The 57,671-nt window shown below is 71.5% G+C and carries 51 protein-coding genes and 1 pseudogene (1 of these 52 only partly in view); 33 read left to right on the plus strand and 19 right to left on the minus strand.

The features are described from left to right. Window positions 1-214 (minus strand): hypothetical protein (locus EAO76_RS45550; protein ID WP_222872217.1); only part of this gene is annotated, 214 nt, incomplete at its 3' end. Between the two features lie 162 nt (window positions 215-376). Further along, the gene (locus EAO76_RS32100) at window positions 377-1,369 is read right to left on the minus strand and encodes an aldo/keto reductase (RefSeq protein WP_148839390.1); all 993 of its coding nucleotides are present in this window, start codon (window positions 1,367-1,369) and stop codon (window positions 377-379) included. A gap of 308 nt (window positions 1,370-1,677) precedes the next feature. Here EAO76_RS32100 and EAO76_RS32105 point away from each other — a divergent pair, with 308 nt between their 5' ends. From EAO76_RS32105 to EAO76_RS32140, 8 genes are all read left to right on the plus strand, one after another. Then, the gene (locus EAO76_RS32105; RefSeq protein ID WP_148839393.1) at window positions 1,678-2,646 is read left to right on the plus strand and encodes a 2-hydroxyacid dehydrogenase; all 969 of its coding nucleotides are present in this window, start codon (window positions 1,678-1,680) and stop codon (window positions 2,644-2,646) included. A gap of 274 nt (window positions 2,647-2,920) precedes the next feature. Next, window positions 2,921-5,755: an EAL domain-containing protein gene (locus EAO76_RS32110; RefSeq protein ID WP_262375858.1), complete on the plus strand. Its 2,835-nt coding sequence runs from the start codon at window positions 2,921-2,923 to the stop codon at window positions 5,753-5,755. 219 nt (window positions 5,756-5,974) lie between these two features. Then, window positions 5,975-7,831, plus strand: a complete 1,857-nt coding sequence (locus EAO76_RS32115; protein WP_148839396.1) for an acetolactate synthase large subunit — start codon at window positions 5,975-5,977, stop codon at window positions 7,829-7,831. 22 nt (window positions 7,832-7,853) lie between these two features. Continuing rightward, the gene (gene ilvN, locus EAO76_RS32120) at window positions 7,854-8,381 is read left to right on the plus strand and encodes an acetolactate synthase small subunit (RefSeq protein ID WP_148839397.1); all 528 of its coding nucleotides are present in this window, start codon (window positions 7,854-7,856) and stop codon (window positions 8,379-8,381) included. A 112-nt stretch (window positions 8,382-8,493) separates the two neighbouring features. Continuing rightward, window positions 8,494-9,495 (plus strand): ketol-acid reductoisomerase, encoded by a 1,002-nt coding sequence (gene ilvC / locus EAO76_RS32125; protein WP_148839399.1) that lies wholly within the window; start codon window positions 8,494-8,496, stop codon window positions 9,493-9,495. Between the two features lie 275 nt (window positions 9,496-9,770). Beyond that, window positions 9,771-11,363: a phosphoglycerate dehydrogenase gene (serA, locus tag EAO76_RS32130; RefSeq protein WP_148839401.1), complete on the plus strand. Its 1,593-nt coding sequence runs from the start codon at window positions 9,771-9,773 to the stop codon at window positions 11,361-11,363. Window positions 11,364-11,441: 78 nt separating this feature from the next. Next, entirely contained in the window at window positions 11,442-12,023 is a 582-nt protein-coding gene (locus EAO76_RS32135; protein WP_148839403.1) for a TetR/AcrR family transcriptional regulator, read from the plus strand. Window positions 12,024-12,266: 243 nt separating this feature from the next. Beyond that, on the plus strand, window positions 12,267-12,791 hold the full coding sequence (locus EAO76_RS32140) for a hypothetical protein (RefSeq protein ID WP_148839405.1): 525 nt from the start codon (window positions 12,267-12,269) through the stop codon (window positions 12,789-12,791). Window positions 12,792-12,849: 58 nt separating this feature from the next. On the opposite strand, the gene EAO76_RS32145 is transcribed toward EAO76_RS32140, so the two are convergent. Then, window positions 12,850-14,025, minus strand: a complete 1,176-nt coding sequence (locus tag EAO76_RS32145) for a CdaR family transcriptional regulator (RefSeq protein WP_148839407.1) — start codon at window positions 14,023-14,025, stop codon at window positions 12,850-12,852. A 179-nt stretch (window positions 14,026-14,204) separates the two neighbouring features. Between EAO76_RS32145 and EAO76_RS32150 the strand changes: the two genes are divergently transcribed. From EAO76_RS32150 to cimA, 10 genes are all read left to right on the plus strand, one after another. After that, window positions 14,205-15,131, plus strand: coding sequence for a proline dehydrogenase family protein (locus tag EAO76_RS32150; RefSeq protein ID WP_148839409.1), 927 nt, complete (start codon window positions 14,205-14,207; stop codon window positions 15,129-15,131). 54 nt (window positions 15,132-15,185) lie between these two features. Next, a complete protein-coding gene (gene pruA / locus EAO76_RS32155) occupies window positions 15,186-16,817 on the plus strand; it encodes an L-glutamate gamma-semialdehyde dehydrogenase (RefSeq protein ID WP_148839411.1) in 1,632 nt (543 codons plus the stop codon). A 387-nt stretch (window positions 16,818-17,204) separates the two neighbouring features. Further along, window positions 17,205-18,245 (plus strand): 3-isopropylmalate dehydrogenase, encoded by a 1,041-nt coding sequence (locus EAO76_RS32165; RefSeq protein ID WP_148839413.1) that lies wholly within the window; start codon window positions 17,205-17,207, stop codon window positions 18,243-18,245. 239 nt (window positions 18,246-18,484) lie between these two features. Next, complete coding sequence (locus tag EAO76_RS32170) at window positions 18,485-19,576, plus strand: branched-chain amino acid aminotransferase (protein WP_148839415.1); 1,092 nt, start codon at window positions 18,485-18,487, stop codon at window positions 19,574-19,576. Between the two features lie 292 nt (window positions 19,577-19,868). Then, on the plus strand, window positions 19,869-20,549 hold the full coding sequence (gene ureA, locus EAO76_RS32175) for an urease subunit gamma (RefSeq protein WP_148839416.1): 681 nt from the start codon (window positions 19,869-19,871) through the stop codon (window positions 20,547-20,549). Beyond that, the gene (locus EAO76_RS32180; RefSeq protein WP_148839417.1) at window positions 20,546-22,234 is read left to right on the plus strand and encodes an urease subunit alpha; all 1,689 of its coding nucleotides are present in this window, start codon (window positions 20,546-20,548) and stop codon (window positions 22,232-22,234) included. Before ureA ends, EAO76_RS32180 begins: the two co-directional genes overlap by 4 nt. Before the next feature lie 19 nt (window positions 22,235-22,253). Next, a complete protein-coding gene (locus EAO76_RS32185; protein ID WP_148839419.1) occupies window positions 22,254-23,267 on the plus strand; it encodes an agmatine/peptidylarginine deiminase in 1,014 nt (337 codons plus the stop codon). Window positions 23,268-23,270: 3 nt separating this feature from the next. Continuing rightward, window positions 23,271-23,876, plus strand: a complete 606-nt coding sequence (locus EAO76_RS32190; protein ID WP_148839421.1) for a TetR/AcrR family transcriptional regulator — start codon at window positions 23,271-23,273, stop codon at window positions 23,874-23,876. A 131-nt stretch (window positions 23,877-24,007) separates the two neighbouring features. After that, the gene (locus EAO76_RS32195; RefSeq protein ID WP_148839423.1) at window positions 24,008-25,342 is read left to right on the plus strand and encodes an MFS transporter; all 1,335 of its coding nucleotides are present in this window, start codon (window positions 24,008-24,010) and stop codon (window positions 25,340-25,342) included. 311 nt (window positions 25,343-25,653) lie between these two features. After that, a complete protein-coding gene (gene cimA / locus EAO76_RS32200; protein ID WP_148839425.1) occupies window positions 25,654-27,261 on the plus strand; it encodes a citramalate synthase in 1,608 nt (535 codons plus the stop codon). Between the two features lie 163 nt (window positions 27,262-27,424). On the opposite strand, the gene EAO76_RS32205 is transcribed toward cimA, so the two are convergent. Further along, entirely contained in the window at window positions 27,425-27,907 is a 483-nt protein-coding gene (locus EAO76_RS32205) for a hypothetical protein (protein WP_148839427.1), read from the minus strand. 119 nt (window positions 27,908-28,026) lie between these two features. Here EAO76_RS32205 and EAO76_RS32210 point away from each other — a divergent pair, with 119 nt between their 5' ends. Continuing rightward, window positions 28,027-29,466 carry a hypothetical protein gene (locus tag EAO76_RS32210; protein ID WP_148839429.1) on the plus strand — a complete coding sequence of 480 codons (1,440 nt, stop codon included), beginning with the start codon at window positions 28,027-28,029 and terminating at the stop codon, window positions 29,464-29,466. Window positions 29,467-29,517: 51 nt separating this feature from the next. Beyond that, window positions 29,518-32,445, plus strand: coding sequence for a SpoIIE family protein phosphatase (locus EAO76_RS32215; RefSeq protein ID WP_376448984.1), 2,928 nt, complete (start codon window positions 29,518-29,520; stop codon window positions 32,443-32,445). Here EAO76_RS32215 and EAO76_RS32220 read toward each other — a convergent pair. Then, the gene (locus tag EAO76_RS32220; RefSeq protein WP_262375862.1) at window positions 32,408-32,929 is read right to left on the minus strand and encodes a hypothetical protein; all 522 of its coding nucleotides are present in this window, start codon (window positions 32,927-32,929) and stop codon (window positions 32,408-32,410) included. The two genes, EAO76_RS32215 and EAO76_RS32220, sit on opposite strands and share 38 nt — an antisense overlap. A gap of 113 nt (window positions 32,930-33,042) precedes the next feature. Next, window positions 33,043-33,675: a YceI family protein gene (locus tag EAO76_RS32225; RefSeq protein ID WP_148839433.1), complete on the minus strand. Its 633-nt coding sequence runs from the start codon at window positions 33,673-33,675 to the stop codon at window positions 33,043-33,045. 375 nt (window positions 33,676-34,050) lie between these two features. Here EAO76_RS32225 and EAO76_RS32230 point away from each other — a divergent pair, with 375 nt between their 5' ends. Together EAO76_RS32230 and EAO76_RS32235 are read left to right on the plus strand one after the other, a co-directional pair. Next, window positions 34,051-34,575, plus strand: coding sequence for a hypothetical protein (locus tag EAO76_RS32230; protein ID WP_148839435.1), 525 nt, complete (start codon window positions 34,051-34,053; stop codon window positions 34,573-34,575). Between the two features lie 252 nt (window positions 34,576-34,827). Further along, window positions 34,828-35,595 (plus strand): ALF repeat-containing protein, encoded by a 768-nt coding sequence (locus EAO76_RS32235; RefSeq protein ID WP_148839437.1) that lies wholly within the window; start codon window positions 34,828-34,830, stop codon window positions 35,593-35,595. A gap of 126 nt (window positions 35,596-35,721) precedes the next feature. Here EAO76_RS32235 and EAO76_RS32240 read toward each other — a convergent pair whose 3' ends face one another. After that, on the minus strand, window positions 35,722-36,291 hold the full coding sequence (locus tag EAO76_RS32240) for a DinB family protein (protein WP_148839439.1): 570 nt from the start codon (window positions 36,289-36,291) through the stop codon (window positions 35,722-35,724). A gap of 302 nt (window positions 36,292-36,593) precedes the next feature. Here EAO76_RS32240 and EAO76_RS32245 point away from each other — a divergent pair, with 302 nt between their 5' ends. Further along, window positions 36,594-36,797 (plus strand): bacteriocin immunity protein, encoded by a 204-nt coding sequence (locus EAO76_RS32245; RefSeq protein WP_148839441.1) that lies wholly within the window; start codon window positions 36,594-36,596, stop codon window positions 36,795-36,797. Between the two features lie 53 nt (window positions 36,798-36,850). After that, window positions 36,851-37,285 carry an Imm1 family immunity protein gene (locus EAO76_RS32250; protein WP_187438857.1) on the plus strand — a complete coding sequence of 145 codons (435 nt, stop codon included), beginning with the start codon at window positions 36,851-36,853 and terminating at the stop codon, window positions 37,283-37,285. Window positions 37,286-38,004: 719 nt separating this feature from the next. On the opposite strand, the gene EAO76_RS32255 is transcribed toward EAO76_RS32250, so the two are convergent. The 3 genes from EAO76_RS32255 to EAO76_RS47790 all read right to left on the minus strand — a co-directional run bounded on the left by EAO76_RS32255 (window position 38,005) and on the right by EAO76_RS47790 (window position 40,066). Continuing rightward, window positions 38,005-38,997 (minus strand): immunity 49 family protein, encoded by a 993-nt coding sequence (locus EAO76_RS32255; protein WP_148839445.1) that lies wholly within the window; start codon window positions 38,995-38,997, stop codon window positions 38,005-38,007. A gap of 91 nt (window positions 38,998-39,088) precedes the next feature. Further along, a complete protein-coding gene (locus tag EAO76_RS47785) occupies window positions 39,089-39,649 on the minus strand; it encodes an IS630 family transposase (protein ID WP_148839446.1) in 561 nt (186 codons plus the stop codon). 21 nt (window positions 39,650-39,670) lie between these two features. Continuing rightward, window positions 39,671-40,066, minus strand: coding sequence for a winged helix-turn-helix domain-containing protein (locus EAO76_RS47790; RefSeq protein WP_262376027.1), 396 nt, complete (start codon window positions 40,064-40,066; stop codon window positions 39,671-39,673). A 257-nt stretch (window positions 40,067-40,323) separates the two neighbouring features. Between EAO76_RS47790 and EAO76_RS32270 the strand changes: the two genes are divergently transcribed. Further along, complete coding sequence (locus EAO76_RS32270; RefSeq protein WP_148839450.1) at window positions 40,324-40,836, plus strand: GNAT family N-acetyltransferase; 513 nt, start codon at window positions 40,324-40,326, stop codon at window positions 40,834-40,836. A 67-nt stretch (window positions 40,837-40,903) separates the two neighbouring features. On the opposite strand, the gene EAO76_RS32275 is transcribed toward EAO76_RS32270, so the two are convergent. Then, entirely contained in the window at window positions 40,904-42,130 is a 1,227-nt protein-coding gene (locus EAO76_RS32275; RefSeq protein ID WP_148839452.1) for a glycoside hydrolase family 64 protein, read from the minus strand. 231 nt (window positions 42,131-42,361) lie between these two features. Further along, the gene (locus EAO76_RS32280) at window positions 42,362-43,090 is read right to left on the minus strand and encodes a TetR/AcrR family transcriptional regulator (RefSeq protein WP_148839454.1); all 729 of its coding nucleotides are present in this window, start codon (window positions 43,088-43,090) and stop codon (window positions 42,362-42,364) included. 104 nt (window positions 43,091-43,194) lie between these two features. Between EAO76_RS32280 and EAO76_RS46800 the strand changes: the two genes are divergently transcribed. Then, a complete protein-coding gene (locus EAO76_RS46800; protein WP_262375863.1) occupies window positions 43,195-43,710 on the plus strand; it encodes a hypothetical protein in 516 nt (171 codons plus the stop codon). Window positions 43,711-43,821: 111 nt separating this feature from the next. Here EAO76_RS46800 and EAO76_RS46805 read toward each other — a convergent pair. Continuing rightward, window positions 43,822-44,075 (minus strand): annotated as a pseudogene (locus EAO76_RS46805) (DUF397 domain-containing protein); the annotation flags it as partial. A gap of 184 nt (window positions 44,076-44,259) precedes the next feature. Between EAO76_RS46805 and EAO76_RS32290 the strand changes: the two are divergent. Beyond that, window positions 44,260-45,132 carry an MBL fold metallo-hydrolase gene (locus EAO76_RS32290; protein WP_148839456.1) on the plus strand — a complete coding sequence of 291 codons (873 nt, stop codon included), beginning with the start codon at window positions 44,260-44,262 and terminating at the stop codon, window positions 45,130-45,132. Window positions 45,133-45,303: 171 nt separating this feature from the next. Here the strand turns inward: EAO76_RS32290 and EAO76_RS32295 are convergent, their stop codons facing one another. The 3 genes from EAO76_RS32295 to sigJ all read right to left on the minus strand — a co-directional run bounded on the left by EAO76_RS32295 (window position 45,304) and on the right by sigJ (window position 48,028). Further along, window positions 45,304-45,813 carry a hypothetical protein gene (locus EAO76_RS32295; RefSeq protein WP_148839458.1) on the minus strand — a complete coding sequence of 170 codons (510 nt, stop codon included), beginning with the start codon at window positions 45,811-45,813 and terminating at the stop codon, window positions 45,304-45,306. Between the two features lie 51 nt (window positions 45,814-45,864). Continuing rightward, window positions 45,865-46,938, minus strand: a complete 1,074-nt coding sequence (locus EAO76_RS32300; RefSeq protein WP_148839460.1) for a MerR family transcriptional regulator — start codon at window positions 46,936-46,938, stop codon at window positions 45,865-45,867. 79 nt (window positions 46,939-47,017) lie between these two features. Beyond that, window positions 47,018-48,028: an RNA polymerase sigma factor SigJ gene (gene sigJ / locus EAO76_RS32305; protein WP_148839462.1), complete on the minus strand. Its 1,011-nt coding sequence runs from the start codon at window positions 48,026-48,028 to the stop codon at window positions 47,018-47,020. Window positions 48,029-48,185: 157 nt separating this feature from the next. Here sigJ and EAO76_RS32310 point away from each other — a divergent pair, with 157 nt between their 5' ends. Next, window positions 48,186-48,563 carry a hypothetical protein gene (locus EAO76_RS32310; protein WP_148840430.1) on the plus strand — a complete coding sequence of 126 codons (378 nt, stop codon included), beginning with the start codon at window positions 48,186-48,188 and terminating at the stop codon, window positions 48,561-48,563. An 83-nt stretch (window positions 48,564-48,646) separates the two neighbouring features. Beyond that, window positions 48,647-49,093, plus strand: a complete 447-nt coding sequence (locus EAO76_RS32315) for a hypothetical protein (protein ID WP_148839464.1) — start codon at window positions 48,647-48,649, stop codon at window positions 49,091-49,093. Between the two features lie 125 nt (window positions 49,094-49,218). Here the strand turns inward: EAO76_RS32315 and EAO76_RS32320 are convergent, their stop codons facing one another. Together EAO76_RS32320 and EAO76_RS32325 are read right to left on the minus strand one after the other, a co-directional pair. Next, window positions 49,219-49,857, minus strand: coding sequence for a LysE family translocator (locus EAO76_RS32320; RefSeq protein WP_148839466.1), 639 nt, complete (start codon window positions 49,855-49,857; stop codon window positions 49,219-49,221). Window positions 49,858-50,032: 175 nt separating this feature from the next. Then, window positions 50,033-51,052, minus strand: coding sequence for a YafY family protein (locus tag EAO76_RS32325; protein WP_148839467.1), 1,020 nt, complete (start codon window positions 51,050-51,052; stop codon window positions 50,033-50,035). Between the two features lie 92 nt (window positions 51,053-51,144). On the opposite strand from EAO76_RS32325, the gene EAO76_RS32330 reads away from it, so the two are divergent. Then, a complete protein-coding gene (locus tag EAO76_RS32330; RefSeq protein ID WP_148839469.1) occupies window positions 51,145-51,543 on the plus strand; it encodes a VOC family protein in 399 nt (132 codons plus the stop codon). A 109-nt stretch (window positions 51,544-51,652) separates the two neighbouring features. On the opposite strand, the gene EAO76_RS32335 is transcribed toward EAO76_RS32330, so the two are convergent. Continuing rightward, a complete protein-coding gene (locus EAO76_RS32335) occupies window positions 51,653-52,036 on the minus strand; it encodes a hypothetical protein (protein WP_148839471.1) in 384 nt (127 codons plus the stop codon). 222 nt (window positions 52,037-52,258) lie between these two features. Here EAO76_RS32335 and EAO76_RS32340 point away from each other — a divergent pair, with 222 nt between their 5' ends. The 3 genes from EAO76_RS32340 to EAO76_RS32350 form a co-directional block, all read left to right on the plus strand. Then, a complete protein-coding gene (locus EAO76_RS32340) occupies window positions 52,259-52,666 on the plus strand; it encodes a MarR family winged helix-turn-helix transcriptional regulator (RefSeq protein WP_262376029.1) in 408 nt (135 codons plus the stop codon). Between the two features lie 122 nt (window positions 52,667-52,788). Next, window positions 52,789-56,661, plus strand: a complete 3,873-nt coding sequence (locus EAO76_RS32345) for an endo-alpha-N-acetylgalactosaminidase family protein (protein ID WP_148839475.1) — start codon at window positions 52,789-52,791, stop codon at window positions 56,659-56,661. 106 nt (window positions 56,662-56,767) lie between these two features. Further along, window positions 56,768-57,671, plus strand: the start of a protein-coding gene (locus tag EAO76_RS32350) for a polysaccharide lyase 8 family protein (RefSeq protein ID WP_148839477.1). Its footprint extends 1,457 nt past the window's final position; the window shows 904 of its 2,361 coding nt (coding positions 1-904); it begins with the start codon at window positions 56,768-56,770; its stop codon lies beyond the right edge, outside the window.

Consider the following 57,671-nt stretch of genomic DNA (forward strand, 5'->3'; position numbering starts at 1 on the left):
ACAACCGCATCGCGCGCATGCAGTACGACGAGGACGGCACGGTGCCGGGCCGGCTGCTGGGCGCCCCGGACACGATCCTGCGCGGCATTCCCAAGGGCGCGATCCACAACGGCGGCCAGCGCGGCCAGCGTCCCCCGCCGCACCGCACCGCGGCGCGGGCCCCGAAGCCGCCCGCCGGGCCCGGCCGGGCCCCGTACAGATCCGAACAGAACACCGCGCACAGAACCGATCCCTTCGACGGACACCTGACCACTCCTCAAACACCGTCGCCCCGTTCCGGGTTCCCGGCGCCCGTCGATTGTCCCCGTCCGCCGCCGGCAGCGGTGCCGGGAAGGAGGAAGGCCCCGACCGGGAGGCCCCGGCCGCCCGCAGGGGCTCAGTCCCACGACCCCTGGGCCCCGGGCAGCCGGGCGATCTCCGCCAGGTCCCGCGCGGTCAGCTCCAGCCCGGCCGCCCCCGCGTTCTCCACCGCCCAGCGCTCCCGCTTCGTCCCCGGCACCGGCACCACGTGCGGGCCCTGCCGCAGCACCCAGGCCAGCGCCACCTGCGCGACGGTCGCCCCGTGCCGCTCGGCGATCCGCCGCAGCCCGACCACCACCGGCTGGTTCGCCGCCATCATCTCCGCCGTGAACCGGGGGTGCCGGGCCCGCAGGTCGTCCGGCTCGAAGCCCTGCCCCGGCGTGAGCGTGCCCGTCAGATAACCGCTCCCCAGCGGCATGGCCGCCAGCAGCCCCACCCCTCGCGCCGAGCACCACGGAAGCAGGGCGTCCAACGGCTCCGGGGACCAGACCGAGAGCTCCGCCTGCACCGCGCTCACCGGGAAGACCTGCTGCACCCGCTCCAGCTGACGGATCGTTTCGTCGTACATTCCCGCCCCCGACCGCCGCGGGGCCCGCGCCCCGACCGCGCAGAGTCCGAGCGCCCGCACCTTGCCGGCGGTCACCAGCTCCGCCATCGCGCCCCAGGTCTCCTCGACCGGCACCTCTGGATCGGCCCGGTGCAACTGGTACAGATCGATCACATCGGTCTGCAGCCGGCGCAGCGAGGCGTCACAGGCCCGCCGCACGTAACCGGGACGGCCATTGGCCACGATGTGCTGATCACCCACCAGCAGCCCGCACTTGGTGGAGATGAACGCGTCGGCCCGACGGCCCTTCAACGCCCGCCCCACCAGCAGCTCATTGGTGAAGGGGCCGTACATGTCGGCGGTGTCGAGCAACTGCACCCCCGCGTCCAGCGCCGCGTGCACCGTCCGCAACGCACGGTCACCGCGCTGTTGTGACGCGCTGTACGCCCAGCTCATCGGCATGCAGCCGAGACCGACCGCCCCCACGGCGAGCGCCGCCGCACCGAGACTCCTGCGCTCCAACTCCCCGTACCCTCCCTGGGCCCCGCCACCGGACCGCCGTCCGTCGCGGACGCCCGGCGCTTCCCCGAGCTCCCGGCTCCGTCAGGGCAGGGGGGATCCCTGTCCCGGCCCCGGAACTCCCCGGCGCACCGCGACCGCGCGCGCCGGACGCCGCACGGCGTCCCTGCGGGCGACGACGGCAGTTCGACGACCGGGTTCGTGTCCCGCGATCACGGGACCACACCGCACCCAAAGTAACCTCTGCCGCCCGGCGCCCCTCGCGCAGCCTCCACCGATCGCCCCCGGGGGCATGTCCTAGCCTCCTGATCATGACTCCGACGAAGACTTCCGACGCGACGAGAACCCCCGACGTCTGGCTGCCGTTCCCCGCCGACGAGATCGACGGGCTTCCCGAAGGGCTCAACTACCGCTTCTGGGACGGGGGCCCGGACTACCCCGCCGACCCCGCGGACTGCGCCTTCTACGTCGTGCCGTACATGAAGGGCGCGGAGGTCGCGGTCCGTCCGCTCGGCGGCATGGCGGCGGTCCGGGTCGTGCAGACCCTCTCGGCCGGCATCGACCACGTCGAACCCGGTCTCGGCCTGCTCCCCGCAGGGGTGCGGCTGTGCAACGCCAAGGGGGTCCACGAGGCGTCGACCGCCGAGCTCGCCCTCGCCCTGATCCTGGCCTCCCTGCGCGGCATCCCCCGCTTCGTGCACGGCCAGGACGAGGAGGAATGGCGCTCGGGCTTCTACCCCGCGCTCGCCGACAAGTCCGTGCTGATCGTGGGCTACGGTTCGATCGGATCCGCCATCGAGGACCGGCTCGCGCCCTTCGAGTGCGCGCGGGTGGCACGCGTCGCGCGCTCCGCGCGGACGACCGCGCGCGGCCCCGTGCACACCCTCGACGACCTTCCCGAACTCCTGCCCGAGGCCGACGTCGTCGTGCTGTCCACCCCGCTGAACCCGTCCACGCAGGGGCTGGTGGGAGCCGGCTTCCTGGCCGCCATGCGGGACGGGGCGCTGCTCGTGAACGTCGCGCGCGGCGGCGTCGTGGACACCGCGGCGCTGCTGGCCGAACTGGAGTCCGGCCGGCTGCACGCCGCCCTCGACGTCACCGACCCGGAACCGCTGCCCGCCGGGCACCCCCTCTGGCATGCTCCCCATGTCCTGATCACGCCCCATGTCGGCGGCAGCACATCGGCGTTCCTGCCGCGAGCCAAGCGGCTGATGGCCGGACAGCTGAACCGGTTCGCCGCGGGCGAGCCGCTGCGGAACGTCGTGCGCACCACCGACTGACCACGCTGCGGATCCCCATCACTGCGCAGCGTGCGGACAACACCCCAGGTCGTCACGGAGAGTAGAGGAACTATGTCCCTGAGTGACGACTCTGGTGTATCGTCCCGAAAGGGGCGCTGCGTCGTGGAAGGGGCGGCGCCGGGGGACGCGACACGCGAGGGGGGCGACGGGCGATGCACGGTCGATGGGCGGACGATCCGACACCGCGGGGCGGCCGACGGGGGCCGGCGGGGCGCCGGGTGAGGGCACAGCCGACGGTATCGGGGTCGCCCCGGTGAGCGCGCCGGTCGACGCCCTCGGCGCGTTCCTCTCCCGCCGGTCGGCCGTGTGCGGCCCCTCCGCCCTGTTCTGGCAGCTCCTGCTCGGCTTCGTCTGCGCCGGTTACGCCGTGGGCGCGGCCCTCGGCTGGGGATCGCGCCAACTGTCGCTCTTCATGGGGGACTTCGGCCTCAGCGCGGCCGCGCTGGTCGCCGCCGTCTCCTGCTTCCTCTACGCACGCGCCGTCGGCAGCCGGTTCCGGCCGGCCTGGCTGCTGTTCTCGTTCTCCTCGCTCATGGCCGCCGGGGGCAACGCGGTCTGGGGCTGGTACGAGGTCGTGCTCGGGCGCGAGGTGCCCACCCCCTCCCTGGCCGACGTCCTCTTCCTCTGCTTCGCGCCGCCCGCCATCGTCGGGCTGCTCGTCCTCGCCAAGCGCCCGGTCACCAGAGCCGGCTGGGTCTGCCTCGCGCTGGACGCCTGGCTGATCGGCGGCTCGCTCCTCACGCTCTCCTGGAGCCTCGCCCTCGCCCACACCGCGCACCTGGTGGACGGCGAGGGCGCGAGCGTGGCCCGTGCGGCGCTCTCGCTGGCCTACCCGCTGCTCGACATCGTGCTGGTCTCCATGGTGCTCGCCCTGCACTTCCGGCGGGTCGGTGCCGACCGCTCCGCGGTGAACACCGCCGTGGCCGCGCTCGCCGTGACGGTCCTGTCCGACGCCCTGTTCACCTCGCCGCTGCTGCGCCAGAACTACCACTCCGGACAGTTGCTGGACGCGGGCTGGTTCGCCGGTTCCCTGCTCCTCGCGTACGCCCCCTGGGGCGCCAACAGAGCGGCGGACAACGCTGTCCCGCCGCGGGAGGAGTCGCAGTCCGCCAGCCGCCCCGTCGCGGGTTCGCTGGCCGCGCTGACGCCGTACCTCGCCGCCGCCGTCTGCACCCTCGGCATCCTCTACAACGTCATCGAGGGCCGCCGGGTGGACCGCGTCGTGGTCCTCACCGGCTGCGCGGTGGTGCTCGCCCTGGTGGTCCGGCAGGGCATCATGCTCGTCGACAACATCGCCCTCACCCAGGAACTGGCGCAGAAGGAGAACCACTTCCGCTCCCTGGTGCAGGGCTCCAGCGACGTCATCATGATCGCCGCCCCCACCGGCGTCCTGCGCTACGTCAGCCCCGCCGCCGCCGGGGTGTACGGGCGCGACGCCGACGAGCTGGTCGGGGCCGAGCTCTCCTCGATCATCCATCCGGACGACCTGGGGCGGGTGGTCCACGAAGTGCGCCGGTTCCTCGCCGCCCCGCCGGGCGAGGAACCCACCACCCGCATCGAGTGCCGCTTCCGCTCGGGCACGGGCGACTGGCTCAACGTCGAGTCCACCGTCAACCGCCATCAGGGCGGCCTGATCCTCAACAGCCGCGACGTCACCGAACGAGTGCGGCTGCAGGCCCAGTTGCAGCACAACGCCGAGCACGACCCGCTCACCGACCTGCCCAACCGCGCCCTGTTCACCAAGCGGGTCCGCCAGGCCCTCGGTGGCCGGCGGGCCGGCGACCAGGGCACGGCCGTGCTCTTCATCGACCTCGACGGCTTCAAGTCGGTCAACGACCGCCTCGGCCACCAGACGGGCGACGAACTCCTCGTCCAGGCCGCCCACCGGCTCCACGAATCCGTCCGGTCCGGCGACACCGCGGCCCGGCTCGGCGGCGACGAGTTCGCGGCGATCATCCTCGGCGACGGCACCCGCGACCAGGCCGCCCGGGAGTGCCAGGTCCACGAGATCGCCGACCGGCTGCGCGTCACCCTCTCCCAGCCGTACCGGATCGGCGCCGGGGACGTCCGGGTCGCCGCCTCCATCGGGGTCGCCTTCGCCGAGCCCGGCATCAGCCCCAGCGACCTCATGCGCAACGCCGACCTCGCCATGTACCGCGCCAAGGCGGGCGGAAAGAACCGCGTCGAGCTGTACGCGCCGCAGATGCAGGCCGAGGTCGTGCGCCGCTCCGAGCTCTCGGCCCGGCTGCGCACCGCCCTGCGCGACGGCGAGTTCGCCCTGCTCCACCAGCCCGTGGTGCACCTCGCCAGCGGCACGGTCGCCGCCGTCGCGGCCCAGGCCCGCTGGCGTTCCGCCCAGGGCATCCTGTTCACTCCGGCCGAATTCCTCCGCGTCGCCGAGGACAACGACCGCACCGCCGAGCTCGGCCGCTGGCTCCTGGAGGAGGCCGTCGCCCAGGCCGCCGAACGGGCGAGGGCGGGGCACCCGGCCCCCGTGGCCGTGCGGCTTCCCGCCCGCAGGCTCCTCGACAAGGGGCTCCCGTTCAGCTCCGTCGAGGCGCTGCTCACCCGGCACGGCCTGCCCTCCGGAGCCCTGATGATCGAAGTGGCCGACAGCGACCCCCGGATCTCCTTCGACGAACTGGAGCAACGCCTCGTGGCCCTGCGCCGCCTCGGTGTCCGCATCGCGCTCGACGGCTTCGGCAGCGGCTACGCCGCGATCAACGCCCTGCGCCGGCTCCCCATCGACGTACTGAAACTCGACCGCGGCCTCGTCGAGGGCGTCGTGGAGTCCGCCCGGCTGCACAAGATCACCAGCGGCCTCCTGCGGATCGCCTGCGATCTCGGCATGCAGTCCGTGGCCGACGGGGTGGACCTGCCGGAGCAGGTCCTCGCGCTGCGCGCCATGGGCTGTACACACGGCCAGGGGATGGCCTTCTCCGGCCCGCTCGACGAGTACCGGCTGCGCCGCGCCCTGGCCCGCGGCGAGTTCCCGGTGCCCGGCACAGGCACCGGGAGACCGGTCCTGACCGGGGGTTTCACCCGTTCGGGTGGATCACATGTTGAGACGACCGTCCCACCCACTTGACATGTCGAGTGCGTCGGAGAGAGGGTCATTGCCATGCGCACCCGAATTCTCGTACTTGGAAAGCGCGTCGGCTGAAGCAGAGTCCCTCGCTCGACACTCTGCAGGACCCCACCGACGCGCTCCCCTCGCTTGCCTCACGGCACGAGGGGTTTTTTGTTGCACTGACACCAGGCAAAACGTCTCAAAAAACCCGCAAGAACCCTCAGCTTCGAGAAGAGAATGCCGATGACCGAGCAGGCCACCGGGGCCCACCACCCCCAGCCGCGGGCCCGTAACGGCGGATCCCCCGCCGCCACCGTCGAGCACGTCACGGGCGCGCAGTCCCTCGTCCGCTCCCTGGAGGAAGTGGGCGCCGACACGGTATTCGGCATTCCCGGCGGCGCCATCCTCCCGGCGTACGACCCGATGATGGACTCCACCCGGGTCCGCCACGTCCTGGTCCGCCACGAGCAGGGCGCCGGGCACGCCGCCACCGGCTACGCCCAGGCGACCGGCAAGGTCGGCGTCTGCATGGCCACCTCGGGCCCCGGCGCCACCAACCTGGTCACCCCGATCGCCGACGCCCACATGGACTCCGTCCCGCTGGTCGCGATCACCGGCCAGGTCGCCTCCAGCGCCATCGGGACGGACGCCTTCCAGGAAGCCGACATCTGCGGCATCACGATGCCGGTCACCAAGCACAACTTCCTGGTCACCAAGGCCGAGGACATCCCGCACACGATCGCCGAGGCGTTCCACATCGCCTCCACCGGCCGTCCGGGCCCGGTCCTCGTCGACATCGCCAAGGACGCCCTCCAGGCGCGGACCACGTTCAGCTGGCCGCCCACCCAGGACCTGCCCGGCTACCGCCCGGTCACCAAGCCGCACGCCAAGCAGATCCGCGAGGCCGCCAAGCTGATCGTCCAGTCCAGGCGTCCGGTGCTGTACGTCGGCGGCGGCGTCATCAAGGCGGGGGCCACCGCCGAGCTGAAGGTCCTCGCGGAGCTCACCGGAGCGCCCGTCACCACCACACTGATGGCGCTCGGCGCATTCCCCGACAGCCACCCGCTGCACGTCGGAATGCCGGGCATGCACGGTGCGGTCACCGCCGTCACCGCACTGCAGAAGTCCGACCTGATCGTCGCCGTCGGAGCCCGTTTCGACGACCGCGTCACCGGCAAGCTGGACAGTTTCGCCCCGTACGCCAAGATCGTCCACGCCGACATCGACCCGGCCGAGATCGGCAAGAACCGCGCCGCCGACGTCCCGATCGTGGGCGACGCCCGCGAGGTCCTGGCCGACCTGGTCCAGGCCGTCCAGGCCGAGCACACCGACGGTCACGTCGGCGACTACGAGGCCTGGTGGAAGGACCTCAACCGCTGGCGCGACACCTACCCGCTCGGCTACGACCTGCCCGAGGACGGCAGCCTCTCGCCGCAGCAGGTCATCCAGCGCATCGGACAGCTCGCCCCCGAGGGCACGATCTTCGCGGCGGGCGTCGGCCAGCACCAGATGTGGGCCTCGCACTTCATCCAGTACGAGCGGCCCGCCACCTGGCTGAACTCCGGCGGCGCCGGAACGATGGGGTACGCGGTCCCGGCCGCGATGGGCGCCAAGGCCGGCATGCCGGACCGCACGGTCTGGGCGATCGACGGCGACGGCTGCTTCCAGATGACCAATCAGGAACTCACCACCTGCGCGCTCAACAACATCCCGATCAAGGTCGCGATCATCAACAACGGCGCGCTCGGGATGGTCCGCCAGTGGCAGACCCTGTTCTACAACCAGCGGTACTCCAACACCGTCCTGCACTCCGGCGCCGACACCGAGGGCGTTCCGGCGAAGGGCACCCGCGTCCCGGACTTCGTCAAGCTGTCCGAGGCCATGGGCTGCCACTCGATCCGCTGCGAGGACCCGGCCGACCTGGACAAGGTCATCGAAGAGGCCAACTCCATCAACGACCGCCCCGTCGTGATCGACTTCATCGTCCACGAGGACGCCATGGTGTGGCCGATGGTCGCCGCGGGCACCTCGAACGACGAGGTCATGGCCGCCCGCGGGGTCCGCCCCGACTTCGGCGACAACGAAGACGACTGAGAGACAGAGAGAGACCGACTCCATGTCCACCAAGCACACGCTCTCCGTCCTGGTCGAGAACAAGCCCGGTGTCCTCGCCCGGATCACCGCCCTGTTCTCCCGCCGCGGCTTCAACATCGACTCGCTCGCGGTCGGTACCACCGAACACCCCGACATCTCCCGCATCACCATCGTCGTGAGTGTCGAGGACCTGCCACTGGAGCAGGTGACCAAGCAGCTCAACAAGCTGGTCAACGTCCTCAAGATCGTCGAACTCGAGCCGTCCGCTGCGATCCAGCGCGAGCTCGTCCTGGTGAAGGTCCGCGCCGACAACGAGACCCGCTCCCAGATCGTCGAGATCGTCAAGCTGTTCCGGGCCAAGACCGTGGACGTCTCCCCCGAGGCCGTCACGATCGAGGCGACGGGCGGCGCGGACAAGCTGGAGGCCATGCTCAAGATGCTGGAGCAGTACGGCATCAAGGAGCTGGTCCAGTCGGGCACCATCGCCATAGGGCGCGGCGCGCGCTCGATCACCGACCGTTCGCTGCGCGCCCTGGACCGTACGGCGTAGGACCCTCCGCCGGACGGACCCGACCCGCCGCCCGCATGGCAAGACCCCGAAACGTATTCGACGCACCCGCCGTACGGTGGGACGCAACACCTGCACACCAAGGAGAAACCCAGTGGCCGAGCTGTTCTACGACGCCGACGCCGACCTGTCCATCATCCAGGGCCGCAAGGTCGCGGTCATCGGCTACGGCAGCCAGGGTCACGCCCACGCGCTGTCGCTGCGCGACTCGGGTGTCGACGTCCGTGTCGGCCTGCACGAGGGCTCCAAGTCCAAGACCAAGGCCGAGGAGCAGGGCCTGCGCGTGGTGACGCCGTCCGAGGCCGCCGCCGAGGCCGACGTCATCATGATCCTGGTCCCGGACCCGATCCAGGCCCAGGTCTACGAGGAGTCCATCAAGGACAACCTCAAGGCGGGCGACGCGCTGTTCTTCGGCCACGGCCTGAACATCCGCTTCGACTTCATCAAGCCGCCGGCCGACGTCGACGTCTGCATGGTCGCCCCGAAGGGCCCGGGCCACCTGGTCCGCCGCCAGTACGAGGAGGGCCGCGGCGTCCCGTGCATCGTGGCCGTCGAGCAGGACGCCACGGGCAACGGCCTGGCGCTCGCCCTGTCGTACGCCAAGGGCATCGGCGGCACCCGCGCCGGCGTCATCAAGACGACCTTCACCGAGGAGACCGAGACCGACCTGTTCGGTGAGCAGGCCGTCCTCTGCGGTGGCACCGCCGCTCTGGTCAAGGCCGGTTTCGAGACCCTGACCGAGGCCGGTTACCAGCCGGAGATCGCGTACTTCGAGTGCCTGCACGAGCTGAAGCTCATCGTGGACCTCATGTACGAGGGCGGCCTGGAGAAGATGCGCTGGTCCATCTCGGAGACCGCCGAGTGGGGCGACTACGTCACCGGCCCGCGGATCATCACCGACGCCACCAAGGCCGAGATGAAGAAGGTCCTCGCGGAGATCCAGGACGGCACCTTCGCCAAGAACTGGATGGACGAGTACCACGGCGGCCTGAAGAAGTACAACGAGTACAAGAAGGCCGACAGCGACCACCTCCTGGAGACCACGGGCCGCGAGCTGCGCAAGCTCATGAGCTGGGTCAACGACGAGGACGCGTGACACCGACGCCCCGGGGGCGGGCCGCAGGGCCCGCCCCCGGGGCGTTCCCGTCGCTCCACCGCCGGAAGAAGCGGCGCGCCGTACGTGTGTACAAGACGTCCACCCCCGTGTGGGTGATCCTTCCAACGGGGCGCAGTGCGGGTCCGGTCACATGACTACACTGCTCCACACATACACGCGTCAGGCCCACAGTGTCGTGCGTCTTCCACGCGGCAAGCCCCTCCACGCCTGCGGCCGTCGGGACGGCCGTCCGCACTGGAACTGTGAGGACTCACGTGAGCTCGAAACCTGTCGTACTCATCGCGGAAGAGCTGTCGCCCGCCACGGTCGACGCCCTGGGCCCGGACTTCGAGATCCGGCACTGCAACGGCGCGGACCGTGCCGAGCTCCTCCCCGCGATCGCCGACGTCGACGCCATCCTGGTCCGCTCGGCCACCAAGGTCGACGCCGAGGCCATCGCCGCCGCCGGGAAGCTGAAGGTCGTCGCCCGCGCGGGCGTCGGTCTGGACAACGTGGACGTCTCCGCCGCCACCAAGGCGGGCGTGATGGTCGTCAACGCCCCGACCTCCAACATCGTCACCGCCGCCGAGCTGGCCTGCGGTCTGCTGGTCGCCACCGCGCGCAACATCCCGCAGGCCAACACCGCCCTCAAGAACGGCGAGTGGAAGCGCTCGAAGTACACCGGCGTCGAGCTGAGCGAGAAGACCCTCGGCGTCGTCGGCCTCGGCCGGATCGGCGTCCTGGTCGCCCAGCGCATGTCGGCCTTCGGCATGAAGATCGTCGCTTACGACCCCTACGTGCAGCCCGCGCGGGCCGCGCAGATGGGCGTCAAGCTCCTCTCGCTCGACGAGCTGCTGGAGGTCGCCGACTTCATCACCGTGCACCTGCCCAAGACCCCCGAGACGATCGGCCTGATCGGCGACGAGGCGCTGCACAAGGTGAAGCCCTCGGTGCGCATCGTCAACGCCGCGCGCGGCGGCATCGTCGACGAGGAGGCGCTGGCCTCCGCGCTCAAGGAGGGCCGCGTCGCGGGCGCCGGCCTCGACGTGTACGCGAAGGAGCCCTGCACGGACTCCCCGCTGTTCGCGTTCGACCAGGTCGTCTGCACCCCGCACCTCGGCGCCTCCACCGACGAGGCCCAGGAGAAGGCGGGCATCGCGGTCGCCAAGTCCGTGCGCCTGGCCCTCGCCGGCGAGCTCGTGCCGGACGCGGTCAACGTCCAGGGCGGTGTGATCGCCGAGGACGTGCGTCCGGGCCTGCCGCTCGCCGAGAAGCTCGGCCGGATCTTCACCGCGCTCGCGGGCGAGGTCGCGGTCCGCCTCGACGTCGAGGTGTACGGCGAGATCACCCAGCACGACGTCAAGGTGCTCGAACTCTCCGCGCTCAAGGGCGTGTTCGAGGACGTGGTCGACGAGACCGTGTCGTACGTGAACGCCCCGCTCTTCGCGCAGGAGCGCGGTGTCGAGGTCCGCCTCACCACCAGCTCCGAGTCGCCCGACCACCGCAACGTGGTCACCGTCCGCGGCACGCTCTCGGGCGGCGAGGAGGTCGCGGTCTCCGGCACGCTGGCCGGCCCCAAGCACCTCCAGAAGATCGTCGCCGTCGGCGAGTACGACGTGGACCTGGCGCTGGCCGACCACATGGTCGTGCTGCGCTACGAGGACCGCCCCGGCGTCGTCGGCACGGTCGGCCGGATCCTCGGCGAGGCCGGTCTGAACATCGCGGGCATGCAGGTCTCGCGGACGGGCGCGGGCGGCGAGGCGCTGGTCGTGCTCACCGTCGACGACGACGTCCCGCCCGCGGTGCTCGCCGAGATCTCCTCGGAGATCGGTGCCGCCTCGGCCCGCACGGTGAACCTGACCGACTGACCGGTCCCGGACCGGCGCGTACCCGGAATCCAGACAACCGTCTTACACGGATGTCTGGGCGCCGGGTACGCTGCTGTCATGGGACACCGTGAGGATCTGCTCGAAGGCGCCAAGCGCTGCCTGCTGGAGAAGGGGTACGCCCGGACGACGGCACGCGACATCGTGGCCGCCTCCGGCACGAACCTCGCCTCCATCGGCTACCACTACGGCTCCAAGGAGGCCCTGCTCAACCTCGCCTTCCTCAAGGTGACGGAGGAGTGGGGCGATGTGCTCACCGAGAAGCGGGACGCGGACGGCGACGAGGCCTCCCGGCCGCCGCTCGACCAGTTCCGCGACACCTGGCAGCAGGTGATCGACAGCTTCGAGGGGACCCGGTCCGTCTGGCAGCTCCAGATGGAGGTCGTCTCCCGGATCGACCAGGACCCGGAGCTGCGGAAGGCCCTGCTGGGCCCGCAGCGCGAGGGCCGCGCCGGGCTGGCCGAGAACATGCTCGGCATCGACCCGGAGAAGGACCCGGAGAAGGCGCGGGTGGCCGGGCTGTTCTGCCAGGCGCTGCTCGCGGGCGTGATGGTGCAGTGGCTGATGGACAGCGAATCCGCCCCATCCGCACAGGATCTGACGGATGGTCTGAAAGCGGTGCTGGAGGGGCGGGAGTCCTGACGGTGCCGGGGGCGAAGGCGCCCCGGTCCGACGGAACGGCGGAACCGCGTCGCGGTTCCGGGCGACGGAGGGGGAGCAGGACGTGAACGGTGGGACGCGGGGCCTTCGGGCCTCCCGGCCGGAACGGTTCGAGGGATGCGGGGGCGGGCGGCGCCCCGTGTCCGCCGGGCACCGGCCGCCGGTGTCGGCGCGGTTCGCACAACCGCTTCCCGGAGCGACGGCCCCGACGCACCGGAGCGCCCCGTGAGCGCCCGCGCCGGGGAGACCTTCGCCATCGCCCGCGCGCTGGCCGACGTCCGGGAACTGCTGGCCGGCCCGGTGCCGGAGGCCGGTCCCACCGTGGCCGAGGGCGAGCCGGACACGGGGGAGTGGACCACCACCACCGGCCCGGGATTCCGCATCGTCCCGCTCTGGGAGGGCGACTCGCTGACCGGCGTGTACGAGTCCGAATGGAACGAGGCCGTGGACGCGTCCGAGTCCCATCTCGCCGAACTGGCGGCGGAGTTGGACCGGGAGTGGGGCCCGCACCACGTGGTGCCCCTGCACGTGCCGATGCTGCGCAGCCAGCGGGGCATCCCGGCCGAGCCGCTGTTCGAGGCGCTGTTCTCCCAGGACCTCTACGGGGATCTGACGGTCTGGGGCCCGGTCGCCGGCACCGGCCGCCGGGTCGCGCTGTGCGTGGGCCACAGCGACGGGGACGCGCCGCTGGTGCTGGCGGCGCTCGTCAGCCTTGGGCCCGTCACCGTCCCGGACGCCGACGACTGGTGACCGCGGGCGGCCGGCGACCGCGACCGGCCGGTGGCCGAGGGCGGTTGGGCGCCGCGCGTCAGGGCCCCGGCGGGGCCGCCGGGCCCCGGACGGTCCGCAGGCGTGCGGTCTTGAGCGCCATGTGGAGCAGCAGCCGGTCCTCGCCGTCGTTCAGGTCGAGGCCGGTGAGCTGCTGGATCCGGGAGAGCCGGTAGTACAGCGTCTGGCGGTGGACGCCCAGCTCGGCGGCGGTCCGGGAGGCCTGGCCCGCGCAGTCGAGGAACACCTCGGCGGTGTGGGCCAGCTCCTTGTGCGACGGGGTGAGCAGGGTGCGGACGGCGAAGTCCGCGGCGGCCCCCGCCGGGAGCGCGGTCAGCAGCCGGTACGGGCCGATCGCGGGCCATCCGGCGATCGGGCCGAAGCGGGACTCGGCCGCCGCGGCGCGGGCCGCGCCCGCCGCCTCGTGCCAGGCCGGGGCCAGGTCCACCAGGCCCCGGCGGGGGGCGGAGATCCCGGCGGTGGCGTCCCGGCCGACGGTGGAACGCAGCCGCTCCGCGGCGGTGAGGGCCGGGGCGAGGACCTCGGCCGAGCGCAGCCGGACCAGCGCGGCCAGTGCCGGGAGCCCGGCGTCGGGGAGCGGGACGGAGGCCAGCGCCGCCGTCGACGGCACCGTACGGACCGATGGCGGGTCGTCCGGCCACGGCGTCACGCACACCACCGCGTGCAGCCCCTCCGCGTCCGGCCCCAGCGCCTCGTGCAGCGCGGCCACCGCCATGTCGCGCTGCCAGCCCCGCCCCGCGGTCAGCACCGCGCCGAACTCGCGGGACGGGTCCGAGCCGGCCCGTGCCTCGGCGGCGAGCAGCGCCCCGATCCGGGCCGCCACCTCCATCGCCGCCTTCAGCTGCTCGTCGGTCGGCCCCGGCTCGTCGTCGAGCAGCCACACGTAACCGAGCACGGCACTCCGGTGGCGTACCGGAAGGCAGAGCCGGTCCCGGAAGACCCCGGCCTCCGGGGCGGCCGGGATGCGGACCGGGCCGGTGGCGCGCGTGATGCCGAAGCCCTCGAACCAGGCGCGGACCGCGGGGGTGGAACGGCGGGTCAGGATCGAGCGGGTGCGGACCGGGTCCATCGCGGTGTCGTCGTCGCTGTCGTGCGCGCCGAAGGCGACCAGCGCGAAATCCCGGTCCTCCAGCGTCGCCGGAGCGCCGAGCAGCCCGGAGATCTCGTCCACCAGCTCCTGGTAATCGCCCTTCACCCGGCCATTCTCGCACCCCTTCAGACAAATGTCTGAGAACCGGGGAACGGATGCGTGACAGCTGTCGATGGCACACGATCGGGGAGATCCTTAGATTTCACGGTGGTTCTCCGTGCTGTACCGATCTGTTCCCCATGTACCGGTATGGCCTTCGTTCGTACTTTCCGTGGAGGTGCCCCGTGCTGGGTCCCGTGATTCTCGCCGCGTCCCGCAGCGACAAGATGCGCCGTTTCATCTCGGCGGCACCTGGCACCAAGCAGGTCGTCGACCGGTTCATCGCCGGTGAGACCGTCGACCAGGTCGTCCCGATCATCGAGGACGCCGCCGCCAAGGGCCTCGAGGTCACCCTCGACGTGGTGGGCGAGGACATCACCACCCGCGAGCAGGCCGCCGCCGCCCGGGACGCCTACCTGGAGCTGATCGAGCACCTCAAGGACCTGGGCCTGGGCACCAGGGCCGAGATGTCCGTCAAGCTCTCCATGTTCGGCCAGTCGCTGGAGGGCGGGCACGAGCTGGCGCTCGCCAACGTCCGCCCGGTCGTCGAGGCCGCCGCCGCGATCGGCACCACGGTCACCCTGGACGCCGAGGACCACACCACCCTCGACTCGATGTTCGCCATCCACGAGGAGCTGCGGAAGGACTTCCCGCAGACCGGCTGTGTGATCCAGGCCTACCTGTTCCGCACCGAGGAGGACGCCCGCCGCCTGGCCGCCGCCGGCAGCCGCGTCCGCATCGTGAAGGGCGCCTACAAGGAGCCCGCCTCCGTCGCGTACCAGGACAAGGCCGAGATCGACAAGGCGTACGTCCGCATCCTCAAGACCCTGATGGAGGGCGAGGGCTACCCGATGATCGGGTCCCACGACCCGCGTCTGATCGCCATCGCCCAGGAGCTGGGACGCAAGGCAGGGCGCAAACTGGACGAGTACGAGTTCCAGATGCTGTACGGCATCCGCAGCGACGAGCACCTCCGGCTCGCGGCCGAGGGCCACCGGATGCGGGTCTACACCGCGTACGGCACCGACTGGTACGGCTACTTCATGCGCCGTCTCGCGGAGAAGCCGGCGAACCTGATGTTCTTCGGCCGTTCCATCCTCACCAAGGGCTGAACCGGCCCCAGGCCGCCCCCCAATCCCCGCCGACACCAAGGAGACAAGGCACTCATGGACGCTGTGACCCAGGTTCCCGCGCCGGTCAACGAGCCGGTCCACTCCTACGCCCCGGGCAGCCCGGAGCGCGCTCGCCTGGAGGCGAAGCTCAAGGAGCTCAGCGAGAACCCGATCGACCTCCCGATGACCATCGGCGGCGAGAAGCGGATGGGTGGCGGCGAGCGCTTCGACGTCGTGCAGCCGCACAACCACAAGGCCGTCATCGGCACCTTCGCGGGCGCCACGCAGCAGGACGCGCAGGACGCGATCGACGCCGCGCTGGCCGCCGCCCCGGCGTGGCGCGCGATGTCCTTCGACGACCGCGCCGCGATCATCCTGCGCGCCGCCGAACTGCTGGCCGGCCCGTGGCGCGAGACGCTGGCCGCCTCCACGATGCTCGGCCAGTCCAAGACCGCCCAGCAGGCCGAGATCGACACCCCCTGCGAGCTCGTCGACTTCTGGCGCTTCAACGTGCACTACGCGCGCCAGATCCTGGCCGAGCAGCCCCCGGCCAACTCGCCGGGCGTGTGGAACCGTATGGACCACCGCCCGCTGGAGGGCTTCGTCTACGCGATCACGCCGTTCAACTTCACGGCCATCGCGGGCAACCTGCCCACCGCCCCCGCCCTCATGGGCAACGTCGTGGTGTGGAAGCCGTCCCCGACGCAGACCCACGCCGCCGTGCTGCTGATGCAGCTCCTGGAGGAGGCCGGCCTGCCCAAGGGCGTCATCAACCTGGTGACCGGCGACGGCATCGCCGTCTCCGAGGTGGCCCTGAACCACCGCGACCTGGCCGGCATCCACTTCACCGGCTCGACCGCCACCTTCCAGCACCTGTGGAAGACGGTCGGCAACAACATCGCCGCCTACCGCACCTACCCGAGGCTCGTCGGCGAGACCGGCGGCAAGGACTTCGTCGTCGCCCACCCGTCGGCCGACCACGCCGTCCTGAAGACCGCCCTGACCCGTGGCTCCTTCGAGTTCCAGGGCCAGAAGTGTTCGGCCTCCTCCCGCGCGTACATTCCGGCCTCCATCTGGAACTCCGGTTTCAAGGAGAAGTTCGCCGCCGAGGTCGACGGCATCACCATGGGTGACGTCACCGACCTGTCGAACTTCATCGGCGCCGTCATCGACGACCGCTCCTTCGCCAAGAACAAGGCCGCGATCGACCGCGCCAAGTCGGACCCGTCCTGCACGGTCGTCGCGGGCGGCACGTACGACGACTCGGTGGGCTACTTCGTCCGCCCGACCGTCATCGAGTGCACCGACCCGGCCAACGAGGTCTTCACGACCGAGTACTTCGGCCCGATCCTCGCCGTGCACGTCTACGAGGACGACAAGTACGACGAGATGCTGGAGCAGATGGAGTCGGTCTCCGACTACGCGCTGACCGGTTCCGTCATCGCGAACGACCGCGCCGCGGCCGCGTACACGATGGAGAAGCTGCGGTACGCCGCGGGCAACTTCTACATCAACGACAAGTCGACCGGTGCCGTCGTCGGCCAGCAGCCCTTCGGCGGCGGCCGTGCCTCGGGCACGAACGACAAGGCGGGCGCCCCGCAGAACCTCCAGCGCTGGACGCTGACCCGGGCCATCAAGGAGACGCTGGTCCCGCCGACCGACTACACCTACCCCCACCAGGGCTGACACCCCCCCCGGGGGTCTTCCTGGGGGCGTACTTCCTGGGCGGCGGCGGCACGTTCGTGCTGGCCGCGGGGCTCGGGGCGGCGTGGGCGGGCGAGGAGACGAGCCCGGTGCCCGGGCCGGCACCGGTGACGGCCGCGGTCGCCACGCCCGCGCGGAGCGCGCCGCGCCGGGTCGGCCGGGTCCGCAGATATTCGTGCTGCTCGGCCATGGTCATACGGGTGGCGAGCTTCTCGGGGATTCCGAAACGGGGATGTCCACGCGTCCGAACATCCACCCGCCGGCGGACGCCGCCCCGCCACATAGGTGAACGGTACACGCACAGCTCCCCATGTGTCCGTATGGTGGACGCCGTATGTCATGAGATGGGACGAGCAGTAAGGTGCGGACATGTCTCGCAGCATCAATCTCGCAGTGATCCCCGGTGACGGAATCGGCCAGGAGGTCGTGGCCCAGGGCCTCAAGGTCCTCAGGGCCGTGCTTCCGCAGGATGTGAAGCTGGAGACCAAGGAGTACGACCTTGGCGCCCGGCGCTGGCACCGCACCGGAGAGACCCTCCCGGACGCGGAGCTCGAAGCACTCAAGGAGCACGACGCCATCCTGCTCGGCGCGATCGGCGACCCCTCCGTGCCCTCCGGGGTCCTGGAGCGCGGGCTCCTGCTGAAGCTGCGGTTCGCCTTCGACCACTTCGTCAACCTGAGGCCGTCGAAGCTCTTCCCGAACACCGCGACCCCGCTGGCGGGCCGCCCGGACATCGACTTCGTCGTCGTCCGCGAGGGCACCGAGGGCCCGTACACGGGCAACGGCGGCTCGCTGCGCACCGGCACCCCGGCCGAGGTCGCCACCGAGGTCAGCGTCAACACCGCGTACGGCGTCGAGCGCGTCGTCCGCGACGCGTTCGAGCGGGCGAACGCCCGCCCGCGCAAGAGGCTGACGCTGGTCCACAAGAACAACGTCCTGGTGTACGCGGGTCACATGTGGAAGAACATCTTCGACCGCGTCGCGACCGAATACCCCGAGGTCACCACGGACTACCTGCACGTCGACGCGGCGACGATCTTCTTCGTCACCCAGCCGGAGCGCTTCGACGTCATCGTCACCGACAACCTCTTCGGCGACATCCTCACCGACCTCGCCGCCGCCGTGACCGGTGGCATCGGCCTGGCCGCGTCCGGCAACATCAACCCGACGGGCGCCTTCCCGTCGATGTTCGAACCGGTCCACGGCTCCGCCCCCGACATCGCGGGGCAGGGCAAGGCCGACCCGACCGCCACGATCCTCTCCGTCGCCCTCCTGCTGCGCCACCTCGGTCACGAGGCCGAGGCCGTGCGCATCGAGGAGGCCGTCTCCGCCGACCTCGCGGAGCGCGAGGGAGCGGCCCGTACGACCGATCAGATCGGTGACGCGCTGGCGGTACGCGTAGCGGGCTGACCCGACGACTCCGCTTACGAGCCGCCGGGTGGCGACAGCGCCCGGCGGCTTCTCCTGTGCGGCCCCGGGTGCCACCATCGACCACTGGACCGCATTCGCGTCATTTCGTGCCAGGCCGCCCCGGAGCGATAATCGAACGGGACCGCGGCTCGTACTGAAGCTCGGACGTCCTAGTACCTGCCCGGCGGGAGAGGCGTGAGCGCGGTCCAACACACACAACAGGTGAAGGACACGCACTCATGACGACGCCCACGATCGAGCTCAAGCCCTCCGCGAACCCGCTGTCCGACGCGGAGCGCGAGGCGAACATGGTCAACCCCGGATTCGGTCGCCGCTTCACCGATCACATGGTGACGATCCGGTGGACCGAGGGCCGCGGCTGGCACGACGGCCAGCTCGTCCCCTACGGCCCGCTCGCGCTCGACCCCGCGACCACCGTGTTCCACTACGCGCAGGAGATCTTCGAGGGTCTCAAGGCGTACCGCAGGCCCGACGGCAGTGTCGCCACGTTCCGCCCCGAGGCCAACGCCCGGCGCTTCCAGGCGTCGGCGCGCCGCCTGGCCATGCCGGAGCTGCCCGTCGAGACCTTCATCGAGGCGTGCGACCTGCTGGTCCGGCAGGACAACGCCTGGGTTCCCCCGCACGGCGGCGAGGAGTCCCTCTACCTGCGCCCGTTCATGATCGCGACCGAGGTCGGCCTCGGGGTGAAGCCCGCCAACGAGTACCTGTTCGTGGTGATCGCCTCGCCCGCCGGCGCGTACTTCCCCGGCGGTGTGAAGCCGGTCTCCATCTGGCTCTCCGAGAACCGGGTGCGTGCCGTCCCCGGCGGCGTCGGCGACGCCAAGACCGGCGGCAACTACGCCGCGTCCCTCCTCGCCCAGGCCGAGGCCAGTGCCAAGGGCTGCGACCAGGTCGCCTACCTCGACGCGGTCGAGCACAAGTGGGTCGAGGAACTCGGCGGCATGAACCTGTACTTCGTGTACGGGAACAAGATCGTCACCCCGGCGCTGACCGGCTCCCTGCTCGCCGGCATCACCCGTGACTCGCTGCTCCAGGTCGCCCGCGACCTCGGCCACGAGTCCGAGGAGGGCCGCGTCTCCATCGACCAGTGGCGCGACGACACCGCGAACGGCACCCTCACCGAGGTCTTCGCCTGCGGCACCGCGGCCGTCATCACCCCCGTCGGCACCGTCAAGTGCGAGGGCGGCGAGTGGGTCCAGAGCGGGGGCGAGCCCGGCGAGGTCACGATGAAGCTGCGCGAGCGCCTGCTGGACATCCAGCGCGGGGTCGTCGAGGACGCCCACGGCTGGATGCACCCGCTCGGCGGGTGACACTCCGCCCGGCCGTCCGGCCGGGACCGCGTACGACGCACAACGCACAGGGCCGCGCCCGGCCGTCCGCCGGGCGCGGCCCCGCGCGTTCCCGGGGCGCGGGGCCGGGGAGTGCCGGGGCGGCGGCCCGGGGCGCGGACGGTCCGTGATCCCCGCGTGCGGCGTCGGCGGCCGGTGGTCCCCGGGTGCGGCACGGGTGGCGTCCGGCTGTGACGGGGGTGACGCGCGCCATCGTTAGAGCAGCACTCTAACCCTGGGTTAGAGTGCTGCTCTAACCGGGAGGTGTGGAGACGTGCGACTGACTCCTACGGAACGCGACCGGCTGCTGCTCTTCGGCGCGGCCGAACTGGCCAGGGCCCGCCGCGCCCGGGGGCTGAAACTCAATGTCCCCGAGGCGACCGCGCTGATCGCGGACACGGTCTGCGAGGCCGCCCGGGACGGGCTGCGGCTGGCGGAGGCCATCGAGGCCGCCCGCTCGGTGCTCGGCCCCGACGACGTGCTGCCCGGCGTGGCCGACGTCGTCACCGAGGTCCACGTGGAGGCCGTCTTCGACGACGGCTCGCGGCTCGCCGTGGTCTCCGCCCCGCTGGGCGGCGGCCTCGGCGACCGGGCGCCCGGGGCCGTCCTCCCCGGACCCGCCGGACCCGAGCCGGAGCCCGCCGTACGGCTGGACGTCCGCAACACCGCGACCGTGCCGGTCTCCGTCACCTCGCACTACCACTTCTTCGAGGCCAACCCGCGGCTCGACTTCGACCGCTCGGCCGCGTACGGGATGCGGCTGTGCGTCCCCGCCGGGTCCTCCGTCCGCTTCGGGCCGGGGGAGTCGGTCGAGGTGGGGCTCGTGCCCATCGGCGGCGACCGGATCGCGATCGGCTTCGCCGGGCTGGTCGACGGCCCGCTCGACGCGCCCGGAGCGAGGGAAGAGGCCCTGCGGCGCGCCGCGGCCTGCGGATACCTGGGAGCAGAACGATGAGCATCGACCCGTACGAGTACGCCTCCGTGCACGGCCCGCGCGCCGGGGACCGGGTCAGGCTCGGTGACAGCGGGCTGACCGTCCGCGTCGAGTCCGACGCGCAGGCGTACGGCGAGGAGTTCCTCGCCGGATTCGGCAAGACCGCCCGCGACGGGCTGCACCTCAAGGCCGCCGCCGTCCGCGACACCTGCGACGTCGTCATCAGCAACGTGCTGGTCATCGACGCCGTGCAGGGCATCCGCAAGGTCTCGATCGGCATCCGCGAGGGCCGGATCTCGGCGATCGGCCGGGCCGGCAACCCGGACACCCTCGACGGCGTGGACGTCGTCGTCGGCACGGGCACGACGATCGTCTCCGGCGAGGGCATGATCGCGACGGCGGGCGCCGTCGACACCCACGTCCATCTGCTCTCGCCGCGGATCATGGAGGCCTCGCTCGCCTCCGGCGTCACCACCATCATCGGCCAGGAGTTCGGCCCGGTCTGGGGCGTCGGCGTCAACTCGCCCTGGGCGCTGCGCCACGCCTTCAACGCCTTCGACGCCTGGCCGGTCAACATCGGCTTCCTGGGCCGCGGTTCCTCCTCCCACGGGGCACCGCTGGTCGAGGCGCTCGCGGAGGGCGGGGCCTGTGGCTTCAAGGTCCACGAGGACATGGGCGCCCACACCCGCGCCCTGGACACCGCGCTGCGGGTCGCCGAGGAGCACGACGTCCAGGTCGCCCTGCACAGCGACGGACTGAACGAGTGCCTGTCGGTCGAGGACACCCTGCGCGTCCTGGAGGGCCGCACGATCCACGCCTTCCACATCGAGGGCTGCGGCGGCGGACACGTCCCCAACGTCCTGAAGATGGCGGGCGTGGCGAACGTCATCGGCTCGTCCACCAACCCGACGCTGCCCTTCGGCCGGGACGCCGTCGCCGAGCACTACGGGATGATCGTCTCCGTCCACGACCTCAAGACGGACCTGCCGGGCGACGCCGCCATGGCCCGCGACCGCATCCGCGCCGGGACGATGGGTGCCGAGGACGTGCTGCACGACCTGGGCGCCATCGGCATCACCTCCTCCGACGCGCAGGGCATGGGCCGGGCCGGCGAGACGGTGCGCCGCACCTTCGCCATGGCCGGGAAGATGAAGGCCGGACTGGGCCCGATGGACGGCGACGGCCCCGACGACGACAACGCCCGGGTGCTGCGCTACATCGCCAAGCTCACCATCAACCCCGCCATCGCCCACGGCCTCGCGCACGAGGTCGGCTCCATCGAGACCGGCAAGCTCGCCGACATCGTGCTGTGGCGGCCCGAGTTCTTCGGCGCCAAGCCGCAACTGGTGCTCAAGGCGGGCTTCCCCGCGTACGGCGTCACCGGCGACCCGAACGCCGCCACCGACACCTGCGAACCGCTCGTGCTCGGACCGCAGTTCGGGGCGTACGGGGCGACCGCGGCCGACCTCTCCGTCGCCTTCGTCTCCCAGGCCGCGACCCAGCTCGGGGCGGACTCGATGCCCACCCGCCGGCGCCGCGTCGGGGTGCGCGGCACCCGGGGCATCGGCCCCGGCGACCTCGTGCACAACTCCCGTACCGGAGAGGTCGCCGTGGACGCCCGCAGCGGCCTGGTCACCCTGGACGGCGACCCGCTGCGCTCCGAGCCCGCCGACTCCGTCTCCCTCAACCGCCTCTACTTCCTCTGACCTCCCTTCAGGACGCCTCATGACCTTCCGCATGCCGCCCGAGTGGGCCCCGCACGAACGCACCTGGATGGCCTGGCCCGGCCCCAACCCCACCTTCGGGACCGACGCCGAACTGGCCGCGGCCCGCGACGCCTGGGCCACCGTGGCCCGTGCCGTCCGCCGCTTCGAACCCGTCACGATGGTCGTCGGCCCCGGCCAGGAGGACGGCGCCCGCGCCCTCCTCGGCCCGGACGTCGAGCTCGCCGTCCGCCCCCTGGACGACGCCTGGATGCGCGACATAGGCCCCACCTTCGTCACCGACGGACGGCAACTGGCCGCCGTGGACTGGACGTTCAACGGCTGGGGCGCCCAGGGCTGGGCCCGCTGGGAGCACGACCGGCACATCGCCCGCTCCGTCGCCGAACTCGCCGGCGTGCCGGTGCACGGCTCCCGCCTGGTCAACGAGGGCGGCGCCATCCACGTCGACGGCGAGGGCACCGTCCTGCTCACCGAGACCGTCCAGCTCGGCGAGGAACGCAACCCCGACTGGACCCGCGAGCAGGTCGAGTCCGAGATCCACGCCCGGCTCGGCACCGAGAAGGCGATCTGGCTGCCGCGCGGACTGTCCGGCGACTACGGCACGTACGGCACCCTCGGCCACGTCGACATCGTCGCCGCCTTCGCCCGCCCCGGCACCGTCGTCGTCCACGTCCAGCCCGACCCGGCCCACCCCGACCACGAGATCACCCGCGAGACCGTCCGCATCCTGCGCGGGGCCACCGACGCCCGGGGCCGCTCGCTGGAGGTCGTCGAGGTCAAGGCGCCCACCGTGCTGAAGGCCGACGGGGAGTGGGTCGACTACTCCTACATCAACCACTACCTCTGCAACGGCGGCGTCGTCCTGTGCGCCTTCGACGACCCGCGCGACAAGGAGGCGGCGGAGATCTTCGGCGAACTCTTCCCCGACCGTACGGTGACGCTCGTCGACGCCCGTACCATCTTTGCCGGCGGTGGAGGCATCCACTGCATCACACAGCAGCAGCCGAAGGTCTGAAACGTGCCCCCCGCGCCACGCCGTCGCAACACCGCCCCGCCCCGTGAGGAACTGCTGGCCGCAGCCATGGCCACCATCGCCGAACGGGGGCTCGACGGCCTCACCATGGCCGGGCTCGGCCGCGAGGTCGGCATGAGCAGCGGACACCTCCTCTACTACTTCCGCACCAAGGACGAGCTGCTGCTCCAGACCCTGGAGTGGAGCGAGGGACGGCTCGGCGCGCGGCGGCGCGCCCTGCTCACGGGGCGGGCGACGGCCCGCGAACGGCTCGACGGATACATCGACCTGTACCTCCCCGACGGCGACCACGACCCGCACTGGACGCTCTGGCTGGAGGTGTGGAACCGCTCGCGGAACGCGGACGACGACGCGCGCGCCCGGCAGGCCGCCATCGAGGACGCCTGGCACCGCGACCTGGTGGCCCTGGTGCGGGAGGGCGTCGCGGGCGGCGAGTTCCGCGCCGTCGACGCCGAACGGTTCGCGACCCGGCTGCGCGCGCTGCTCGACGGCTTCAGCGTCCACGTCGCGGTCGGCATCCCCGGCACCGGACGTTCCCGGGTCCTCGCCGAGGCGGGGGAGTTCGTCGAGGAAGCGCTCGCCGCCCGTTAGGACGCGCTTCGAAGCTCCCGCCCGGCGGCGCGTCCTTACCCCCACCGTGAACGAAACGCACGTAAGTACGCGCGATCGTTGCCCGTTGCGCCCTTGTTGTGTTCCCGTCCGGTCGGGCACGGTGGCGGACCATGGGACGAGAGCAGTGGAAGAAGATCTGGGTCGGCTCCGCCGGCAACATGGTCGAGTGGTTCGACTGGTTCGTGTACGCCACCTTCGCGGTCTACTTCGCGGATTCGTTCTTCCCCGAGGGCAACGAGACCGCCAACCTGATGAACACCATGGGCATCTTCGCCGTCGGCTTCTTCATGCGGCCGGTCGGCGGCTGGCTGCTCGGCCGGATCGGTGACCGCAGGGGCCGCAAGGCCGCGCTCACCCTCACCGTCACCCTGATGTCGGCCTCCGCGATCCTCATCGCCATCGCGCCGACGTACGACGTCGCGGGATACGGCGGCGTCGCCGTCCTGCTGGTGGCCCGGCTGCTCCAGGGCCTGTCCGTCGGGGGCGAGTACGCCGCCAGCGCCACCTACCTCACCGAGGCGTCCGCCCCCGAACGGCGCGGTTTCGCCTCCAGCTTCCAGTACGTGTCCATGACCGCGGGACAGCTGGTCGGCCTCGGCCTCCAGATCGTCCTGCAGCGCAACATGTCCGAGGCGGCCCTGCACAACTGGGGCTGGCGCATCCCGTTCGTCATCGGCGCGCTCGGCGCCGGAATCGTCTTCTACCTGCGCCGCAACATGCTGGAGACCGAGGTCTACGAGGAGTCCGGCGCCGCCGACCAGGAGGACCGGGGCACCCTGAAGGCGCTGTGGGAGCACCGGCGCGAGGCGTTCCTCGTGATGGCGCTGACCATGGGCGGGACCGTCGCCTACTACACGTACACGACCTACCTCACCAAGTTCCTCTCCAAGAGCGCCGGCATGGAGAAGTCCACCGCCTCGCTCGTCAGCTTCTGCGCGCTGTTCGTCTTCATGTGCCTCCAGCCGCTGGCCGGAATGCTCTCCGACCGGATCGGCCGACGCCCGCTGCTGATCGGCTTCGCCATCGGCTCCACCTTCCTGACCGTGCCGATCATGACCATGCTCAAGCACGCGGGCACGTTCTGGCCGGCCTTCGGGCTGGCGCTGCTCGCCCTGGTGATCGTCACCGGCTACACCTCGATCAACGCCTGTGTGAAGGCGGAACTGTTCCCGACCGGCATCCGCGCCCTGGGCGTCGCCCTCCCGTACGCCCTGGCCAACGCGCTCTTCGGCGGCACCGCCGAGTACGTGGCGCTCTGGTTCAAGAAGGCGGGCATCGAGTCCGGCTTCTACTGGTACGTGGCGGGCTGCGCCGCGGTCTCCCTGGTGGTCTACCTGACCATGCGCGAGACCCGCGACATCGACCTGGGCCGGATCGGCGCCGAGGACGCGGACCGGGACGGCGCGCGGAAGTCCGCAGCGGCCGGCGCCACGCCCGCTCCCTGACGGGGGCGACCGGCGCCCGCCCGCATCCTGAGACGGGGAAGGGCACGGAGGCGGCCCTGTGCAAGACTGCCTCCGTGCCTTCGTCCGTCATGATTATCGGCAGCAGGCGCGCCGGTCCGCAGTGACCGCCCCGCACCACCACGTGCGACGCGGCCACCGTGCCCCAGACCCGCGCGCAGACCTCTCGCACCCGCGAGGGGTTTTTTCGTTTTCCGGCCCTCACCTCGGCCGGGGCGAGGCGCACGCGGAATGATGGGGGCAAGTGGAGCCAGATCGTCCGGATCCGCTCATCCGACAGGAGTCAGACCAGCATGACCACCAAGGCCAAGGCCACCGACGACAGCTTCCATGTCTTCGACACCACACTGCGCGACGGGGCCCAGCGTGAAGGCATCAACCTGACGGTCGCGGACAAGCTGACCATCGCCCGGCACCTGGACGACTTCGGCGTCGGCTTCATCGAGGGCGGCTGGCCCGGCGCCAACCCCCGCGACACCGAGTTCTTCGCCCGCGCGCGGCAGGAGATCCAGTTCGAGAACGCCGAGCTGGTCGCCTTCGGCGCCACCCGCAGGGCCGGCGGCAGAGCCGCAGAGGACCCCCAGGTCAAGGCGCTGCTGGAATCCGGCGCCCCGGTGATCACACTGGTCGCCAAGTCCCACGACCGCCACGTGGAACTCGCGCTGCGCACCACGCTGGAGGAGAACCTGGAGATGGTCCGCGACACCGTCTCCTTCCTCCGGGAGCAGGGCCGCCGGGTCTTCGTCGACTGCGAGCACTTCTTCGACGGCTACCGCGCCAACGCCGAGTACGCCAAGGCCGTCGTCCGCGCCGCCGCGGAGGCGGGCGCCGACGTCGTCATCCTCTGCGACACCAACGGAGGCATGCTCCCCGCCCAGGTCCACGCGGTCGTCTCCACCGTCCTCGCCGACACCGGCGCCCGGCTCGGCATCCACGCCCAGGACGACACCGGCTGCGCCGTCGCCAACACCCTCGCCGCCGTCGACGCGGGCGCCACGCACGTCCAGTGCACCGCCAACGGCTACGGCGAGCGGGTCGGCAACGCCAACCTCTTCCCGGTCGTCGCCGCGCTGGAACTGAAGTACGGCAAGAGCGTCCTCCCCGAGGGCTCCCTCGCCGACATGACCCGCGTCTCGCACGCCATCGCCGAGGTCGTCAACCTGACGCCCTCCACCCACCAGCCCTATGTGGGTGTTTCCGCCTTCGCCCACAAGGCCGGACTGCACGCCTCCGCGATCAAGGTCGACCCCGACCTGTACCAGCACATCGACCCCGCCCTGGTCGGCAACACGATGCGGATGCTCGTCTCCGACATGGCGGGCCGCGCCTCCATCGAGCTCAAGGGCAAGGAGCTCGGCATCGACCTCGGCGGCGACCGCGAGCTCGTCGGCCGGGTCGTGGAGCGGGTCAAGGAACGCGAGCTCAAGGGCTACAGCTACGAGGCCGCCGACGCCTCCTTCGAACTGCTGCTGCGCGCCGAGGCCGAGGGCCGCCCCCGCCGCTACTTCCGCACCGAGTCCTGGCGCGCCATCGTCGAGAACCGCCCCGACGGCACGCACGCCAACGAGGCGACCGTGAAGCTCTGGGCCAAGGGCGAGCGGATCGTCGCCACCGCCGAGGGCAACGGCCCGGTCAACGCCCTCGACCGGGCGCTGCGGGTCGCCCTCGAACGGCTCCACCCGCAGCTCGCCAAGCTGGAGCTGACCGACTACAAGGTCCGCATCCTCGAAGGCCGCACCGGCACCGAGTCCACCACCCGAGTCCTCATCACCACGGCCGACGGCAACGGCGAATGGTCCACGGTCGGCGTCGCCGACAACGTCATCGCCGCGTCCTGGCAGGCGCTGGAGGACGCGTACACCTACGGCCTCCTGCGGGCCGGCGTCGAGCCCACGGAGTAACCCGCAGGCCGGAGGGTCCCGCGCGTCGCCGGGTGACGCGCGGGTCCCCGGAAACGGTGACGCGCGGGTCCCCGGAAACGGTGACGCGCGGGCCCCCGGAAACGGTGACGCGCGGGCCCCCGGAAACGGCGGGACGCGGAGCCTCGGAAGCGGCGGCGCGGGGCTACCCCATGACCTCGCGGGCCGCGTCGAGGAACACCGACCGGTTGATCTCCAGGAGGTCCCGCAGGCTCTCGCCGTYGCCGTCGGGCAGTCCGTGCCACACGGTCCGGTTGAGGTCGAGGAAGTGCGCGTGCGCGACCTCGTGCACGGACGCGGGGAACTGGACGCGCAGGAGCCGGTCGGCGACCCAGAACCGGGACATGACGTCCCGGGTCGTGAGGTACCAGTCGTCGGTCTCCTCCCACTCGGACGGCCGGGTGTACGCGCAGCGCTCCGCCTCCGCCGAGACCTCGATGAACCGCTCCAGCAGTGCCAGCCGCTCCGCGCGCCGGGTCTCCGACAGCGCGATCCGCTGCCGTTGCTGCTCGGCGCGTTCCGCCGACCGCTGGGTCCGGTGCTGGACGAGGTAGGACAGCACGCCGCCGAGGACGACGCCGCCCAACGATATGAGTGACACCCAGACTTGACCTGTCATGGCGATCATCGTTCCACGGCCCGGTTCCCGGCCCCGGACCCCCGGACACCGGGGACCGGCGGGCAGGTCGCGGAACCGGCGGCCCGGACGACGGCGCACGAATGCCCCGTCCGGGTTAGCTTCGAAGTATGCGGAACAGAAGGTTCCCGTCCCTGTCGGCCGGTCTGCTGCTGACCCTCGCGGCGGCCGTCCTCGGCACGGCACCCGGTACGCCCGCGACGACCGGTGCCGCCGGGGCCGGCTCCGCCGCGGCCGGTACGTCCGCCGTCGCCCCCGCCCCCGCCACCACGATCGACGAGGTCGCACAGGCGCTGCGCAGGAGCCCGGTGTACGTCGACCCGGCCGCGGCCGGCCAGCTCTCCCCGGCGCAGGCCGCCGCGCTCACGAAGAAGATCGAGGACGCCGACAAACCGGTGTTCGTGGCGGTACTGCCACGCACCGCGGCGTTCCCCGAACAGGACCTGCTGGCCACCCTGCGCACCGACACCGGAATCACCGGTGTCTACGCCGTCCGCCTCGGCGACGCGTTCGACGCGGGCGCCGACCCGCAGGTGATGCCCACCCGGGCGGTCGACAACCTCACCGCCGCGGTGAAGGCGCCCGGCACGGCCACCGACGCCGCGACCCAGCTGAACGCCTTCGTCGACCGGGCCGTCGAACAGGCCCGCGGCAGCGCCCCCGCCTCCTGGGGCGGCTCGTCCGGTGGTGGCGGGGGCCCGTCGTCCACCACCGCGCTGATCGTGGTCGGCGGCATCCTCGTGCTGGGCGGCGGCACGGCCTACGGCGTCGTCCGCCGCAACCGCAGGCGCAAGGAGGAAGAGGAACGCGCCGCCCTCGACAAGCTCCGGGTCGTCGTGGACGAGGACATCACCGCGTACGGCGAAACCCTGGACCGGCTCGACTTCCACCCCGCTGAACCGGGCGCCGACGACACCATGCGCGCGGACTACGAACGGGCACTGGACTCCTACGAGACCGCGAAGTCCCGCATGGCCGCCGCCCACCGCCCGTCCGACGTGCGCGAGGTCACCCGGGCCCTGGAGGACGGCCGGTTCTCCCTGGCCGTCCTGGAGGCCCGCCGTGCCGGCCGCGAGCCGCCCGCCCGCCGCCCACCGTGCTTCTTCGACCCGCGTCACGGCCCCTCGGTCACCGACGCCCGGTGGTCCCCGGCCGGCGGCACGGCCCGCGAGATCCCGGTCTGCGCGGTGGACGCGACCAGGCTGCGCGCGGGCGAGGAGCCCCTCGGCCGCACCGTCGACACCGGGGACGGCCGGCGCCGCCCGTACTGGGAGGCGGGCCCGGCGTACGGCCCCTGGGCGGGCGGCTACTTCGGCGGCGGACTGCTCCCCGGGCTGCTCGTCGGCACGGTGCTCGGCTCCATGCTGTCGACCCCGGCGTACGCGGCGGAGTACGGCGGCGGCGACTTCGGCCCCGGCGACTGGAGCGGCGGTGACTCCTCCGGGGCGGACTTCGATTCCTCGGGCTTCGACGGCGGGGGTTTCGACGGCGGCGGATTCGGCGGCGGCGACTTCGGAGGAGGCGGAGGCTTCGACGGCGGCGGGTTCTGAGCCCCGTCGGCGGCCTCTCGTACGGATGTGATTCGTGCTAGACCTGAAGTTATGTCTGGTATCGGCCGATTCCGGGCGTGGCCGGGACGGTCCGTCCGGCGACCACATCGGCCCGAGGAGGAACGCCCGGCCCGAGCCGCTTCCGCGCCGGCCGGACGGGATCCGGCCCGCCGCCCCCGGGGCGGTGAACTGCGCTCGCTGTTCACCGTGCGCACCGTGGCGGGCCAGGTCTTCTGCCTCGTGCTGGTCCTCGTGCTGCTGCTGGTCACCGCGGGCACGGTCGCCCTGTTCGTGGAGGGTCGCCGGAGCAGCATGGACGAGGCCCGCGCCCGCACCATGAGCGTCGCCGGGACCTTCGCCAACTCGCCGGGCATCGTGCCCGCCCTGGAGAGCGCGCACCCCACCGCGATCCTGCAGCCGCGCGCCGAGCAGATCCGCGAACAGACCCACGTGGACTCCGTCGTCGTCGCCAACACGCACGGCATCCGCTACACCCACCCCGACCCCGCCCTGATCGGGAAGCACATCGTGGGCCCGTACGACGAGGCACTGGCCGGGCGGAGCTACACCCGGACCGTCACCGGGTCCCAGGGGCCCGCCGTCAGCTCCGTGGTGCCGGTGGAACGGCCCGACGGCTCGGTCGTCGGCCTGGTGGCGGTGGCCATCACCGTCGAGACGGTGAACAGTGCGGCGGACCGCTCCATCCCGCCGAGCGCGGCGGTCGCGGTGGTCGCCCTCGCTCTCACCACGGGCGCCGCCGCCCTGGTCAGCAGAAGGCTGCGCCGCCAGACCCACGGGCTCGAACCGGCCGAGATGACCCGGATGTACGAACACCACGACGCGGTGCTGCACGCGGTCCGCGAGGGCGTCCTCATCATCGGGGCCGACCACCGGCTGACCCTCGCCAACGACGAGGCCCGCCGCCTGCTCGACCTGCCCCCGGACGCCGAGGGCCGGGCGGTCACGGACCTCGGGCTGGACCCGGACACCGCGGATCTGCTCGCCTCCGGCCGGACCGTCACGGACGAGGTGCTGCGGGCCGGAAGCCGGCTGCTGGCCGTCAACCTGCGCCCGACCGACACCCGCGGCGGACCGCCCGGCACGGTGGTGACCCTGCGTGACACCACCGAACTCCGCGCGGTCACCGGACAGGCGGAGTACGCGACCGAACGGCTGCTGCTCCTGTACGAGGCCGGTGCCCGCATCGGCACCACGCTCGATGTGACCCGGACGGCGCAGGAACTGGCGGACGTGGCGATCCCCGGCTTCGCCGACGCCGCCACGGTCGACCTCGCCGACCCCGTACGGCGCGGGGACGAACCGGTCATCCCCGACGGCGGCACGCTGGAGATGCGCCGCACCGCCGTCGCGGCGGTCCGCGCGGACCACCCGCTGTACCCGGTCGGCCGTGTGGTGGGCTTCGTCCCCACCAGGACCCGGGCCATGCGGGTGCACAGCGACGACGCCGACCTGAAGAGCGATTTCCAGAAGCTGGGCTGGCGGAACTGGGACCACGAGGTGGCCGAACGGCTCAAGGAGCAGGGATTCCACTCGATCGTGTCGGTGCCGATGCACGCACGCGGCACCATCCTGGGCATGGCCAACTTCTGGCGCTCGGGCGATTCGCGGCCCTTCGACGACGACGACCTGTCCTTCGCCGAGGAGCTGGTGGCACGGGCCGCCGTGGGGGTGGACAACGCCCGCCGCTACACCCGGGAGCACGCCCTCGCCGTGACGCTCCAGCGCAGTCTGCTGCCGCGCGGTCTGCCCGAGCAGAGCGCCCTCGACGTCGCCCACCGTTACCTGCCGGCGCACGAAGGGGTCGGGGGCGACTGGTTCGACGTGATCCCGCTGTCCGGCGCCCGGGTGGCGCTGGTCGTCGGCGACGTGGTCGGGCACGGGCTGCACGCCGCGGCCACCATGGGGCGGCTGCGCACCAGCGTCCACAACTTCTCCTCGCTGGACCCCGCACCCGACGAACTCCTCGGGCACCTCGACGAACTGGTGGCCCGGATCGACCGGGAGGAGGCCGGGGACGACGATCCCGAGATCGCCGGGGCCACCTGTCTGTACGCGATCTACGACGGTGTGTCCGGGAACTGCACGGTGGCCAGGGCGGGCCATCCCGGGCCGGTGCTGGTCCTGCCCGACGGCACCGTCGAGTGCCCCGACGTCCCGGCCGGACTCCCGCTCGGCGTCGGCACCATGCCCTTCGAGGCGGCCGAGTTCCACGTACCGGAGGGCAGCCGCCTGGTGCTCTACACGGACGGCCTGGTCGAGCGGCGGGACCAGGACATCGGAACCGGCCTGGAGCTGCTGCGCGACTGCCTCGCCGGCCGTGACCGGACGCCCGAGCAGACCTGCGACGACGTGCTGACCGCGATGCTGCCCGAGCAGCCGGGCGACGACGTCGCCCTGCTCGTGGCCCGTACCCACGTCCTCGACCCGGAGCAGGTCGCGCGGTGGCCGGTGGCCACCGACCCGGCGGCCGTCGCCGGGGTGCGCAAGAAGGTCGCCCAGTGGCTCGCCGACCGCGGCCTGTACGAGGAGGCGTTCACCACCGAGCTGATCCTCAGCGAACTGGTCACCAACGCGGTGCGCTACGGCGAGGGCCCCATCGAGGTGCGCCTGCTGTACGACCGCAACCTGATCTGCGAGGTCTCCGACACCAGCAGCACCGCCCCGCACCTGCGGTACGCGGCGACGACGGACGAGGGCGGCCGGGGCCTGTTCCTCGTCGCCCAGTTCGCCGAACGCTGGGGCACCCGCTACACGGAGACCGGCAAGGTCATCTGGTCGGAGCAGACGATCGGCGAGTCGGACGGGGAGGGCCCGGTGATGGCGGGCCTCTTCGACGACGACCTGTTCGGCGCGGACGAGCCGGACGACGACGCCCCCGAGGGCGGCACGCGTGGCGACGACACGCTCGGCGGCGGTGTGCTCAGCGGCGGGCCCCCGGGCCGTCCGGATCCTCGGTGATCCGCACCCGCTGGGGCGCGTCCCGGGGGAAGGTCCAGATCCGGCCGGAGGTGCTGACCGCGGTCACCGAGGTGTCGTCCAGGGTGACGTCGCGGAAGGGATTGGACCAGCTGGAGACGGCCAGCCACTCCAGGGTGCTGCCGTCGTCGTCCCGGGTCAGCGCGACCCAGCCGATGGACCCGTGATGGGCCGACTCCCCGGCCCAGGCCCGGTCTCCCGCATGGGCGTGCGTGGCGAGCGCCGAGTCGACCTCCACCCAGCCGCCGACGCTCCATTCGGTGGCGCGCAGGCTCTCGGTCCAGTGCCACTCCTCGGTCCCCGGGCCGTCGGGCCGGTCGGGCGACCGCAGGCACAGCAGGTCCATCACGCGGAGGGAGCCGTCGGCGAACACGATGAAGTCCCCGTCGGGCGCCTCCCGGTCGCGCCAGCGCCGGTGCACCTCCCGGGCCGTCGCCGACATGTCCGGAACATCCACGACATCCACGCGCGGCATTCTGGCACGGCGCGCCGGAACGCCGAGCGCCCGCCTCCCKCCCCCGGGCGGGGGAGGGAAGGGCGGGCGCGCTCGGGCCGGTGCCGTGCGGTGCGGCGGGGGCGTCAGGACTGCGGTGCGGCGGCCTTGATGGCGGAGATGTCGAAGGTGAGCTTGACCTTGTCGCTGACCATCACGCCGCCGGTCTCCAGCGCCGCGTTCCAGGTCAGGCCCCAGTCGGAGCGCAGGATGGTCGCGCTGCCCTCGAAGCCGACGCGCTCGTTGCCGTAGACATCGGTGGCGGAGCCGTTGAACTCCAGGTCGATGGAGAGCGGGCGCGTGACGTCCTTGATCGTGAGGTCGCCGGTGACGCGGTAGTCGTCGCCGCCGAGCTGCTCGGCACGCGTGGAGCGGAACGTCATGAGGGGGAACTTCTCGGCGTCGAAGAAGTCGCCGCTGACCAGGTGGGCGTCGCGGTCGGCGATGCCGGTGTCGATGCTGGCGATCCTGACGTCGATCGAGGCGGTGGAGTTCGCCGGGTCGGAGCCGTCCAGCTTCAGGGTGCCCTCGTGGTCGCCGAAGGTGCCGCGCACGTTGGTGACCATGGCGTGGCGCACGGTGAAGCCGATGCTGCTGTGGGCCGGGTCGATCGTGTAGTCACCGGTGAGGGCGGCCAGCGCCGGGTCCACGGCGGGGGCGGCGACGGCGGTGGCGGCAGCGGCCGGGGCGTTGTTGTTCCTGCGGTTGAACAGAGCCATGGCTCCTCCTCGGGGGACGTGATCGAGCGGGGGTCGAAGTTGTTGTTTAACCTTCAACGAGATCGACTGTAGCGGTATCTAGTTCAAAGTTCAACATCTGAGGGTGGGTGGTTCCGAAGGTGGCGCGTCCGGGCGGTCGCGGGGTGCGTGTCCGGGGCGGCCGCGGGCGCGTGCCCCGGTGGTCGCGGGCCGTGGGGCGGGGTGGTCGTGAGCCGTGTGCCCCGGCGGTCGCGAATCGCGCACCCGTGCGGCCGTGAACGGCGCCGGAACGGCGGATCAACTCCCGTCCGATCCCTGCTCCCCTCTGGCGGACGCGCGTAGAGCTCGGGCAGTATCTGCATGTCTTTGTTTGTCATGAGCAGGAGGAGTCCCCCCATGGTGTCCCGTATGACACTGCGCCCCGCCCTGACTGCCCTCGCCCTCGTCCTCGGCGTGCTCTTCGCCCCGGGCGTCGGCGTTCTCGGCAGCGGCGCCACCCAGGCCCACGCCGTCACCAAACTCACCCACTCCCAGGCCACCGCCCGGTTCAGTTCCTCCGGGATCACCTGGTCCTCGTCCGGCGGCTGCTCCAACCGCAACGTCGCGACCTGCACCTCGTTCGACCAGCTCAACCTGGCCACCGCCCAGGGCGCCCAGACCCTCAAGAGCGCCACGGGCTGCGCGCTGAACATCACCGGCGGCACCGAGACCGGGCACGCCAGTGGCACGTACTCGCACTGGAACGGCTACAAGCTCGACTTCGCCAAGTCGAGCTGCCTCACGAACTACGTCCACAACACCTTCACCTACATCGGGGTGCGCGGCGACGGCGCTCCCCAGTACAAGGCGGGCTCCGGCAACATCTACGCCGACGAGGGCAACCACTGGGACGTGACGTACTACAACTGCGGCGGCTGCTGACCTCCGCCCACGTGTGCACAGGTGCCCCCGTTCCGCCGGAACGGGGGCACTCGCACGTGGTCGTGATCAGATCGGCAACGAGCCGAGGGCGAAGACTGCCCGGTTCGGGCAGTGTGCCGGGCGCCGCCCGCTGGCATGATCCCTTGCCGCCGGACAGCATGCGGCGGTACGGATCAGGCGCACCGTCAACTCCCGTGCTACCGCCCGGTGCACGAGGCGTCCGGCCGTTCCCGAACCGAGGTAGGTACCCACGTGAGACTGACCCGCGCGGCGCTGACCGTGGCCGCAGGCGCCCTGGCCCCGGCCCTGCTGCTCTCCACCCCGTCCTCCGCCGCGCAGCCGGCCCCTTCCCCGGTCGCCACGACGACGGCCCCGGACGCGGGCTTGGACGGGGAATCCCCCTACGACTCGATGTCGGAGGAGGAACTCCGCGTCGAGATCGCCCGCATCCTGGCCGACCCCGAGAGCGGCAAGGGCGTGCTCCGGGAGGCCCGGGAGGCCATGGACGGCACGATCGACGACATGCGGTACTTCCTGAAGACCGGCCTGGCGATCGCCCAGGAGGAGGACGACCGCTTCGCGATCGCGCGGATTCTGGCGGACCCGAACATCGGGAAGGCGGTGTACCGGGAGGCGCAGAAGGCCATGGACGGCACGGCCGAGGACGTGCGGTACTTCCTGGAGACCGGCCTGGCGATCGCTCAGGAGGAGGACGACCGCTTCGCGATCGCGCAGATTCTGGCGGACCCGAACATTGGGAAGGCGGTGTACCGGGAGGCGCAGAAGGCCATGGACGGCACGGCCGAGGACGTGCGGTACTTCCTGGAGACCGGACTCCGGCTCGCCCGGGCGGAGGACGACCGGGTGGCGATCGCGCGCATCCTGGCCGACCCCAACATCAGCGACGCCCTGCGCGCGGCGGCCGAGAAGGCCATCGACGGCACCCCGGAGGAGCTGCGCCACTTCCTGGAGGTCGGGCAGTACGAGGCGGACGGCCGGACCCCGCCGACCTCGGGCTGATTCCGCCCGCCGCCCGTGCGCCCGAGCCGCCGCAGCAGCGGCACGGACGCACGGGCCCGCGGGCCGGCACCATCCGGACCCGGCCCGCGGGCCGGGTCCCCCGTGCCGCCCGCGGTGCCGTTTCCGCTACTGGCCCACCCTGCCGTCGATGCACTCGCGCAACAGGTCGGCGTGCCCGCAGTGGCGGGCGTACTCCTCCACCCGGTGCACCATCAGCTCCCGGACCGAGGTCCGGTCCTTCCCCAGGCGCTCGCCCAGATCCGGGTGCCCGGCCAGCGCGGCGTCGGTCGCGGCCTGCTCGCGCTCCAGATCCGCGTACGCGGCGTCCACCACGGCCTGGTCGGCGACGGCCTCGTCGAAGTCCGCGTCGCGCCTGCCGTACAGCTTCGGCAGCGGATCGCCGTCACTGATCCAGTTGCGCCAGTCCCGCTCCACCTCGGCCAGGTGCCGGACCAGGCCGAGCAGCGACATCGTCGACGGCGGAACCGACCGCCGGGCCAACTGCTCCGGGTCCAGGCCCTCGCACTTCATCCGCAGGGTCAGCCGATACCCCGACAGGAAGTCGTCCAGCGTGGCGAGTTCGCCTTCCGGACTCGCCCCTTCGTTCTCACGGGGATCGTCATCGGGGTCGGCCCACATGTCGGGGTAGACGGTCGCCTGGGTCCATCGCGCGGGTTGATCGTTCATGCGTGCCATGTTCGTCCGCGGGGCCCGCACACGCCAGCCATTTGTACGCGAACGGCGTGGGCACGGAACGGCGTGGGGGCGACTCCCGCGACGGCCGACGGTTCCAACGCCCGTGCGAGGGTGGGCCCATGCGGTCGAGGGCGCCCTTCGAGGAAGAACCGCGGGCCGAACTCGAAGAGCTGGGACGGCTCGCCAAGTCCCTCCGGCAACGCGTGCCCACCCGACGGCCCGGGCTCCGTACCCTGCCTCCGCGACGGCGGTAGGTGGAGAAGTCGGTATGGGGCGGGCTGGAGGGAATGAGGTGACGAGGAATGCGCAGAGATGATCTGGTGCAACTGGTCGTCGAGATCATGGAAGCGCGCGGAACCGAGGAAGAGATCGACAGGGCGCTGGATCGCCTGCGTGCACAGGTACCTGATCCCAACGTGTCCGACCTCATCTACTGGTCCGATCCGCCGCTTTCGCCGGAGCAGGTGGTTGAAGCCGCTCTTGCGTATCGCCCGATCTCGCTCTAGCCCAAAATCCTGCGGGTATGCGGAAATGGCGATGTGGGAATGGGTGGAAAGCGATGGGAAACAGGGTTGAGGCGTACTTCCACGAGAGGCACGCGGACGAACCGTTGGTAGTTCGAACCTCTGAAGACGTTGATGTGCTGATCGATGCTCTCGCCACGGGGCCTGAGTTCGAAAACTTGGCCGTTCTGCATAGTTCGGAGCGTGAGATTCTGCCGTCAGGGTTTCCGGATCATGAGTTCATGGTCGGTGTGGACGGGGAGCGTCAGGTAGGAGTTCTGAGCTTCGTGGACGAGAAGAACTATGTCTCGCTCGGTTCCTCGGGGAGTGGACGAGGGGAAGTCGCCTACTTTGTGGTGGAGAACCCGACAGAGTTTCCTGCCACTGCGGAGATCCCCCTTGCTCTGGTGCGTCAGGCCGTGAAGGAGTTCCTTTCTTCCGGAGGGCGGCGTCCGACGTGTGTGCAATGGCAGGAGCCGGAGATCTGGTGATCGGTTGTGTCGGTCCGTGTCCGGTGGGGTGGATGAGGGTGTGGCTCGATGGTGTGGGGACGTAGGGTTCCTGGCCGTGACCGTGTTGCGTGGTGTTTCCGTCTTTCTTCGTCCGACTGTTCGTGAGGACGTTCCTGCCCTGGCCGCCACCCGGGCCACCTCTGCCCGGAGCCCGGAGTCCGGTTTCCGAGACCGCTGACTGCGCCACTGATGGCCGTACCGCCATCAACCGTGACGGCACTCCTTATGAATTCCGGGTGGCCCTACCGGATGGTTCCGGCGCATGTGAGGGTCCTTCCCCGGGGCGACCATGAAGAAGATCATTTCGCGAAGCTCATCCATGATGAATTCATCGCGGCCGGGGAATACTTTGTGCTCCTTGAGGAAGAGGACGCAGGGGTGTTCATGTCCTCGAATTTTGCGGACAGCTTGTAGGACTCGGGGTCCGCGCCAGTGTGTCTCGGTGCGGGCCGGGGCCGGTGGCTCGGTCCGTGTCTTTCGGGCCATCGCGAAAGACACGGACCGAGGCTCGGCGCCGTCGGGGCTACCGGGGCCGCAGGGCGTGGAGATCCGGCAGATGGCGTTCGCCGACGTGGGGCAGGGCGGTCTTCCGCCCTTGGGTATCGCACAGACGCACGCGCTGCCCCGGTGGGGACGAGTCCGTCGCCACGACGATGTCCTGGATGCCGAGCCGGGCCCACTTCCGCACCCCGGGTGGCCTACTTGGCGGCCCAGTGGCCCAAGTTGTTCAGGTTTCCCTCCGCCGCCCGGCGCGGTGCGTCCGGCGATCCCAGCAGACCGTACGGCAGATACCCGGACCGGACACCGAGCTCCCACCCATGGACCTGGACGGCGAGGCAGGCCAGGGCGAGGGTGCCGAGGGGGAGGAGGGACCGGGGAACGGGATCACCGGCATCGGCCTCGACGCTCTCCCGGTACGCGACCAGCCGGGCGACGAGGGCATCCTCGAAGGCGTGCTGGTCGTCGTCGAGGAGTACACGGAGCAGCCGCTGGTCCGCGCTCAGCGCGTCGCCGACCTCGTCGAGCCGCCGGGCGGCCTCCGCGCGCTCCCCTGCGTCCGGCTTGCGCAGCGGAACCGTCGGCCAGTCGCGGGGCAGATGCCCGGCCGCCTCGGTGAGATAGGGGCACAGGGCGTCCATGGCGGCGAGGTCGGCGGGGTCGGAGACGGAGGTGTACCGGTTGTAGGGCACGCCGTCACGGATGGCGGGCGCGTAGTCGCCGCGCAGCAGCAGCCCGGTGACCCGCTCCCAGTCCCACACATGCCCGCTGACGACGCATACCTCGAACATGTCGAGCCAGGTCCGCGCGGTGGGCGCCTCCTCGACGACGTCCCGGAAGGTGATGGGCCCGTCCCCGAACTCGTCGTCGTCCGGGTCCGTACTGATCCGCTCCCCGACGAGAGGGAACCGGAGCTCCTGGTCCCCGCTCGGGAAGCACATGATGCTCAGCACTCCGTGCACACACTCCGCGGCGGTGACGGCGACCGTGCCGGCCGCGGCGTCGAGCCCCGGCTCCGTCACCGTTCGCGCGGCGACATGGTCGAGCAGTTCGTCCGCCATGGCCCGGATCAGCGCCGGCGAGATGCTGCCGTACCGCAGCGAGTGCCAGCGACTGTAGGCCCGCCCGCCGATGTCGTCGAGCGCCTCGGCCAACCGCTGCTCGCCGACCTGATGGCATGCCACATTCCGCACGTACCCCGCCCCTTCATGAACTCCACGACTGGACGAAGCACGCTATCAACGGGCACTGACAGAACACCTATTGATCAGAAACGCATTGGGTTCACTCGTCGAGGATGTAGCGGAGGTGCGGGCCGCCGAAGTATCCGCGCACGATGTGGGGCCGGCGTTGTCGGTGGTGGAAGAACCTGCGGGTTTCGGTGGCGGGTTCGGCCTGGTTCCTGGCCCGGTGGGTGTGGGGCAGGCTGCGTTTGAGGTCGGCGTTGACGAGCTCGTCGGGGTTCGGCTCGGGTGAGTACGACGGCAGGAAGTGCAACTCGATCTGGTCCTTGTGGTCGGCGAGCCAGGTCCGGACGGTCTTCGAGCGGTGGGCCGGGTGCCGGTCGACGATCAGGTGGACCTTGTGGTCGAAGTGACCGGCGAGCCGGTCCAGGAAGCGGCACATGGCCTTCGCGTCGAACGACTCGGTGAAGACCATGAAGTGCATCCGGCCCTTCGTGCTGATCGCGGACATCGCGTTCACGGAGAACCGGTTCCCGGTGCGACGGATGACCGGAGTACTTCCCCTGGCGCCCCAGGTGCGGCCGGTGACCTGGTCCGAGCGGATCCCGACCTGGTCGGCGAAGAGGACTTCATCCCTCTCTGCTTTCGCTCCGGCCCGGATTGCCGGCCAGGTCTCCTCGTGTCAGACGCGGACCGCTTCCGGATCCTGCTCGACGGCCCGCTTGTCCGGACGCCGGAACGTCAGTCCCCAGCGTTTGAGGTACTTGCCCACCCCGGGCTCGGTGAAGCGGACCCGGTACACCTTGAAGATCAGCTCGCCTATCAGGGCCCGTGTCCACAGTTGACCGGAAAGTCCCAGGCAGGACGGGGTGTGATCGAGGACGGCCTGCCGGACGGCGGCCTGCTCGGCCTCGGACAGGACCTGATGCTCGCCCACCCGGCGACCCCGCGGACGGGACAGCAGCGCGTCCCGGCCACCGGTCTGCCGCCTCGTCCACCAGTTGTCCACGGCCCTGACCGACACCTTGAGCAGAGCCGCGACCTCAGTCCGCTCCCGCCCCTCCACCAACGCGGACACTGCCAGCAACCGCACAGCCTCCTGCACGTCCGGCGACCATGTCCGCGCATCCCTCACCAGATCACTGACGCACCGTCAATGAGCATGAAACCAAAGCGTTTCGGATCAATGGAAGCGGCGCGAACCCGGCCTTGGTTCTCTCGGGCCACCCGGCCGATGGCAGGAGCCGGGGATCTGGTGATCGGTTGTGTCGGCCCGTGTCCGGTGAGGTAAATGGGGGTGTGGCTCGATGGTGTGGAGACGTAGGGTTCTTGGCCATGACCGTGCTGCGTGGTGCTTCCGTCTTCCTTCGGCCCACTGTTCGCGAGGACGTTCCCGCCCTGGCCGCCATCCGGGCCACTCCCGAAGTGCGGGCGCGGTGGAGGGGTGGGGAGGATCTTGAGGCGGAGATCTCGGCCGATCTCGAAGACTCCGGCAGTCACCATCTGACCATCGAGCACCGGCAGCGGATCGTCGGCATGATCCAGTGGCACGCCGAGGAAGAGCCCGACTACCGGCACGCCGGCATCGACCTCTTCCTCGATCCTGCCGTGCACGGCAGGGGGCTGGGCACCGACGCCGTGCGGACGGTGGCCCGTCATCTGGTCGACGACCACGGCTATCACCGGCTGGTCATCGACCCGGCGGCCGACAACGCGGTGGCGATCCGCTGTTACGCCAAGGTCGGCTTCCGGCCGGTGGGCATCATGCGGCAGTACGAGCGCGGCGCCGACGGCACCTGGCGCGACGGCCTCCTGATGGACCTCCTGGCCGCCGAACTGGTGCGCTGACCGAGCCTGACCGGCGGCCCGATCGCCCGCGCCCACCCTCACGGGGGCGCGGGCCGGGGCCGGTGGCTCAGGCGCCCACCGTCACCGTGAAGCGGCGGGGGTTGCCGTCGTTGGCGGCGCCGGAGACGTCGGGTTCGCCGTCGGGGCGGACGTCGTCGTAGGGGAAGGCGTAGCCGATCGGGGTGTTGGCGTGGACGACGCGGGACCAGTGGTTGGTGGTCGGGTCCCGGTAGTAGTCGGCGGTGGAGGTGCCGTTGGGCTGGTCGGGGTGGGTGAGCATCAGGGAGCGGTTGAAGCCGGAGGCCAGGCGGGCGAGTAGGGCCTTCTTGTCGTCCGGGTCGGCCGGGTTGTTGGCGAACGGGCCGTGGTTGCAGGTGAAGACGTCCTTGGAGGTGGGCTTGGTGAAGGTGTGGCCGCCCTCGAACGTCAGGACGTCCCCGTTCACCCGGCCGGTGCGGACGCCCCGGCCGCCCTGGAGGTCGATGCGCAGGTCGGTGGAGCGGTACTTCTCCCAGACCCGGTCGATGTAGGACGTGAACACGTCGCGGAACGGCATCTGGTCCGGGCGGTCGAAGAACGGCGCCATGAGGTTCTGCGGCGAGATCACGCGCAGTACGCTGCCGTCCGCACCGCGGATCACCAGCTTGTCCCACGGCTGCCCGTCGGCGGCGGCCCGGGCGACGAGGCCGTCCGCGATCCGCTGCACCGCGCCGTCCGGGAGCGGCGACACGGTGTGCGTCGCGTCGCCGGTCAGGGTCAGGCCGATCGGCAGCGCGGTGACCAGGTCGACGTAGCTGATGTTGGCGTACAGCTGCTGGGGGTTGAAGGTGAACTCGCAGAACGACCAGGTGCGGCCGTAGTTGGCGTCGGTCGGTGTCGCGAACGCCGGCTCCACCAGGGCGGGCCCGGGATTGAGGTGGAACGTGAGGGTGTCGTCGCGTACGAAGTAGACGCGGGCGCCGTACATCTGGGGGAGCGTCAGCACCACCGGCGCGCCGCCCGCCGCGTTCAGCGGGATGGCGCAGTCGACCGGCAGCGGGGTCTGCGGCGCGGCGGGGGAGTCGGGGCGGTAGACGCTGCCGTCGGCCCGCAGCAGGACCCAGCGGTCGGTGCCCTGCTCGTGACCGGTGACGTAGGCGTTGACCCTGCCCGGCAACGAGCGGTTCTCCAGGGCGAGTTCGCACGTCGCGGGCGCGGCGGACGCGCTCGGACCCAGGACGCTTCCCCAGACGGGGTAGGTGAGGGCGGTCGCGGTGGCGGCGGCGCCGGTCAGGAAAAGCCTGCGTGAGATCACGGGGACTCCTGCGGTGTGGGGGGATGTCCTCCACTTTCGCGAGGGCCGATCCTGTCGTCAAGGCTTATGCCTGAGAGCGCTCTCAAATATCTCGATCCTTCACAACTCGCAGTCATGGAGCGGATGGTGGAGATCGGTTCCGAACCCGTCCCGGGCCCGCGCGCATCCGGAAGCGACCGTCAGATGCCGGGTCGTTGGGGGAGGGGCGGCCGGGGGCCGATGGCGAAGGGGTCACCTCATGGCTTCCAGCCCCGCGATGAGCATGGTCAGGACGGATTCGAACAGGACGTCCGGGGGCTCGGAGGCGGATTCGGCTGCGACGCGACGCAGATGCGGGAGTTCCCCGGCCGCCGGGTCCGGTGGCACGCCGGTCCACGCGGCCGGGTCGGAACCGGACGGCGGCCGGTCGTGCCAGGCGTCCCAGACCTCTGCGAACCCGGAGACCTGGAGGACGGTGATCGACCAGGCCCGGTAAGCGTTCTGCGGGGAGAACCCGAGGTCGAGGAAGAACCCCACGAGGGCGTCGTCGGGCCGCAGCAGGTCGGCGGAGGCGAACGGGGTCAGGTCCTCGGCGCGGGCGAGCGCCAACATCCCCGGGTGCGCGCGGTACCAGGCGCGCAGATCCCGGCAATGGGTCCGCAGGCTTTCCTGCCAGCGGTCGGTGTCCAGCCGGGGCTGCGGCCGGTCGCCCTGACAAACGGCAACGATCTCCCCGAGCAGGTCGCGTCGGTCGGCCACGTAGTTGTAGAGGGCCCGTGGCGATACGCCGAGGCGCGTGCCGACGGCGCGCATCGTCAGTTCCGCCGGCCCCGCCTCGCCCAAGATCTCCAGGGCGGCCCGAGCGATCCTCTCCCTGGTCAGAGTGGGTCGGCCCTTGCGGAACTCCGGGCGCCTCCGGACCCCGGCCGCATGCTCGCCCGGAGGTGTCGTGAGTGTCTCGGCGTCGTCTGCTTCTGCCACGGCGGCATCCTAACGAGCCTTGAACTTCACAGGGTGTTGACTTTAGAGGTGACGGAAGGTTAGGTCGCCCTTACCAGGATTCGGGAATGCTCCGGGAGGTTGGCATGCGGTGGTCGGCAGTCCTTGGGTACGGCCTGAGCCACGGGCTGGCGCTGAGCGTGCTGTTCACCGCGGCGGTGTTCGCCGGAGCCGCCATGAGCAGGGACTTCCTGCTGAACGACTACCCACCCGCGATCCGACGCCGGTACGGCAGACCCAAGAGCGCCCGCGGCCGCCGGGTGGCGTTGTTCTTCGGCGTGTTCGTCTGGGCCGTCTGCGGCCTCCCCCTGATGATCGGGGCGATGATCGGCCTCGACGGCGCACTGCGCGAGGGCCTGGACTTCTTGTCCGCAGCCGTCTGTGCGGCCCTCGTCCTCGCCACACTGACGGTCTGGGACCTTGTCGTCCTCGACTGGATCATCTTCGCCGGACTTCGCCCGCGCCTGCTGGTTCTTCCCGGCACCGAGGGCATGGCCGAGTACCGCGATCTCCGGTTCCACCTCGGCGCCGCCCTCAAGGGCAGCCCACTGATCATCGTCGTGGGGCTGCTCACCGGAGGCATCGCCGCCCTGATCGCCTGAAAGCAGGAGCAGAGGGGTCCTGTTCCCTTCCTGAGCACGCGCCCGGGAAGCGCGAAGCCCCGCCGGGGCCGGCCCGAGGGCGGCGGGGCGGGGGTGGTTCCGGGGCTCTCGGACCGTGGCGTCCAGGAAGGCGGTCCAGGCGGCGGGGGAACGGTGAGGACGGGGCCGTCGGTCACCTTGGATTCGCGGATGTGGACGGCGGCGGGGTGGGCGGCCACCTCCACGCAGTCACCGCCCCGGCTGCCGCTGTGGCTCGACTTGCGCCAGTCGTAGGCGACTTCGAGGCAGGCGCCGCCCCGGTCGCTGCTGCAACCGGACTTGAACCGGGCGAGGGCGGCCGTGCGGGGGACCGGGCCTGCGCGCAGGTGGGGGACGTAAGCGGTTGAAGTGCCGGATATCCCCCCGGCGTGCTCGCGGCGTCAGATCCGGTCGGGGGGTGAGACGCAAGATCGGCGGGGTCTACCGGTTCCGGTCGCGGGTGGGGTACCCCTGGAGAGACGGCCCCGACCGGGCCGTTCCCCATGGACGCGAAGTGGAAGGACCTCTGTGATGGACAGCTGGTACGTGGACGACCGCTGCACCAACTGCGACGTCGCCCGGCAGTTCGCACCCGAGCTGATCGGCGAGGAGGACGGGACCTCGCGCATCCTGCGACAGCCGGAGGACGAGGCGGAGAACCGGCGCTTACACGCCGCCGTCTTCGCCTGTCACACCCGCTCGATCCGCCCCGCTTCGGGGCAGCCGGACCCGGCGCTCGACCCGTTCCCGATGGCACTGGACGACGGTGTGCTGGTGTGCGGGCACAACTCCACGCACACCGCCGGTGCCAACTCCTACCTGCTGCGACGGCCCTCCGGCACGGTCATGATGATCGACACCCCGCGCTGGAGCCCCGGACTCGCCGAGCGGTACGTGGCGGCGACCGGGCCCGTCACCGACGTACTGCTCACCCATCGCGACCACGCCGCGCACGGCCGCCGCTACGCCGACCACTTCGGCGCCCGGCTGTGGATCCACGAGGGCGACCTCGACGCGGCGCCGGACGCGGACCGGGTGATCAAGGGGCTCGACCCGGTGGAGATCGGCGAGGGCGTCATCGCCCAGCCGTTGCCCGGCCACACCCGGGGCAGCGTGCTCTACCTCGCGGACGACCGGTACTGCTTCACCGGCGACAGTTTCTACTGGTCGCGCACGACCGAGGACCTCGAAGTCGCGGAGAGCGTGACCTGGTACTCCATCGAGGAACTCGCCGCCTCACTGGCGAGGACGGCGGGGAAGCTGCGGTTCGAGTGGGTACTGCCCGGCCACGGCGACCGGCGGCGCCTGGACGCCGACGAGATGTCCCGGCGGCTGCAGGCGCTGGCGGAACGCACGGGGCTGCTGGAGCCCCGGCCGATCGACTTCACGGCCCTCCGCTGGTGAGGACGCGCCCCGGCGCGCTTCGGCGGGACGCGTGCTCGGCAGCGCCTGCCCCGGCCCGCGCCCGGCCCACAGCGCTTGCCCCGCAGCGCCTTCCCCGTCGTGTCCGTTGTGTTCCGGGGCGTCCGGCCGGCCGGCGGCGCCCCTCGACGGTGAGGGGCGCGTTCCGATGCGTCACGCGGCGGGACCGGGCGCGGAGGGCCGCTTGGCGGTGTCCCGCGAAGCGATGGCCTCCGCCACCTCTTCGAGCGCGGTGCGCAGGGAGGCGCCGTATGCGTCCTGCGGGAGGCCGGGGGCGTGCTCCTCGGCTGCGTCGATGTGCTCGCGGGCCGCGTCGAAGGACCCGAGCCGGCGGTAGTTGTCGGCCAGGTTGAGATGGAGGGAGGGGTAGAACCCGGCGATGTGGAGGCCTGCGTGGTGCTCCTGGACACGCTGCTCGGTCACGGCGTCGGCGGCGTCCAGGGCCCGGACGTCCCAGGCGAGGGCCCGGGCGGGATCTTCGTAGAGGTCCGCCAGGTAGTGGGCGAGCGAGCAACGGTGCAGCGGGTCCCCGGTGACGCCGATCACCGACCACAGGTCCAGGAGCTTGTGGCGGGCGGAGAGGACGTCGCCCGTCCGGCCTTCGACGACGGCTCGGCCGATGGCTTCCATGGTCGGATCGGGGTCGGCGGATGCAGTGGGCATGAAGTGTTCCTCGTCGTTGTCGTCGTTGCTGTTGTTCGTCGGTCGTCGTTCTCAGGCCGAGTGGTCGAACCCGATGGGCATGGCCAGAGTGGTGAGATCGCCGCGGTCGGCGGAGCGGATCGTGACGGGCCGGTCGTGTCCCCTCAGATCGAGCATCACGTCGGGTCCGATCGCCGTGCTCACGGCGGGATAGAGCGTGGTCACCCCGAACCGGATCCGGAGGTCCTCGCCCGTCACGGTGGCGGGGAGCGGGATTCCGGGGTGCTCGTCGTCCGGGGGCCGGACGCCCACGCCGTGCTCGGTGACGTGCAGTGCGACGTGCTCGCCGGGGTGTTCCTCCAGGGCCCGCAACAGCAGGTCCTTCGGGACCGTCGCGCGGGTGGTGACCTCGTCCAGGGAAGCGAGCATCAGCCGGTGGTCGGGGAACTCCTCGGGCAGGATCCGGCAGTGCCGGTCCTCGCGCCCGGACATGCGCAGCCGGATCCCGTGCGGCACCGCTTCGACGCGGACCAGCGCACTGCGCCGGACATCGGCGACCGCGGCCCGGAGGTCGCCGCCGTCGACCGTGCCGGCCCAGGTCCGCTCCGCCGGCCGGGCCGGCACCAGGGTCCGGGTGGAGAGCCGGTACCGGTCGGTCGCCGTCAGGGCGATCGCCTCATCGTTCGCCTCGACGTGCAGACCGGCGAGCACCGCCATCCCCGGCTCGTGCGCGGTCGCGGTCAGGACCTGCTCGACCGCATCCGCCAGCACGGGCCCCTTCAGCGCGGCGATCAACAGACCGGGCACGTCGCCGCCGAGCGCGGCCCTGATGACCGCAGCCTTCCGCCGCGCCGCCGCCGCATCCCCCTCGATCCTGGCGAGGTGCTCGTCGAGCAGCCGAGCCGCCTCCTCGGCCCCGGCGCCGAGGACCGCCTCGACCGCGGCCAGCGGCATGGCGATCTCACGGAGCCGACGCAGTGTGGTGGCCCGCGCCAGCTGGTCGGCGCCGTAGTGGCGGTAGCCCGTGACCGGGTCCACTTCGGCGGGGGGCAGGAGCCCGGAGTCGGCGTAGAAACGCAACGCGCTGGAGGTCAGGCCACTGCGCTGCGCGAAGACCCCGATGGGCATCAGTTCGGAATTCGGCACCTCGCCATCATTGGGCTTCAACCAACTCGAAGGTCAACACCGACGTGGGGCGTCAACGAGGTCATCGACGCCATCGGCGTCATGGCCGGAAACGACCGGGCGTCCACAGCCGGAGCTTCTCCGGGTTGCGGACCACCCAGATCCGGGTGGCCCGGCCGTCGAGGGAGTCGAACGCGGCCACGGTCGCGGTGACGCCCCCGTGCTGGGCGACCAGGCCGGGCGCACCGGCCACCGAACACTCCAGGAGCCGCAGCCCCGGCGCCCTGTCGGCGATCGCGATCATGTACTGGGCGATGCGCGCACCGCCCTCGACCGGGCGCAGCACGGTGCCGACCAGGCCGCCGCCGTCGGCGGTCATCACGGCGTCGGGGTCGAGGAGGCCGACGAGGGCCGTGATGTCCTTGGCCTCCCATGCCTCCTTGACGTGCCGCACCACCTCGGCCCGCCCCGTCGTCGAGGTCGCGGGGGCGCGCTCGGCACGCATCCGCCGCCGGGCCGAACTCGCCAGCTCCCGGCAGGCCCCGGGGGTGCGGCCGACGATCCCGGCGATCTCGGGGAAGGAGTAGCGGAACACGTCGTGCAGCACGAAGGCGACCCGCTCGGCGGGCGTCATCGACTCCAGCACGACGAGGAAGGCCATGGACACCGACTCGTCCAGGGCGATCCGGTCGGCGGGGTCGGCGGTGTCGGTGCCGCGCCCGCCGACGGCCCACTCCCCGTGGTCGGGCAGCGGCTCGGGCAGCCACGCGCCGACATAGCGTTCGCGCCGGGCCCGCGCGGAGCCGAGCACGTCCAGGCAGATGCGCCCGGTCACCGTCGTCAGCCAGGCGCCGGGGGACGCGACGTCGGCGCGTTTGCCCCGCGGCTGCGCGTACCAACGGGCGTACGCCTCCTGCACGGCGTCCTCGGCCTCGGCCACCGAACCGAGCAACCGGTAGGCGATGCCGATCAGTTGGCGCCGCTCGCCGGCGACATCCACCGAGCCTTGCCCGCCCGCGACATCCACCGAGCCTTGCCCGCCCGTGGCCTCCGCCGTGCCCCGTTCGCCCGCGGCCCCCGCCGTGCCCCGCTCGGGTACACCCCTGTTCATGACCGCTCCCCCTCCGGCCCGTCGCGCTCCCGCCTTGCACTTCGCGGGCCTGCGTCGTCGGACCGGTGAGACCTTATCGATCCACCGAGGGGACGGCATCATGACGACGCGGACGACAGGCACGACGGGCACGACACGGACGACGGGCACGACGGAAATGACGGACACGGCACGGCGCACCGCCGTGTTCCTGCGGACATCGGTCGTTCTCCAGACCCTGACCCTCTTCCTCCAGGCGGTCAGCGCCGGTGTGCTGCTGTCGTCGTCGCACAGCGGCCTCCTGCACGACGTCGGCGCGCGCGTGATGTACGGGGCGTCGATGCTGTACCTGCTCGCGGCGGTACTGGCCTGGCGGCCGGGCGGCGGTTCGCCCCGCCCCATCGGGTACGCGGCCGGCTTCCTCGTCCTCGCCTCGGCGCAGGTCGTGCTCGGCATCGCGCACGTCCCGTCGGTCCATGTCCCGCTGGGCGTCCTGATGTTCGGCCTGAGCGCGCTGGTGCTGGCCCGCCGGGACACGGGGGCGGCACGCGGCTAGCCATCGGTTCCGCCGATCGTCCGTGCCGGACGGAGGACTGTCCGTACGCTGGAAGGGCACCTCGCGGGGAGGGGACGAATCCGGTGAACGGCGAAGAACAGTGCTGGAGTTGCGGAGAGCCGGCGCGACCCCCCGCCGCGCTGGACGTCAGGCTGCGCCGTGAGGAAGGGGGCGGCGTCTACCTGATCACGTACCGGAAGGCCAGGATCCGTGTCCCGCTCTGCGCCCGGTGCAGGAAGGCATGGCGCCCCGCGCTCCGCGCCCGGGTGCTGCTGATATGGAGCCTGGTCCTCGGGGCCACCCTGGTGCCGACCGCGTTCGTCATGGGCTGGCTGATGACCTCGGACCACGATCCCGGCACCGTGTTCCCGATCGCCTCCGGCATCGGGGGCGCCATCGGGGTGCTTGCCGTCGCGGTGGGCCTTCCGGCGTACCGTGCCAAGGACAGACACCCCGAGGGCCTGCGCCATCCGCACAGTCATCCCGACGTGGTGGCCCTCACCGACAGCGGCTTCGGCATCCTCAACTAGCGCTCACCGTCCGGCCGTGCGAACCGACAAGATCGCCGTCGCCTGCCGGGCCGTACTCCATTTTTCCGCAGTCCTCGTCCGGGCTCGGCGCTGAGCACGGCTCTGCGCAGTGGCAGGCATGGTGCTCAGTCGCTGAGAGCGAGCCGGACGCCGAAGGCAGCGATGACGGTCCCGGTGATCCGGTCGAGCAGGCGACGGGCCCGAGGTCTGCGCAACCAGCTGTGCAGCACTCGGGCAAAGCCGATGAGGACGGCCGACCACGCCAGACCGAGCAGCACGTGCACCGTGGTGAGCAGCAGCCCCGCGGCGAAGTGGCTTGCGCCGACGGGGATGAACTGGGGCAGGACGGCGACGTAGAAGGCGCCCATCTTCGGGTTGAGGAGGTTGGTGAGCGTCCCCTGCCGCCAGCCGCCGGTGACCGAGTCCTTCCCGGTGAGCAGGTCGGATTCGCCGACGCCGGTCAGGGGCAGGCCCCGGAAGGTGTCCCGCAGCATGCGGACACCCATCCAGACGAGATACGCGGCGCCGATCCAGCGCAACGTCGCGTAGGCGAGGTGCGAGGCCGTGAAGAGCGCGGTCACTCCCAGGGACGTGAGCGCACCCCACACGAGGGTGCCCGACTGGATTCCGAGGACGACGCCCCAGGCTCTCCTGCGCAGGCCGAGGGCAGAGGTGCGCAGGATCAGAGCGGTGTCGAGACCGGGAGTCAGAGTGAGAAGCCCTACAACCAGGGCGAAGGACCACAGCGAAGTGCTTGTTGCCATGGAAGGCCAGCGTACGACACCGGTTGTCCGACCTGCACACGTGCTCCTCCATGACCCACGCGTACGGGCTCGCTCCCGATTGCAGGAGACAGGTCCTGGCCATCGGTTCCGCGCGGCCGGGTCCGGCGGTTGCGGGGCGCGATGGAGACGGGCCCGGTGGTTTTACGGGGCGCGGTCAGGTCCGGCGGGCGCAGGACGCGAGGCGGTCGGCGAGCGCGGTGACGAGGTCGCGCAGTTCGGCGGGGCGCTCGATGACGAACGGCCGGTCGAGCGCGGCCAGTACCGGGGGCAGCCAGTCGAGCCGCTCCACCCGCAGTTCGACGCGCAGCCAGCGCTCGGCCGCCGGGTCCCGGTCCGTCGGGTCCTGTTCCGCCGGGTCCCGGTCCGTCGCGGGCCCCTGTTCCTCCAGGTGTGCGACGGCGGCGGGAAGGCGGGCACGGACCTGCTCGACCGTCCCGTGGATCCGCAAGGTCACCTCGTGCCGGTACTCGGCCGCGGCGAACCCCGACAGCACGCGCTGCGCCGGATCGGTACCCGCGGGCACCTCGAAGGAGCCGGGCAGGGTCCTCGCGTCCGCGATGCGGTCGAGCCGGAAGGTCCGGTCCTCGCCGATCCCGGCGTCCTCGCCCGTGACGTACCACCGGCCCGCGTGGGCGACGATCCCGTACGCGTGCAGCGTGCGTTCACTGCGCCGCCCGTCGCGGTCGGTGTAGCGGATCGAGACCGGCCGGTGGTGGCGCACCGCGTCGGCGACGGTGAGCAGGACCCCGCTGTCCGGGGTGTCGAAATCGTCGGGCCGGTCCGTGAAGGCGAGGGTGTCCAGGAGCGTGTCGAGTCGGCGGGCGACGTGCCGGGGCAGCACCCGCCGGATCTTCGCCGACGCCGTCTCGTTCGCCGTGCGCTCCGCCGTCGTCAGCCCCGCCCGGCGGCCGGCGACCAGGCCGAGCAGCACGGCCAGCGCCTCGTCGTCGCCGAGCATGAGCGGGGGCAGGCGGTACCCGGGGGAGAGCCGGTACCCGCCGTAGCGGCCGCGCACCGACTCCACGGGTACGTCCAGGTCGATCAGTTGGTTCACGTACCGCCGCACGGTGCGCCCCTCGACGCCGAGCCGGTCGGCGAGTTCGGCCACGGTCCGGGTGCCGCCCGACTGCAGCAGTTCCAGGAGTGTCAGCACGCGGCCGGTGGGTCGGGGCATGTGTGCAGCCTAATGCGGATACCGGACCGATTCTGTCCGGTATTCCTCCTAGCCTGCGGCGTGCACACTCCGGCACGACCAAGGGGATTTCCATGGACTTCGTCTCGATCCGCATCATCACCGGCGACGTGGCGCGCCTCGTCGAGTTCTACGAGCGGGCCACGAGGGTGCGGGCGACGTGGGCCACCGAGGACTTCGCCGAGCTCAGGACGGCGGGCGCCACCCTCGCGATCGCCGGTACCCGCACCGTCCCGCTGTTCGCCCCGGGCTCCGCCCGCCCGGCGGACAACCGCAGTGTGATCACCGAGTTCCTCGTCGACGACGTGGACCGCGTCCACCGGGACCTGGCCGGTTTCGTCACCGACTTCGTCGGCGGGCCCACCACGATGCCCTGGGGCAACCGGTCGCTGCTGTTCCGCGATCCCGACGGCAACCTCGTCAACTTCTTCACCCCCGTCACCCCGGCGGCCGTCGAGAAGTTCGCGCGCTGAGGCCGCGTACGACCGCGTACGACCGCGTACGACCGCGCACGGCTGCGCCCGGCCGCTCGCGCGGGAGCCCTGGCCCTTTTTCAGGGCCCCGGCCCCCGCGCGTGCGGCGTCAGGCCACCGCGCCGGCGACTCCGGTGCGGCCGTCGGGGACGCCGGTGATCGTGACGATGACCTGCTCGCGCACGGCCTCGCCGAGTACGCCGGCCACCGCGTCGGTGGTCGCGGCGACCAGGCGGGCGGGGGCGTCCGGGACCTCGGGCAGGTGGTACGCGGCCTCGCGCATGCTGAGGGTGACGAGGGGCGCGTCGATGTCGGCCGGCTTGCCGCCGATGCCCCGGCGGTGCTGCGGGATGCCGATCAGGTCCACCCCGACGAGGCGGCGGAACCCCTCGCCGTAGACGGTGCCGACCGCGTCGGCCAGGGCGGCGATCAGCTTCGGTTCCACCGTTCCGTCGAGGGCTTCTTCGCGGATGTGCACATTGAAGTGGGGCATGGAGCGACTCCGTTCGGGTCGGTGGGTACGCTGAAGAGCAGTTCGCTTTGCGAACAAAGAGAAATATCTTTGAGGGCAAAGGTAACTGGGGAGGGGTGTGCGATGTCAAGGTCCGGGGAGCGCGACGCTTCGGAGGGCTGCGGGAACGAGGCCGACGGCGCCGCGGAGGGCCGCGGGAACGGGAGCGAGGTCGACGACGCCGTCAGGGACCTGCTGCTGCTCATGCCCCGGATGGTGGGCCGGGTCAAGAAGATCCCCGTGCCCGAGGCGCTGCGGTCCTTCGCGCTGGCGCCGCGCCACCTCTCGCTGCTCTCCTATCTGCTCTTCGACGGGCCGATGACCGTGAACGAACTGGCGGCCCGGCTCCAGGTCGCGCCGACGACGGTGAGCCTGCTGGTCGGCGACCTGAACCGGAAGGGAATCCTGGAGCGGCGCGCGGACGAGGCGGACCGGCGCCGCCGCATCATCGGCATCGCACCCGACCAGGAGCCCGCGATCACCGCCTGGCTGGCCCCGGGAGCGGCCGCCTGGCGCAAGGCGCTGACCCCCCTGACGCCGGATCAGCGGCAGCTGTTCGTCGACACGTTGCTCGCGTACGAGGCCGCGGTCGGCGACGTGGAACAGGACTGAGCCGGGCCGGTCGCGTGCGCGCACCGCCCACTTGGACTTACGCGACAGGGTTGTTGGACTGGAGCGCCCCGAGTCGTAGCAGGTCGTTGACGGTGTCCGGTCACGGGGACTACTCAGAGCACATGTCGCCAAGATTCACTTCGGCGGGCGCCGTCGCCGCCGCATCAGCCGCCGTGCTGGCGCTGGTGGGGACCGCGCTCCCCGCCACCGCCGCAGCTCCCCCGTCCGCAACAGCCGGGCCGGCCGTGCCCGCGGGCGCCACCGTCATCGGCTCCGCGCAGCTCTCGGTGGCCGTCGCCGACGACTTCCCGCGCGTCCTGGCGTACACCGACAGGGCCAGCGGCAACCGGCTGTTCGGCAGTACGCAGCCGGTCACCGCCGTGACCCTGAACGGCACCGCGCACCCGGTGAAGCTCAAGGGCACCCCCGTGCTCACCGCCTCGTCCGCCCGCTACACGCTGACCTTCGCCGACCTGCCCGGGGTCGAGATCGACGCCTCGCTCTCCGTCTCCGGACGCGCCACCACGTTCGAGGTGACCGCCGTGCGCGACACCGAGGCGTTCCGCGTGGGCACCATCGACATCCCCGGCCACGACCTGGTCTCCGTCGGCTCCACGGAACCCGGCGCCGCCACCGCCTTCACCCGGCTGGACAACGACTCGACGAAGACCGCCGACGTCTTCGGCAGGGTCACCGCGGACACCGCCGCCGACAAGGCGCCGGTCGGTGCCTCGTACGCGATCGTCAACACGGGTGCGCTCGCCGCGGCCGTCGAGTCCAACTCCTCGTACGACAAGCCGTCCGGCGCCACCGGCGGCGACGACGCCCGGTTCTGGCACCAGGCCCGCACCGCGGACGACGGCGGCGTCCGGGTCGGCGTCTGGTCCGGCCAGTGGACCTACCGGGGCGACGGCGCGCCGAAGCCGGAGAGCGGCGACGCCCTGCCCTGGGCGAAGGTCGTCGTCACCCCCGACGCCAACGGCGACAAGGCCGTGGACTGGCAGGACGGCGCCGTCGCGTTCCGCTCCATCGGGATCGAGGCGCCCGGCGGCAAGGACACCCCGGACCGGGTCGTCACCCACATCCCGTTCAACTTCGCCAGCCAGGCCACCCACCCCTTCCTGCGCACCCTCGACGACGTCAAGCGGATCTCGCTCGCCACCGACGGCCTCGGACAGCTCGCCGTCCTCAAGGGCTACGCCTCCGAGGGCCACGACTCCGCCCACCCCGACTACGGCGGCAACTACAACGAGCGGGCCGGCGGGCTGAAGGACCTCAACAAGCTCCTGAAGGACGGGAAGAAGTGGGGCGCCACCTTCGGCGTCCACGTCAACGCCACCGAGGCGTACGCGGAGGCCGACGCCTTCGACGAGAAGCTCGTCGACAGGACGAAGCCCGGCTGGAACTGGCTCGGCCAGAGCTACTACATCGACCAGCGCCGCGACATCAACAGCGGCGACCTGGCCGAGCGCTTCCAGCGGTTGCGCGACGAGACCGACCGCAACCTGAGCCTCCTCTACATCGACGTCTACTACACCCACGGCTGGATCGCCGACAAGACCCTCCGGGCCGTGGGGAAGCAGGGCTGGAACGTCGCCACCGAATGGGCCGACAAGTTCGAGCGCGCCTCGCTCTGGTCGCACTGGGCCAACGACCTCGACTACGGCGGCGCCACCAACAAGGGCCTCAACTCGAAGATCATCCGGTTCATCCGCAACGGCGAGAAGGACGTCTGGAACAACGACCCGGTCCTCGGCCAGAGCGCCATCGAGGAGTTCGAGGGCTGGACCGGCGAGACCGACTGGAACGCCTTCCACGACAACATCTGGCAGCGCAACCTGCCCGCCAAGTACCTCCAGCAGCAGAGGATCACCCGCTGGGACGGCAATGACGTCACCCTCACCGGCGGCGTCCGGGGCACCGTCGAGGACGGCAGGCGGACCTTCTACGACCACGGCCGCAAGGTCCTCAGCGGCACCGACTACCTGCTGCCCTGGGACGGCGGCAAGAAGTTGTACCACTACAGCAAGTCCGGTGGTACGAGCAGCTGGGAGGTGCCGTCGAACGGCACGTACACCGTCTACCGGCTCACCGACAACGGGCGGGTCAGGACCGGTACGGTCGAGCCGGTCGACGGGAGGATCACGCTGACCGCCGAGGCGGGACAGCCGTACGTCCTGTACCCGCGGCAGGCGCCGAAGGCCGCCGACCCCCGGTGGGGCGAGGGCACCCCGGTCGACGACCCCGGCTTCAACGACGCCGACCTGAGCGACTGGTCGAGGACCGGAACCGTCACCCGCGACACCGACGACCAGGGCCGCAACAGCGCCGAACTCTCCGGCGGGGCCCCGGCCGCGCTCGCCCAGCGCATCGACGGCCTCACCCCGGGCAAGCGCTACACCGCCTCCGCGCTCATCGAGGTCCAGCCCGGGAAGACCCGGCACACGACCCTCTCGATCGGCGGGAAGTCCGTCGCCGTGGACCGCTCCACCGTCAAGGACCAGGTCGCCGCCTCCGACTGGCACGGCACCTACTTCCAGCGCGCCAAGGTCAACTTCACCGTCCCCGCGAACGGCCGCGCCACCCTGCGCGTCGAAGCGGCCGGGGACAGCACGGCCAAGGTCCGGGCCGACGACGTACGGATCGTCGCCAACGCCCCGAGCACCAGGGCGAACACCGTCGTCCACGAGGACTTCGAGGACGTCGACCAGGGCTGGGGCCCCTTCCTCAAGGGGAACGCGGGCGGCTCCACCGATCCCCGCACCGTCATCACCCGGCTGCACGCCCCGTACACCCAGGCCGGCTGGAACGGAAAGCTCGTCGACGACGTGATCGGCGGCAAGGAGTCCCTCAAGTCCCACGAGGAGAACTCCGGCCTCGTCTACCGCACCGCCCCCTGGACCGTGCCGATGACCGACGGCCACCGCTACCAGGTCGAGTACGACTACCAGTCCAGCCACGCCGGTGCCTACGAATGGGTCGACGGCTACGACCGGATCACCGCGGACGGCAGGCCCGGTTCCGTCGAGACCCGGGCCACGCCCGTCGGACAGCAGCGCACCACCGGCCACTTCACCGAGACCGTCACCGCGGGCTGCGGCGACACCTGGACCGGGCTGCGCAAGCGCGGCGACGCCCCCGAGGGCGCCGACTTCGTCCTCGACTCCTTCACCGTGACCGACCTCGGCCCGGCCCCGGCCTCCGAGCAGGCCGCCTGCGGCACGCTCGGCATCGACCCGGGCGCCGAGACCCTGGAACCGGGCACGGCCAACACCGTCAGGGCCACGTTCACCAACCACGAGGCGAAGGCGGCCACCGGCGTCGCCCTGACCCTGACCGTCCCCGAGGGCTGGACGGCCGAACCGTCGGGCGCCGTCTCCTTCGACTCCGTCGCGTCGGGCGCCGAGGCCACCGCCACCTGGCGGGTCACCCCGCCGGTGGACGCCGAGTACCGGACGTACGACCTGGGCTCCGAGGCGAAGTACGCGGTCGGCGACGCCCGGCGCACGCTCGGCGCGCAGACCTCCGTACGGACCCTGCCCCCGCCGCCCACCACCGACAGCTGGGCCGGAGACCTGGACTGGACGGCCTCCGAGAACGGCTGGGGCCCCGTCGAACGCAACCTCTCCAACGGCGAGACCGGCACCGGCGACGGCACCCCGCTGACCATCGGCGGCACCGTCTACACCAAGGGCCTGGGCACCCACGCCCCGGCGAAGGTCCGCTACTACCTGGGCGGGAAGTGCACCTCGTTCACCGCCCGGGTCGGCGTGGACGACGTGCAGAAGAGCGCCGGCAGCGTGCAGTTCTCCGTCCTGGCCGACGGCACCGAGAAGGTGAAGTCGCCGGTGCTGAGGGCGGCCGACAGCGCCTGGTCGCTCACGGCCGACGTCACCGGGGCCAAGTACGTCGACCTGGTCGTCGGCGACGGCGGCGACGGCAACGGCAACGACCACGCGGACTGGGGCGACGCCCGCTTCCGGTGCGGCAACTGATCCACCATGATGCGGGACGGGCGCCCACCGGGTGCGCCCGTCCCGCGTCGCGCATGCAAGGCCACCCCACCTCCCGACGGCCGCCCCCGACGACATGGAGCCGCACATGCCGAACCAGCCCGGCTGGTCCCGCCGCACCCTGCTGACCCTCTCCGCCGCCACCGCCCTGGCGGTCGCCCTCCCCGGCTCCGCCACGGCCGCCGGACCCGCGACGGACACCGCCCCGGACGCCGACGAGTTCGACACCCTCCGCCGCCGCTGGACCGACATCGCGCTCGGCACCGGCTACGACCCGGGCGCCGAACCCTTCGCCTCCCGCCTGGCCGGGACGGGCACGCTCGCCCGCGGCTTCCGGTCGACGATGAGCCCGGCCGCGGAATCGCTGTGGCCCGGCCTCGCGTTCGACCCGCCGTCCGGCATCACCCGGAGCTACGGCCGACTGTGGACGATGACCCAGGCGTACGCGCAGCCCGGCACCGGCTCGACCGGCGACGCCGCCCTCCTCGCGGACGTCCTGCGCGGCTGGGACCACCTGGCCGCCACCGCCTATCACGCCTCCGTCACGCCGTACGGCAACTGGTGGGAGTGGCAGATCGGCAGCCCGCGCATCCTCATGGACATCGCGGCCGTGCTGTACGAACAGCTGGGCACGGCCCGGATCGAGGCCGCCTGCGCGGCCGTCGACCACTTCATCCCCGACACGGTCCTGCGCGACTACAGCGGCACCTCCACCGGAGCCAACCGCGTCGACCTGTGCCGCTCCGTCGCAGTGCGCGGGGTCCTCGGCCGGTCACCCGCCAAGACCGCCCTCGCCAGGGACGCCCTGTCCCCGGTCTTCCCCCACGTCACCCAGGGGGACGGCCTGTACGCGGACGGGTCGTTCGTCCAGCACACCACCGTCGCCTACTCCGGCACCTACGGCCAGGTCATGCTCGACGGCCTCGGCCGGCTCTTCGCCCTGCTCGCCGGATCGACCTGGGCCGTCACCGACCCGAACCGGCAGATCATCC

Origin of the sequence: Streptomyces sp. sk2.1 (assembly GCF_008120935.1) — a bacterium.
In the GTDB taxonomy this organism is placed as follows: domain Bacteria; phylum Actinomycetota; class Actinomycetes; order Streptomycetales; family Streptomycetaceae; genus Streptomyces.

Bases quoted from the DNA above. Each gene is read 5' to 3' on its own strand.
- EAO76_RS32105 (WP_148839393.1), top strand. From the start codon at position 1,678: ATGACTCCGACGAAGACTTCCGACGCGACGAGAACCCCCGACGTCTGG.
- EAO76_RS32115 (WP_148839396.1), top strand. From the start codon at position 5,975: ATGCCGATGACCGAGCAGGCCACCGGGGCCCACCACCCCCAGCCGCGG.
- ilvN (WP_148839397.1), top strand. From the start codon at position 7,854: ATGTCCACCAAGCACACGCTCTCCGTCCTGGTCGAGAACAAGCCCGGT.
- EAO76_RS32135 (WP_148839403.1), top strand. From the start codon at position 11,442: ATGGGACACCGTGAGGATCTGCTCGAAGGCGCCAAGCGCTGCCTGCTG.
- pruA (WP_148839411.1), top strand. From the start codon at position 15,186: ATGGACGCTGTGACCCAGGTTCCCGCGCCGGTCAACGAGCCGGTCCAC.
- EAO76_RS32165 (WP_148839413.1), top strand. From the start codon at position 17,205: ATGTCTCGCAGCATCAATCTCGCAGTGATCCCCGGTGACGGAATCGGC.
- EAO76_RS32170 (WP_148839415.1), top strand. From the start codon at position 18,485: ATGACGACGCCCACGATCGAGCTCAAGCCCTCCGCGAACCCGCTGTCC.
- EAO76_RS32180 (WP_148839417.1), top strand. From the start codon at position 20,546: ATGAGCATCGACCCGTACGAGTACGCCTCCGTGCACGGCCCGCGCGCC.
- EAO76_RS32185 (WP_148839419.1), top strand. From the start codon at position 22,254: ATGACCTTCCGCATGCCGCCCGAGTGGGCCCCGCACGAACGCACCTGG.
- EAO76_RS32195 (WP_148839423.1), top strand. From the start codon at position 24,008: ATGGGACGAGAGCAGTGGAAGAAGATCTGGGTCGGCTCCGCCGGCAAC.
- cimA (WP_148839425.1), top strand. From the start codon at position 25,654: ATGACCACCAAGGCCAAGGCCACCGACGACAGCTTCCATGTCTTCGAC.
- EAO76_RS32210 (WP_148839429.1), top strand. From the start codon at position 28,027: ATGCGGAACAGAAGGTTCCCGTCCCTGTCGGCCGGTCTGCTGCTGACC.
- EAO76_RS32215 (WP_376448984.1), top strand. From the start codon at position 29,518: ATGTCTGGTATCGGCCGATTCCGGGCGTGGCCGGGACGGTCCGTCCGG.
- EAO76_RS32225 (WP_148839433.1), bottom strand. From the start codon at position 33,675: ATGGCTCTGTTCAACCGCAGGAACAACAACGCCCCGGCCGCTGCCGCC.
- EAO76_RS32230 (WP_148839435.1), top strand. From the start codon at position 34,051: ATGGTGTCCCGTATGACACTGCGCCCCGCCCTGACTGCCCTCGCCCTC.
- EAO76_RS32240 (WP_148839439.1), bottom strand. From the start codon at position 36,291: ATGGCACGCATGAACGATCAACCCGCGCGATGGACCCAGGCGACCGTC.
- EAO76_RS32245 (WP_148839441.1), top strand. From the start codon at position 36,594: ATGCGCAGAGATGATCTGGTGCAACTGGTCGTCGAGATCATGGAAGCG.
- EAO76_RS32250 (WP_187438857.1), top strand. From the start codon at position 36,851: ATGGGAAACAGGGTTGAGGCGTACTTCCACGAGAGGCACGCGGACGAA.
- EAO76_RS32270 (WP_148839450.1), top strand. From the start codon at position 40,324: ATGACCGTGCTGCGTGGTGCTTCCGTCTTCCTTCGGCCCACTGTTCGC.
- EAO76_RS46800 (WP_262375863.1), top strand. From the start codon at position 43,195: ATGCGGTGGTCGGCAGTCCTTGGGTACGGCCTGAGCCACGGGCTGGCG.
- EAO76_RS32290 (WP_148839456.1), top strand. From the start codon at position 44,260: ATGGACAGCTGGTACGTGGACGACCGCTGCACCAACTGCGACGTCGCC.
- EAO76_RS32295 (WP_148839458.1), bottom strand. From the start codon at position 45,813: ATGCCCACTGCATCCGCCGACCCCGATCCGACCATGGAAGCCATCGGC.
- sigJ (WP_148839462.1), bottom strand. From the start codon at position 48,028: ATGAACAGGGGTGTACCCGAGCGGGGCACGGCGGGGGCCGCGGGCGAA.
- EAO76_RS32310 (WP_148840430.1), top strand. From the start codon at position 48,186: ATGACGGACACGGCACGGCGCACCGCCGTGTTCCTGCGGACATCGGTC.
- EAO76_RS32320 (WP_148839466.1), bottom strand. From the start codon at position 49,857: ATGGCAACAAGCACTTCGCTGTGGTCCTTCGCCCTGGTTGTAGGGCTT.
- EAO76_RS32325 (WP_148839467.1), bottom strand. From the start codon at position 51,052: ATGCCCCGACCCACCGGCCGCGTGCTGACACTCCTGGAACTGCTGCAG.
- EAO76_RS32330 (WP_148839469.1), top strand. From the start codon at position 51,145: ATGGACTTCGTCTCGATCCGCATCATCACCGGCGACGTGGCGCGCCTC.
- EAO76_RS32335 (WP_148839471.1), bottom strand. From the start codon at position 52,036: ATGCCCCACTTCAATGTGCACATCCGCGAAGAAGCCCTCGACGGAACG.
- EAO76_RS32340 (WP_262376029.1), top strand. From the start codon at position 52,259: ATGCCCCGGATGGTGGGCCGGGTCAAGAAGATCCCCGTGCCCGAGGCG.
- EAO76_RS32345 (WP_148839475.1), top strand. From the start codon at position 52,789: ATGTCGCCAAGATTCACTTCGGCGGGCGCCGTCGCCGCCGCATCAGCC.